General features: G+C 39.6%; 56 protein-coding genes (1 of these 56 running past the window's edge). 46 read left to right on the plus strand and 10 right to left on the minus strand.

From position 1 onward, the window contains the following. From ACTFWY_RS14065 to ACTFWY_RS14095, 7 genes are all read left to right on the plus strand, one after another. A partial coding sequence (locus ACTFWY_RS14065) for a transposase (RefSeq protein WP_439948503.1) occupies positions 1 to 417 on the plus strand: 417 nt, incomplete at its 5' end. A gap of 258 nt (positions 418 to 675) precedes the next feature. After that, entirely contained in the window at positions 676 to 3,402 is a 2,727-nt protein-coding gene (locus ACTFWY_RS14070) for a sigma 54-interacting transcriptional regulator (RefSeq protein WP_288551805.1), read from the plus strand. A 79-nt stretch (positions 3,403 to 3,481) separates the two neighbouring features. Then, a complete protein-coding gene (locus ACTFWY_RS14075; protein ID WP_003125495.1) occupies positions 3,482 to 3,922 on the plus strand; it encodes a PTS sugar transporter subunit IIA in 441 nt (146 codons plus the stop codon). Next, entirely contained in the window at positions 3,897 to 4,379 is a 483-nt protein-coding gene (locus tag ACTFWY_RS14080) for a PTS sugar transporter subunit IIB (protein WP_003125497.1), read from the plus strand. The genes ACTFWY_RS14075 and ACTFWY_RS14080 overlap by 26 nt, the downstream gene beginning before the upstream one ends. Positions 4,380 to 4,397: 18 nt before the next feature. After that, positions 4,398 to 5,183 carry a PTS mannose/fructose/sorbose/N-acetylgalactosamine transporter subunit IIC gene (locus tag ACTFWY_RS14085; RefSeq protein ID WP_003125499.1) on the plus strand — a complete coding sequence of 262 codons (786 nt, stop codon included), beginning with the start codon at positions 4,398 to 4,400 and terminating at the stop codon, positions 5,181 to 5,183. Beyond that, positions 5,176 to 5,973: a PTS system mannose/fructose/sorbose family transporter subunit IID gene (locus ACTFWY_RS14090; protein ID WP_103300160.1), complete on the plus strand. Its 798-nt coding sequence runs from the start codon at positions 5,176 to 5,178 to the stop codon at positions 5,971 to 5,973. Before ACTFWY_RS14085 ends, ACTFWY_RS14090 begins: the two co-directional genes overlap by 8 nt. A gap of 16 nt (positions 5,974 to 5,989) precedes the next feature. After that, entirely contained in the window at positions 5,990 to 7,045 is a 1,056-nt protein-coding gene (locus tag ACTFWY_RS14095) for an SIS domain-containing protein (protein ID WP_003125502.1), read from the plus strand. A gap of 336 nt (positions 7,046 to 7,381) precedes the next feature. Here ACTFWY_RS14095 and ACTFWY_RS14100 read toward each other — a convergent pair whose 3' ends face one another. Beyond that, positions 7,382 to 7,705, minus strand: a complete 324-nt coding sequence (locus ACTFWY_RS14100; RefSeq protein ID WP_003125503.1) for a MazG nucleotide pyrophosphohydrolase domain-containing protein — start codon at positions 7,703 to 7,705, stop codon at positions 7,382 to 7,384. Positions 7,706 to 7,775: 70 nt separating this feature from the next. Here ACTFWY_RS14100 and ACTFWY_RS14105 point away from each other — a divergent pair, with 70 nt between their 5' ends. The 9 genes from ACTFWY_RS14105 to ACTFWY_RS14145 all read left to right on the plus strand — a co-directional run bounded on the left by ACTFWY_RS14105 (position 7,776) and on the right by ACTFWY_RS14145 (position 19,042). After that, positions 7,776 to 8,339 carry a TIGR00730 family Rossman fold protein gene (locus ACTFWY_RS14105; RefSeq protein WP_195957375.1) on the plus strand — a complete coding sequence of 188 codons (564 nt, stop codon included), beginning with the start codon at positions 7,776 to 7,778 and terminating at the stop codon, positions 8,337 to 8,339. 346 nt (positions 8,340 to 8,685) lie between these two features. Beyond that, positions 8,686 to 10,608, plus strand: a complete 1,923-nt coding sequence (locus ACTFWY_RS14110; protein ID WP_308052076.1) for a BglG family transcription antiterminator — start codon at positions 8,686 to 8,688, stop codon at positions 10,606 to 10,608. 4 nt (positions 10,609 to 10,612) lie between these two features. Then, positions 10,613 to 10,933 carry a PTS lactose/cellobiose transporter subunit IIA gene (locus ACTFWY_RS14115; protein WP_003125506.1) on the plus strand — a complete coding sequence of 107 codons (321 nt, stop codon included), beginning with the start codon at positions 10,613 to 10,615 and terminating at the stop codon, positions 10,931 to 10,933. 27 nt (positions 10,934 to 10,960) lie between these two features. Then, on the plus strand, positions 10,961 to 11,299 hold the full coding sequence (locus ACTFWY_RS14120) for a PTS sugar transporter subunit IIB (protein ID WP_003125507.1): 339 nt from the start codon (positions 10,961 to 10,963) through the stop codon (positions 11,297 to 11,299). Between the two features lie 15 nt (positions 11,300 to 11,314). Beyond that, a complete protein-coding gene (locus tag ACTFWY_RS14125; RefSeq protein ID WP_003125508.1) occupies positions 11,315 to 12,664 on the plus strand; it encodes a PTS sugar transporter subunit IIC in 1,350 nt (449 codons plus the stop codon). A 233-nt stretch (positions 12,665 to 12,897) separates the two neighbouring features. Beyond that, the gene (locus tag ACTFWY_RS14130; protein ID WP_252711583.1) at positions 12,898 to 13,980 is read left to right on the plus strand and encodes a M24 family metallopeptidase; all 1,083 of its coding nucleotides are present in this window, start codon (positions 12,898 to 12,900) and stop codon (positions 13,978 to 13,980) included. Further along, entirely contained in the window at positions 13,964 to 15,004 is a 1,041-nt protein-coding gene (locus ACTFWY_RS14135; RefSeq protein ID WP_252711582.1) for a M42 family metallopeptidase, read from the plus strand. The genes ACTFWY_RS14130 and ACTFWY_RS14135 overlap by 17 nt, the downstream gene beginning before the upstream one ends. Continuing rightward, positions 14,997 to 16,190, plus strand: coding sequence for a MalY/PatB family protein (locus ACTFWY_RS14140; protein WP_113849281.1), 1,194 nt, complete (start codon positions 14,997 to 14,999; stop codon positions 16,188 to 16,190). The genes ACTFWY_RS14135 and ACTFWY_RS14140 overlap by 8 nt, the downstream gene beginning before the upstream one ends. 512 nt (positions 16,191 to 16,702) lie before the next feature. Further along, positions 16,703 to 19,042: an HAD-IC family P-type ATPase gene (locus tag ACTFWY_RS14145; protein ID WP_113849282.1), complete on the plus strand. Its 2,340-nt coding sequence runs from the start codon at positions 16,703 to 16,705 to the stop codon at positions 19,040 to 19,042. A gap of 82 nt (positions 19,043 to 19,124) precedes the next feature. Here ACTFWY_RS14145 and ACTFWY_RS14150 read toward each other — a convergent pair whose 3' ends face one another. Beyond that, a complete protein-coding gene (locus ACTFWY_RS14150) occupies positions 19,125 to 20,099 on the minus strand; it encodes a S41 family peptidase (RefSeq protein ID WP_311828123.1) in 975 nt (324 codons plus the stop codon). Between the two features lie 242 nt (positions 20,100 to 20,341). On the opposite strand from ACTFWY_RS14150, the gene ACTFWY_RS14155 reads away from it, so the two are divergent. The 11 genes from ACTFWY_RS14155 to ACTFWY_RS14205 all read left to right on the plus strand — a co-directional run bounded on the left by ACTFWY_RS14155 (position 20,342) and on the right by ACTFWY_RS14205 (position 30,440). Further along, positions 20,342 to 20,554, plus strand: coding sequence for a helix-turn-helix transcriptional regulator (locus tag ACTFWY_RS14155; protein WP_003125516.1), 213 nt, complete (start codon positions 20,342 to 20,344; stop codon positions 20,552 to 20,554). Beyond that, positions 20,551 to 21,135, plus strand: a complete 585-nt coding sequence (locus ACTFWY_RS14160; protein WP_311828124.1) for a hypothetical protein — start codon at positions 20,551 to 20,553, stop codon at positions 21,133 to 21,135. Before ACTFWY_RS14155 ends, ACTFWY_RS14160 begins: the two co-directional genes overlap by 4 nt. A gap of 287 nt (positions 21,136 to 21,422) precedes the next feature. After that, positions 21,423 to 21,887 (plus strand): PTS sugar transporter subunit IIA, encoded by a 465-nt coding sequence (locus tag ACTFWY_RS14165; protein ID WP_005470450.1) that lies wholly within the window; start codon positions 21,423 to 21,425, stop codon positions 21,885 to 21,887. An 11-nt stretch (positions 21,888 to 21,898) separates the two neighbouring features. After that, positions 21,899 to 22,207, plus strand: a complete 309-nt coding sequence (locus ACTFWY_RS14170; protein WP_103300170.1) for a PTS fructose transporter subunit IIB — start codon at positions 21,899 to 21,901, stop codon at positions 22,205 to 22,207. Between the two features lie 21 nt (positions 22,208 to 22,228). Next, the gene (locus ACTFWY_RS14175; RefSeq protein WP_003125518.1) at positions 22,229 to 23,341 is read left to right on the plus strand and encodes a PTS fructose transporter subunit IIC; all 1,113 of its coding nucleotides are present in this window, start codon (positions 22,229 to 22,231) and stop codon (positions 23,339 to 23,341) included. A gap of 34 nt (positions 23,342 to 23,375) precedes the next feature. Further along, positions 23,376 to 24,260: a class II fructose-bisphosphate aldolase gene (locus ACTFWY_RS14180; protein WP_029486417.1), complete on the plus strand. Its 885-nt coding sequence runs from the start codon at positions 23,376 to 23,378 to the stop codon at positions 24,258 to 24,260. Positions 24,261 to 24,297: 37 nt separating this feature from the next. Next, entirely contained in the window at positions 24,298 to 26,277 is a 1,980-nt protein-coding gene (locus tag ACTFWY_RS14185) for a BglG family transcription antiterminator (RefSeq protein ID WP_253937979.1), read from the plus strand. Further along, positions 26,249 to 26,914 (plus strand): RpiB/LacA/LacB family sugar-phosphate isomerase, encoded by a 666-nt coding sequence (locus ACTFWY_RS14190; RefSeq protein ID WP_003125523.1) that lies wholly within the window; start codon positions 26,249 to 26,251, stop codon positions 26,912 to 26,914. Before ACTFWY_RS14185 ends, ACTFWY_RS14190 begins: the two co-directional genes overlap by 29 nt. A 190-nt stretch (positions 26,915 to 27,104) precedes the next feature. Beyond that, the gene (locus tag ACTFWY_RS14195) at positions 27,105 to 28,031 is read left to right on the plus strand and encodes a LacI family DNA-binding transcriptional regulator (RefSeq protein WP_171917314.1); all 927 of its coding nucleotides are present in this window, start codon (positions 27,105 to 27,107) and stop codon (positions 28,029 to 28,031) included. Positions 28,032 to 28,283: 252 nt separating this feature from the next. After that, a complete protein-coding gene (locus ACTFWY_RS14200; protein WP_230322295.1) occupies positions 28,284 to 29,438 on the plus strand; it encodes an EndoS/ChiA family endoglycosidase in 1,155 nt (384 codons plus the stop codon). Between the two features lie 129 nt (positions 29,439 to 29,567). Beyond that, positions 29,568 to 30,440 (plus strand): endo-beta-N-acetylglucosaminidase H, encoded by an 873-nt coding sequence (locus ACTFWY_RS14205; RefSeq protein ID WP_050762652.1) that lies wholly within the window; start codon positions 29,568 to 29,570, stop codon positions 30,438 to 30,440. Between the two features lie 505 nt (positions 30,441 to 30,945). Here ACTFWY_RS14205 and ACTFWY_RS14210 read toward each other — a convergent pair. Beyond that, complete coding sequence (locus tag ACTFWY_RS14210) at positions 30,946 to 31,134, minus strand: hypothetical protein (protein WP_003125527.1); 189 nt, start codon at positions 31,132 to 31,134, stop codon at positions 30,946 to 30,948. Between the two features lie 182 nt (positions 31,135 to 31,316). After that, positions 31,317 to 31,979, minus strand: coding sequence for a hypothetical protein (locus ACTFWY_RS14215; protein ID WP_311828125.1), 663 nt, complete (start codon positions 31,977 to 31,979; stop codon positions 31,317 to 31,319). 296 nt (positions 31,980 to 32,275) lie between these two features. Here ACTFWY_RS14215 and ACTFWY_RS14220 point away from each other — a divergent pair, with 296 nt between their 5' ends. Next, positions 32,276 to 32,557: a metal-sensitive transcriptional regulator gene (locus ACTFWY_RS14220; protein WP_138371188.1), complete on the plus strand. Its 282-nt coding sequence runs from the start codon at positions 32,276 to 32,278 to the stop codon at positions 32,555 to 32,557. A gap of 10 nt (positions 32,558 to 32,567) precedes the next feature. Further along, positions 32,568 to 33,926, plus strand: a complete 1,359-nt coding sequence (locus tag ACTFWY_RS14225; protein ID WP_311828126.1) for an MATE family efflux transporter — start codon at positions 32,568 to 32,570, stop codon at positions 33,924 to 33,926. A 15-nt stretch (positions 33,927 to 33,941) separates the two neighbouring features. On the opposite strand, the gene ACTFWY_RS14230 is transcribed toward ACTFWY_RS14225, so the two are convergent. From ACTFWY_RS14230 to ACTFWY_RS14240, 3 genes are read right to left on the minus strand one after another with little or no spacing between them, the layout of a single operon-like run. Continuing rightward, positions 33,942 to 34,718: an ABC transporter permease gene (locus ACTFWY_RS14230; protein ID WP_311828167.1), complete on the minus strand. Its 777-nt coding sequence runs from the start codon at positions 34,716 to 34,718 to the stop codon at positions 33,942 to 33,944. Between the two features lie 2 nt (positions 34,719 to 34,720). Beyond that, positions 34,721 to 35,524, minus strand: coding sequence for an ABC transporter permease (locus tag ACTFWY_RS14235; RefSeq protein ID WP_311828127.1), 804 nt, complete (start codon positions 35,522 to 35,524; stop codon positions 34,721 to 34,723). Next, positions 35,521 to 36,495: an ABC transporter ATP-binding protein gene (locus ACTFWY_RS14240; protein ID WP_311828128.1), complete on the minus strand. Its 975-nt coding sequence runs from the start codon at positions 36,493 to 36,495 to the stop codon at positions 35,521 to 35,523. Before ACTFWY_RS14240 ends, ACTFWY_RS14235 begins: the two co-directional genes overlap by 4 nt. Positions 36,496 to 36,861: 366 nt before the next feature. On the opposite strand from ACTFWY_RS14240, the gene ACTFWY_RS14245 reads away from it, so the two are divergent. The 4 genes from ACTFWY_RS14245 (at position 36,862) to ACTFWY_RS14260 (ending at position 40,853) form a co-directional block, all read left to right on the plus strand. Beyond that, positions 36,862 to 38,238, plus strand: a complete 1,377-nt coding sequence (locus ACTFWY_RS14245) for a hypothetical protein (RefSeq protein WP_439926438.1) — start codon at positions 36,862 to 36,864, stop codon at positions 38,236 to 38,238. A gap of 315 nt (positions 38,239 to 38,553) precedes the next feature. Then, on the plus strand, positions 38,554 to 39,861 hold the full coding sequence (locus ACTFWY_RS14250) for a DUF3440 domain-containing protein (RefSeq protein ID WP_156247738.1): 1,308 nt from the start codon (positions 38,554 to 38,556) through the stop codon (positions 39,859 to 39,861). 30 nt (positions 39,862 to 39,891) lie between these two features. Then, on the plus strand, positions 39,892 to 40,311 hold the full coding sequence (locus ACTFWY_RS14255; protein WP_103300188.1) for a hypothetical protein: 420 nt from the start codon (positions 39,892 to 39,894) through the stop codon (positions 40,309 to 40,311). After that, positions 40,311 to 40,853 (plus strand): IbrB-like domain-containing protein, encoded by a 543-nt coding sequence (locus ACTFWY_RS14260; RefSeq protein ID WP_311828130.1) that lies wholly within the window; start codon positions 40,311 to 40,313, stop codon positions 40,851 to 40,853. The genes ACTFWY_RS14255 and ACTFWY_RS14260 overlap by 1 nt, the downstream gene beginning before the upstream one ends. A gap of 135 nt (positions 40,854 to 40,988) precedes the next feature. On the opposite strand, the gene ACTFWY_RS14265 is transcribed toward ACTFWY_RS14260, so the two are convergent. Continuing rightward, complete coding sequence (locus ACTFWY_RS14265; RefSeq protein WP_103300189.1) at positions 40,989 to 41,558, minus strand: recombinase family protein; 570 nt, start codon at positions 41,556 to 41,558, stop codon at positions 40,989 to 40,991. A 770-nt stretch (positions 41,559 to 42,328) separates the two neighbouring features. Between ACTFWY_RS14265 and ACTFWY_RS14270 the strand changes: the two genes are divergently transcribed. From ACTFWY_RS14270 to ACTFWY_RS14295, 6 genes are all read left to right on the plus strand, one after another. Continuing rightward, positions 42,329 to 45,169 (plus strand): BspA family leucine-rich repeat surface protein, encoded by a 2,841-nt coding sequence (locus tag ACTFWY_RS14270; protein ID WP_230322296.1) that lies wholly within the window; start codon positions 42,329 to 42,331, stop codon positions 45,167 to 45,169. Between the two features lie 62 nt (positions 45,170 to 45,231). Further along, positions 45,232 to 45,741: a hypothetical protein gene (locus ACTFWY_RS14275; protein ID WP_103300190.1), complete on the plus strand. Its 510-nt coding sequence runs from the start codon at positions 45,232 to 45,234 to the stop codon at positions 45,739 to 45,741. 23 nt (positions 45,742 to 45,764) lie between these two features. After that, on the plus strand, positions 45,765 to 46,319 hold the full coding sequence (locus ACTFWY_RS14280; RefSeq protein WP_308052095.1) for a hypothetical protein: 555 nt from the start codon (positions 45,765 to 45,767) through the stop codon (positions 46,317 to 46,319). A 43-nt stretch (positions 46,320 to 46,362) separates the two neighbouring features. Next, positions 46,363 to 46,713, plus strand: a complete 351-nt coding sequence (locus ACTFWY_RS14285) for an LPXTG cell wall anchor domain-containing protein (RefSeq protein ID WP_156247734.1) — start codon at positions 46,363 to 46,365, stop codon at positions 46,711 to 46,713. A 187-nt stretch (positions 46,714 to 46,900) separates the two neighbouring features. Continuing rightward, positions 46,901 to 47,452 carry a hypothetical protein gene (locus ACTFWY_RS14290; RefSeq protein ID WP_171917301.1) on the plus strand — a complete coding sequence of 184 codons (552 nt, stop codon included), beginning with the start codon at positions 46,901 to 46,903 and terminating at the stop codon, positions 47,450 to 47,452. A gap of 200 nt (positions 47,453 to 47,652) precedes the next feature. Beyond that, entirely contained in the window at positions 47,653 to 48,438 is a 786-nt protein-coding gene (locus tag ACTFWY_RS14295; protein WP_311828131.1) for a MerR family transcriptional regulator, read from the plus strand. A gap of 333 nt (positions 48,439 to 48,771) precedes the next feature. On the opposite strand, the gene ACTFWY_RS14300 is transcribed toward ACTFWY_RS14295, so the two are convergent. Then, positions 48,772 to 49,497 (minus strand): LysR family transcriptional regulator, encoded by a 726-nt coding sequence (locus tag ACTFWY_RS14300; RefSeq protein WP_081131979.1) that lies wholly within the window; start codon positions 49,495 to 49,497, stop codon positions 48,772 to 48,774. Positions 49,498 to 49,606: 109 nt separating this feature from the next. Here ACTFWY_RS14300 and ACTFWY_RS14305 point away from each other — a divergent pair, with 109 nt between their 5' ends. After that, complete coding sequence (locus tag ACTFWY_RS14305) at positions 49,607 to 50,137, plus strand: DUF4865 family protein (protein WP_081131978.1); 531 nt, start codon at positions 49,607 to 49,609, stop codon at positions 50,135 to 50,137. Between the two features lie 106 nt (positions 50,138 to 50,243). Here the strand turns inward: ACTFWY_RS14305 and ACTFWY_RS14310 are convergent, their stop codons facing one another. Further along, the gene (locus ACTFWY_RS14310) at positions 50,244 to 51,176 is read right to left on the minus strand and encodes a helix-turn-helix transcriptional regulator (protein WP_311828132.1); all 933 of its coding nucleotides are present in this window, start codon (positions 51,174 to 51,176) and stop codon (positions 50,244 to 50,246) included. A gap of 100 nt (positions 51,177 to 51,276) precedes the next feature. Between ACTFWY_RS14310 and ACTFWY_RS14315 the strand changes: the two genes are divergently transcribed. From ACTFWY_RS14315 to ACTFWY_RS14340, 6 genes are all read left to right on the plus strand, one after another. Then, positions 51,277 to 51,915, plus strand: coding sequence for a type 1 glutamine amidotransferase family protein (locus ACTFWY_RS14315; RefSeq protein WP_081131976.1), 639 nt, complete (start codon positions 51,277 to 51,279; stop codon positions 51,913 to 51,915). Between the two features lie 279 nt (positions 51,916 to 52,194). Then, a complete protein-coding gene (locus tag ACTFWY_RS14320) occupies positions 52,195 to 53,064 on the plus strand; it encodes an AraC family transcriptional regulator (RefSeq protein WP_081131975.1) in 870 nt (289 codons plus the stop codon). A 2-nt stretch (positions 53,065 to 53,066) separates the two neighbouring features. Continuing rightward, the gene (locus ACTFWY_RS14325) at positions 53,067 to 54,170 is read left to right on the plus strand and encodes a glycoside hydrolase family 88/105 protein (protein WP_311828133.1); all 1,104 of its coding nucleotides are present in this window, start codon (positions 53,067 to 53,069) and stop codon (positions 54,168 to 54,170) included. Next, a complete protein-coding gene (locus ACTFWY_RS14330) occupies positions 54,167 to 55,021 on the plus strand; it encodes a GRP family sugar transporter (protein ID WP_311828134.1) in 855 nt (284 codons plus the stop codon). Before ACTFWY_RS14325 ends, ACTFWY_RS14330 begins: the two co-directional genes overlap by 4 nt. 20 nt (positions 55,022 to 55,041) lie before the next feature. After that, entirely contained in the window at positions 55,042 to 56,295 is a 1,254-nt protein-coding gene (locus tag ACTFWY_RS14335; RefSeq protein ID WP_081131972.1) for an ABC transporter substrate-binding protein, read from the plus strand. Between the two features lie 67 nt (positions 56,296 to 56,362). Continuing rightward, positions 56,363 to 57,671: the 5' portion of a hypothetical protein gene (locus ACTFWY_RS14340; RefSeq protein WP_311828135.1), read on the plus strand. 1,133 nt of this gene lie beyond the right edge of the window; the window shows 1,309 of its 2,442 coding nt (coding positions 1-1,309); its start codon is at positions 56,363 to 56,365; its stop codon lies off the right edge, out of view.

The raw sequence follows: 57,671 nt of genomic DNA on the forward strand, positions 1-57,671 counted from the left end.
CACAAAGTGCGTGTCGATGATCGTAAGGAAGTCTGTGATGATTTTAAAATGGTGTATCAAGCCTCATCTAAAGAGGTGGCGTTGGAAGCACGTGGTGCTTTTGCGGAAAAAAGGAAAACCAGCTATCCAAAAGTGGTTGAATCGATTCTTTCGAACGATCACTTGCTCACTTTCTATGATTTCCCCTTGGCCATACGCAAGAGTATTTATTCTACGAACTTGATTGAATCCTTTAATAAGCAAATCAAGAAATACAGCCACCGCAAGGAACAGTTCCAAAACGAAGAGTCGATGGAACGTTTCTTAGTCTCGTCTTTTGATACTTACAACCAAAAATTCCTAGGTCGCAGTCATAAAGGCTTTCAACAGGCCGAAGGCGAACTTGAACAAATGCTAAGCCAACTGATTGAGAATTAGAAACAATCTGCAGTAGGGAAGAATCATTTACACAAAATTATTGACGCTCCCCGCGTTTTGAGCAGCTTCGATGTTTTTTTTGTGACAAAGTTGTTTAGTAATAAAAACAGAAAGTATGAGGCATTGGACAGGCCATGAAATAACAAATAAATGAAAGCGATTCCCTGTGAGGTTTAATTTCGTCTTTAAAAGAAATTTTTCCGTGGTATACTCTTTTTTAACATTTGTTATTTCGAGGGCAAAGAAAGAGGTGTAGAAATGAATGTTGAAGTAGAAGTGACTACATGGAGCCGAGAATTAGCGAATCGTGCTACTAAAGAAGCGGTTGAATCGGGACTGTTTACAACAGCCGATATTGAAGCTCAACTCTCCTTTAGTCGAACACAAGCGAGTCGATTGGCCAATCGTTTTGTTGATCAAGGCATTTTTTTTAAAATCAATACACGGCCCGTCTTGTTTGGCAATCGAGGGGGGTATCAAGAAAAGTTCGCTATCGAAGTATCTGAAGTCCTGAATTCAGTAAAAGAGTTAAGCGACAAAATCGAGAAAGTACCTATCAATCGTGTATTTGAAAAAGTGATCGGTTACGATAAAAGTTTGGCTGAACCCATTGAACAATTGAAGACAGCTGTATTTTATCCAAATAATGGTCTTCCTGTTATGGTGATGGGGGATACAGGCATCGGAAAAAGTTATTTCGTGCAAATCATGTATGAATATATGGTCAAAGCAGAAGTTCTATCAGAAACAGCCCCATTTAAAGTATTAAATTGTGCACAATATTATAATAATCCAGAGCTCTTGTCAGGATTATTGTTTGGTTACTCCAAAGGAGCCTTCACTGGTGCCTACGAAAAGAAGCGCGGGTTATTAGAAGATGCGAATGGTGGTCTACTATTTCTAGATGAAGTCCATCGGTTGAATGCGGAAGGACAGGAGAAACTTTTTACTTTCATGGATAAAGGGACCTTTTCTCGGATCGGTGAATCAACCGAGCGAAAAGCAACTGTCCGATTGGCCTTCGCGACAACTGAGAAAACCACCGCTTTTTTACAGACGTTTTTGCGTCGAATTCCTATTACTATCTATTTACCTAATCTGAGCGAACGCAGTATTTTAGAAAAAAAAGAAATTATCGAGAAGCTCTTTCAAGTTGAAAGCAAACGGCTTGAAAAGAAAATAGTGGTCAGCTCGCAGGTAATGAATATTTTTCTTCATACCATTTATTCAGGAAATATTGGTGAAATTGAAAATGCCATTAAGTATGTTTGCGGCAGTGCGATTTCTCAAAATGTTACTTCAGATGAAGTCCATGTTTCCATCAAGGATCTGCCCGCACAAATGTATACGCTTCCTCGAAATAAAATCGTTAGCCAGTTTTCTGAGTCAACTAATTACGTTTTCGACGGGGAAAAACAATCTCTTTCCGAAAATGATGGCCGGCAAGACCTTTATGCGTTTATTCATCGATTAAATCAAATTTATTCGTTGAGAAAAAATGATGAGGATGCGGAGATGCGTACGTTGATCGATCAACAAGTGGCTGGCTTTATGGATCGGTTAGTCTTTACGGATTCAAAGCAAAAACCAGTTGCTTTGGAAGAGTTTGTGCATCAAACGATGCAAGAATTATTTCGGGAAATCGAATATCAGGCGTTCTTTCATTATGATGGAAGCTTCGTTCTATTTGTGTCTCACTACATTTACAAGTATATTTTGAGAACGTCTTTCGTTTCTCAGCCTTCTGAATTTTTACTGGAAGCCTACATTGAGCAGCATTATGGGAAAGAACGGCAAACGCTAAAGAAAATTTTTCCTGAAATTGAGCGACGTTTAGATATTCAGTTCGATTCATTAGACATTAATCTCTTCTCATTATTCTTTTCGACACTACGTTATACAAGAAAGAGCAAAGACATTGATGGATTGATCATTGCTCATGGTTTCGCAACCGCTAGCAGTATCGCCAATGTGTGTAATCGCATGCTAGGAGAGTCAATATTTACCAGCTTTGATATGCCAATCGAGGCCTCCATTCATGACATCTCTACAAAGGTAGAAGAGTATGTACGAGAAAACGGAATAGTCAAAGGACTGGTAATCCTAATTGATATGGGGTCGTTGAATATGATCTATGATTTATTGAAAAAGACCGTAGCAGTTCCAATTTTGTGTATGGATCAGCTAGGGACTTTGATGGCACTAGAGATTGGCAATATGATGCTTCAAGGCACTCCTTTAACCGAGATTGCGGAACGGATGAAGGAATCGATCTCACCGAACATTCAACTGTTCGAACCGGAAAAGGCTCAAAAAAAAGCGATAATCACCACTTGCTTTACTGGGATAGGTACAGCGATTCAGATTCAAAAAATGTTGTCGGAATGTTTGGAAGGATTGCTTGAGGTAGCGTTTTTCCCTATGGAATATAGTGAATTGGTTACCAACGGGATACCCGCTAGTATTTCTCAACACTATAATTTATTAGGCATTATTGGAACCGACGATCCTCTGATTCCAGAGGCCGAGTTTGTTTATTTAGAAACCATTATCTCTGGTGGGAACGCGCAAAAAATGTCAGAGATCTTTGGAGTTGATTTGGATGAAAATGGCATGAAGATTGTGAATGATCGGATGGTAAAAAATTTTTCCCTCATTCGAGTCCTCGATTCGTTAACTATTTTAGATACTCAAAAAATCATGTCGATCATAGAAGAATTAATTGTCACACTGGAAGAACGATTAGCACTGAAGTTAACGAATCCACGAAAAATCGGTCTTTATGTTCATATCTCCTGCATGGTAGAGCGTTTGATACGGCAAGTAGAAATTACCGAATTTGCAGATCTTGAACAATTTGTATTTATTCATCAACGTGAAATCAGAGTGATCAAAGATGCGGTCAGTGTGCTGGAAACAATCTATAGTGTGCAGATTCCATTGCCAGAAATTTGCTATATCCATAATATCCTTTTTCTTGACTGATAGATGAGGACTTTTCGAAGCGTGTCACTAGTTGGCACGCTTTTTGCATTATAAAAAAGTGTAGTGAGGAGGAAAAGAGATGAAATATTTAGTAGCAACCCACGGCACATTTTCTAAAGGGATTATTGATAGTTTGAAATTGATTGCTGGTGAAGATATCGAGATCGATTGTTTTTCAATGACCAAAGAAAAATCGAGTGATGATGCGGAAGCAGAGATGACTGCTTACTTAGAGCAGAATCAAGATCAGACGTTGATCGTCCTAACAGATGTCTTTGGGGGAAGTGTGGCAAATCTATTTACCAATCATTTATTAAACGGATATGAATTCCAGTTAATCACCGGTGTCAATTTACCTATGTTACTTTCTCTCATACTCTCAGAGGAAACAGCTGAGCTATCTGTTGAGGATTGGGTACTTAGGGGAATAGAAGAAGGGAAGAAAGGAATTTTACACATTAATCAACTAATCAAACAGCAAGGAGGACAAAACAATGACGATATCTTTAGTGAGGATTGATGATCGGTTGATCCACGGCCAAGTAGCTTTTGGCTGGACGACGGCCTTAGGGATCAATACGATTTTAGTGGTAAATGACGATGCCAAAAATGATCAAATGAAATCTATGGCTTTAAATCTGGCGAAACCTTCCAATGTTGTTCTATACATTCGAGGAGTAGCGGAATCCGGAGAAATCGTTCAAAAATTTGCATCATCAAAAAAGAGTAATGTCTTGGTTTTAGTTAAGACGACCGAGGATGCTCGCCGATTGGTCGAAGCTTCAGGTGGGGTAATTACCACATTAAATGTTGGGGGGTTGCGTTATGGCGAGGGGAAAAAGAAATTAACGGATCTAGTGGCAGTGGACGAAAAGGATATCGCTAACTTAAAAATGATTAAGGATGCCGGTGTCCAAGTAGAATTTCGGATGCTGCCTAGAGATAAAAAGAAATTGTTGACGGACTTTGACATTTAGAAGAAGGAGGGTTACACGATGGTTGCTCAAGCAATAATGTTAGGGTTAATTGCTGGAATCGGTATTTTAGATGGCAGAATATTTGGTCAGATGATGTTTGATCGTCCGCTTGTTACCGGTTTATTGGTGGGGTTGGTTTTAGGCGATGTAAAGAATGGAATTATCATTGGGGCGCAACTTGAATTGATCTGGATGGGGATCGCCGGTATTGGGGCTTCTACACCGCCAGATGTGGTGACAGGAGGGATTTTAGGAACAGCATTTGCGATTTTGTCTAATAGCGGTGTTGAAGTAGCTTTAGCATTAGCTGTGCCGATCGCAGTTTTAGCGCAATCTTTAGGCGTATTGGTTCGGATCATCAATGCTTATTTTACCCACAAAGCAGATAGCTATGCGAAAGAAGCAAATTACAAAGGATTAGCCTTTTGTATGTGGATTCCAGTTGGTTTGTTCTTTTTAAGTACATTTCTACCAACCTTCTTAGCTATTTTATTAGGTGCGGATAAGGTAACGGGAATGATCGAAGCTGTTCCAAATGTCATATTAGACGGGTTATCTGTAGCTGGAAATCTGCTTCCTGCCATCGGATTTGCTTTGTTGCTGGACATGCTTTTTTCAAAGAAAATGGCCCCCTTCTTTTTCTTGGGCTTTTTAGCAGCTGCCTACGGAGGACTAAATATTACTGCGATTGCTTTAATCGGTGCTTGTATCGCAGTGATCTTGCACTTCTATATTGAACAGAAGAAAGAGTCTATCCCCAGTGTCCCAGATAACTTGACGGAAGGAGAGATCGATTTTGAATAAGATTGAGAAGAAGCAGCTAAAAAGTGTATTCTGGCGGTCCTTTGCTCTTCAAGGTGCGTTTAACTACGAACGGATGCAAAATGTCGGTTACATGTATGCCATGTTGCCAGTCATCAAAAAGCTCTATAGAAATAAAGAAGATCAAGCAGCAGCAATCACACGCCACTTGGAAATTTTCAACACGACACCAGCGGTAGTACCAACGATCATGGGTATCAGCGCAGCGATGGAAGAAGAAAATGCGAACAATCCGGCTTTTGATGTCCAATCAATCAACGCTGTCAAAGCATCACTGATGGGGCCTTTAGCTGGGATCGGTGATTCGATCTTCTGGGGAACTGTTCGGATCATTGCTGCCGGTATTGGTGTATCGATCGCAAAAGATGGCAATCTTTTTGGTCCATTGCTGTTTTTAGTTTTGTATAATTTGCCAAATCTATTGGTTCGTATCTTTGGATTGAAACTGGGGTATCAAGTAGGGGTCAATTCGTTGGACCGTATCCAAAAAGAGGGCTTGATGGATAAAATTATGGCAGTAGCAACGATCGTTGGATTATGTGTTGTTGGAGGTATGGTGGCGACGATGCTGAATATCACGACTCCATTAAAGTGGAATATCAGCGGAGCAGAAATCGTGGTTCAAGATATACTGGATCAGATATTACCAAAGATGCTGCCGCTAGCCTTCACCTTTGGCATTTATAAGCTGCTAAAAAAAGCGAGCATTACTAAGATTACGATCGGCATTATTATTTTTGGGATCGCTGTTCATTTGATTGGCATTCTATAATATTGGAGGAGAAAAAATGGCATCAATTCAAGAGTATTTACAAGAGACACCAAGTAAATTGTTAGAAATTATCGAAAAAGGAGACCGTCTTTTTTCAAGTATCAAAAAAGAAAAAATCACTCGGATTTTTTTGACAGGGTCTGGAACGAGCTATCATTCCGCGTTGCAAATGGCTCCGCAAATGCAAAAACTATTACAACTTGAAGTAAGAGCGGTCTATCCTTTCACGATCACTGAAGAGACTTTTTTAAGTGATAATGAACAGACATTAGTTGTCGGAATCTCTCAAGGAGGTAGCTCTTTTTCCACCTACAACGCTATGAAACTAGCGAAAAGCAAAGGTTGTATCACTGCTTCCATGGCAGGAGAAGAACAAGCATTTATTGATGAAATGGCTGATTTTGTTCTGACTGTCCATTGTGGACCTGAGAAAGCAGGGGCAAAAACAAAGGGCTTTTATTGTACAAAACTGAATCTATTATTACTTGCTCTCTATCTGGGACTTGAGCAAGGAACGATTTCTGAAGAGACATTTGAACAACAGATCCAAGGGGTGAAAACTGCTGCTGGACAGTTCCAAGCTGTTTATGAGACTTCATTAAAATGGATTTCTGCAAATCAGGAACGATTAGTCACTGCAAAAGAAATCCGTGTGACTGGTCCGGCAGCTATTTATGGAGATGTTTTAGAAAGTGCCCTGAAGTTGTTAGAGACGATGCGTTGTCCGGTGAGTGGATATGAATTTGAAGAGTTTATTCATGGCATCTATAATGCGATCAATGAAGATTCGATGGTCTTTATTTTAGACAACGGCGATGAGCCAAGGTCTGAGAAAATGAAAGAAGTTTTGTCCGAATGGTCGGATACTATTTTTCTGATTACGACTTATGAGTCAGACGCAGCAGATCTGGTCTTACCTGTAACCACCGATCCAGAGTTTATGACGTTCAATTTCATTGTCTTATTGCAATTGATCTGTGGAGAAATTCCTCATTTGCGAGGTGTCGATCCTTCCACACCAAAAGATCCGCAATTTCATATGAAATTAGGCAGCAAAAAATTCAATCGTTGATCTGTAATAATGATTTATAATACGGGACTATAACATAAGTCATCATCCAACAAGTTAAACCGAATAATAGTCTGTTGCTAGGATAGATTCCTCTGACTTTTGCGACGAGGAGTCCCTGCACCGCAGGAGCAATAATCATTAATGTTTGGCTAGTGTTACTTGTAGGAGACTTATGGCACAGTCCCTTTTTTTTGCTTCAAGTAGACTAGAAAATCTGACAATATTTTTCCCTTAGCTAACTCGTTGACAATGACAGGTGATCAACTGGGCGCACAACTTAGGATAACGCAAGATAACGCGTAGGAAAAGAAATATAAGTGATAGTTAGCAGCTAGACTATCCTTCCTCTTTAAATCGCTCTTCCAGTTTTGCTTTATGATGACCCATAATGTCTTCGAGAGCAATATCGTATTTATCTGCGAGAATCAATACGTTGTCAAAGACATCGCCAAGTTCTTCCATCAAATTCTCTCGATAGTAGGCTTGATCTTTTGCAGACTCATCAGGTCGATCTCGCCCAATTTCAACGCCGCGAATGGCCCGGGATAGTTCTCCTACTTCTTCCGTAAGAAATCCAACACGAATAAAAGGATCATATTGATACCAGTTCCGTTTTTTATAAAAGTCGATCACCCATGAGTTGTATTCATTGATTTTCATATTGAGCCCTCCTTATTTCTCGACTATAATAACATGAAGTGCAATCAGATCGAAAGGGGATCATTTGAGAATGAATGTCGCAGTCTATTGTGGAGCAAGTATCGGAAGTTCAGAAGAATACAAGCAAATCACCAAAGAATTAGGTAGATGGCTAGGTGAAAATCAGTATAACCTTGTCTATGGAGGCGGTAATGCGGGATTGATGGGGATAATTGCCGAAACCGCTATTGAAGAAAATTGTGAAGTAACAGGCATCATACCAGAATTCTTGGTGGCACGAGAATTAGCAAAAGAGAATCTTACGTCGCTGATCGTTGTCTCGAATATGCATGAAAGAAAACAAAAAATGATCGAGCTGGCTGACTTATATGTGGCATTGCCAGGAGGACCGGGAACCATTGAGGAAATTACAGAAGTCATCTCTTGGGGCAGGATCGGGCAACATGCCAACCCATGTGTGCTGATCAATTTCAACGGCTTTTTTGATCCATTGAAACAACAATACCAGGCAATGGTAACAGAAGGGTTCTTGACCCAAGAAGACTTCGACAAAATTCTTTTCGCCGAATCACTTGCCGAAATCAACGCATTTATCACTGATTTTGTGCCTCCTGCGATTAGGGTGTATAAATAGAAGTATACTTGATCAAAAATAGAAGAATCGATTCGATCAATAATGGTTCTGTATTGAACAAGCCAACAGCTTTGTAACGAGGCTTTTGGCTTGTTTTTGTATATTAGTTATCTTTTTTAGAATGCGAATGGAGTAGTTGAATGAGGCTAACAGCTGAAATGATGCAGGATCAGCAGTGTTCAGAAAAATATCGATCGATCCCGGTTATGTAAACCGAATCGTTTGCTCGTAGAAGGAAGTGGTTATTCTTTTGAATCAGATTATTCTTGCATCATTTATCGGAAAAAGTTGCCATTTTAAGTAAAGGGCTTACATTGTATAGTTTATGTGAAGGCGGGAGGAAATTATGCGACAAGAAAAAATTGTTGAATACTTATATGCAAAGAAGCAAGCAATTGCTCCCAAGGCATTGGCCGCTGAATTTCAGATTTCTGAGCGGACCTTGGCTAATGATATCAAGTGGTTAAGAGATATCGGACGAACAGAAGGATTTTCAATAGAGCGGATTCGTTCGGCAGGCTATCAACTGGAAATTTCTGATAAAACAAAGTTTCTAAGGTTTTTATCTCATGCAAAACGTCAAGAAAAGATCGATAACGGGAACCCGAAAGAACGAATTAAGAATATCGAACTTCTCCTGCTGTTTCATGAAGAATACATTACGATGCAGCAGATTTCAGAATGGTTAGAGGTAAGTCTTTCAACAGTTAAAGCAGATATCAAACAAGTCGAATTGTTTTGCAAGGACTACGGATTAACTTTATTCAGCAAAGCACATTATGGTTTGAAGATTGTCGGGACTGAAGAGAAGAAAAGACAAGCAATTCTTTATTTGATTCGCAACATTATCCATACACCCGTCCTGACGGAACGATATAAAGCTTTTCACTTCGTCTTTGATGAAGAGGCGCTACGTTCCTGTTTATCAGAAAAGTTGCAACAGCATCAACTTAAAGCGAGCGATATTGTTTTTGAGAATATCATACAGCATATTCGATTGCTTGTTTTTCGAATCACACAAAATAACACTTTAACGAATGACGAACGAACCGTAAGGACAGCAACCGATAAGTATGACCTTTTAACAGAAGATTTGGTCTCCTATTTGGAAACGGCTTATCCCATTACTTTTTCTACTATGGAAAAAAATTATTTGCATGAGCAACTGAGAGGAAAATTTTCGGTCCTTGATGATCGAACCAGTAATCAGCAATTGAAACAAGCAATTGAAAAAACACTAGAGCTTGTCGATTTACGTTACCATACACAGTTTAGAACAGATCAAGAATTAGGTAATGCCCTGTTGATGCATGTCGCTCCATTACTTCAAAGACTGTATACCGGACATCAACTAGATAATCCGATCATTGATGACATTTATACGCAATATGCCAATGTATTCAACGTTGCGATGGTGTTCATCAGTGAATTAAACAAGGACTTGGACGCAGATATCAGCAAAGATGAGATAGGCTACGTTGCTATCTATTTCGCAGCTAGTCTTGAGAAGCAGGCGAATCAGTTAATCGATGATTATAAAAAAATAGCTGTCATTTGTTCTACGGGTGGCGGTGCTTCTTATTTATTGAAAGTTAATTTAGAGCGGCTTTTCAGCAATGCTGAAGTCACCACATTTGCTTTGAACGAAGTTGATCAGATTGATAAAAGTTTTGACTTACTGATTTCCACTGTTCCTCTGGATCAGGAACAGTTTGCTATCCCTATCATCTACACAAAAACGATTTTAAATCGGGCAGAAATCAATAAAATCGAAAAAGATTTAAGCCTATTGCGGGAATCGGAAAATAAAGTATTTGATGTACACCAGTTTATTCTCAGTTTATTTGATCCTCAGTGGTTTCAAATTGATACGGAATCAGAAGATTATTTGCAACTACTAGAAAGCGAAGCGGCTCGTTTAGAAGATGGGTGGGCCGAGCAGGGATTTAAGCACAGTGTTCTTGAGAGAGAAAAAATGATCGATACCATCTATCAAAATGGTATCGCAGGACCCCATCCTATGGAGCAGGCAGCGATCAGGGAAGTCATCGATGTCATTTTGTTAAGAAAATCAATTTGGTACAGTAAAAAAGAAATCAAGGTTATTTTCTTGATCAATATCAAGAAAGATCATTTAAATCTGCATAAAGAAATCAGTCGATTGATGATCAAAATGATGGAAGACCAAGCGTTAGACAATCAACTAGCCAAAATCACGAATTTTCAAGACTTTAAGTCTTATATACAAAGTTTAATGAAAGAAGGATGAAACAATGAACGAAAAAGAAGTTGATATTTTTAAAATCATCTCTGCAGCAGGAGATTCGCGAGGAGCAGCTTTTGAAGCGCTAAGATTCGCCCGTAAAGGGGATTTTGAACAGGCAGAAGCAAAAATGAAAGAAGCCAAAGAAAGGAGTATTGATGCCCATGATGTCCAGACAAAGTTGATTACCGGTGAACTGAATGGCGAGAAAACAGAAACTAGTCTATTAATGGTTCATGCGCAGGATCATTTAATGACAAGCTTATTGGCACGCGATTTGATTGAAGAAATGATTGGTATGTTAAAGGAAAAAAGCGAAGAAAATAAGTAATCAAAAAAAAAGTAGGAGGAAAGAAACATGAAAATATTGCTTGTTTGTGCAGGAGGCTTCTCAACGACAATGATGATGGAGTCAATGAAAAAAGTTGTCAAAGAATCAAAAAGCTTAGATGAAAAAGACTATCCAATGGAGGCAATCGGTGTCGACAAATTGGAACGCTATATCAATGACTATGATGTCATCTTAGTTGGGCCACAATTGAGTCACAAATATGATTTCATTAAAGGGGAAGCAGATAAAGTGAACAAACCAACTGTTTTATTAACGTCGGATATCTATGGGTCCATGGATGGGGCTACGGTAATGAAACAAGCGTTGGTTGCATATCGTAAGAATGAAGCATTGAAAACTCAATAATTAGGAGTGAAAAAAATGGAAAGTCCAAAAAAACAGGGTGCTTTTGAAAAAGTAGAAGCATTTATTCGTAAAACATTGGTGCCGGTTGCTAATAAAGTTGATAGTAATGCTTACTTGACTGCGATCAAAAAAGGAATGGTCGTAATGACACCAGTGCTATTATTAGGGTCTGTTGCAGCAATTTTTCCGTCTATTCCTGAGTTCATTACTACACAGGGAGTTGCAAATTGGTTTGAAAGCTACGGTTATATTTTTGGGATTATTTCAAAAGTTTCATTAGGGTTAGTTGGTTTGTATGCAGTTCTAGCAATTTCGTATTTCTTAAGTGAACACTATAAGCTTTATACAGTGGGATCAATGATGTTGTCAGCAATTGCCTTTTTGATTGTAGCAATGGATGTGGATGACAACGGCAATATCGTCGCCAGCTATCTTGATTCTAAGGGCTTATTTACTGCAATTTTCATAGCGATTATTTCGGTCAAACTCTACCAATTCTTCACGAAGCACAAGTTGGTGATCAAAATGCCAGAGGGGGTTCCGGATTTTGTTTCCAGTTCTTTCGAATTGATTACGCCCACTGCGGCTATCGGGGTTCTGTTTATTGTGATCCGTGCGGTTACCGATAGTTTATCTGGGGGTGTTCTTTTACCGCAAGTCATCATGGATATTTTAGCACCGGCTATTGGCAGTCTAGATTCGCTATGGGTGATTTATCTAGTATTAGTTTTACGGTTGGTTTTCTGGTTTTTTGGTATCCATTCAGCGGTTCTTTCCCCGATTCTTTCACCAATCGCAGTGCAATATTTGTCCGAGAACATTGCAGCGCACGAAGCGGGAGAACCATTACGCCATGTCATTACGAATGGTACCTTATCGGCCTTTGCCAACTTTACCGGTTCTGGTGTGACGATTGGCTTAGTTTTAGCAATGATCATCAGTAAGTCACAACGATACAAAAAAGTAGGGGCAGTTGCTTTACTCCCTTCCATGTTTGGTATCAATGAACCTGTGTTGTTCGGTGTGCCGATCATCTTGAATCCAGTTTTGATGATTCCATTTATCTTTGGTGGGGCATTAGTAGGAATGTTCCCAATGATTTGTATGAAACTAGGTTTACTGAACTACCCGATTTTTGATCCGCCTTATGTGCCAATATTTATGGAAGGGTTTCTCACAGGATTCGATTGGCGAGCAGTCATCATTCAAGTGATTCAAGTCGCTTTATCTTTTGGCTTATATTTGCCATTCTTCAAAGTATTGGAGAAACAAGAATTCGAGCGGGAAGCATTATTAGAAGCAGAAAAAGGCAACTCAGTCATCTCAGATGAAGATGAACAATACTTAACAGATATTGATTTCTAGCCAAAGGGGCTGGGGCATAAGTTAGAACAAGTAGCGGATAAACAATAGTGTGGGGAATCTTGTCTGGTAAATTGGGGTACTAGTCCTCTTGCAAAAGAAACCATTCTATCGGTCATCACTTATCTTGTGAACTTGTGCCCCGTTTTTACTATTCTGAGTATATTGTTTACCCTTGAGACGAGAATCAACTATTAAAGATGATTCAGGTTAGAAAAGGAATGAGGGGAAAATAGATGAGGATCGATGCATTAAGAGCAAAACTAGCGGAAAAAAAATTATCCGGACTTGTAGTCACAGATAAAACGAATCGTCGCTATCTTTGCGGATTTACGGGGTCAAACGGCTTACTACTAGTTACTGAAAATAAATTAATTTTGTTTGTGGACGGTCGTTATACAGAACAAGCGTCTCAACAAACAACTGGTGTGGAAATTTGTGAGATCCCGATTGGAAGTCATTTGATCGAAGTAATGCGACCATTTATTGCAGGACTGAAGGTAGGTTTTGAGGCGGAAACCATTTCCTATCAGACTTTTACTGAACTTCACTTTTTAATGAAGGAGGCCAATGGTCAGCTAATCGCCACCAAAAACATGGTGGAAAGTTTAAGAATGATCAAATCATCTAAAGAAATTTGTGCCCTCAGACAGGCGGCGCAGATTGCCGATCAAACATTAGAACGGATCATGCCAATGATTCGAGTAGGGATGACAGAACTAGACTTAGCGAATGAACTCGATTATCGTAGCAAGAAATTAGGTAGCGAAGGCCCGGCTTTTGAAACAATCGTCGCTTCTGGAGAGCGTACCGCGTTGCCTCATGCCCATGCTAGTCAGAAAAAACTTGAAGCGAATGAGCTGATCATGATTGACTTTGGAACGATCTACGACGGGTATTATTCGGATATCACACGGACGATAGGCTTTGGCGAAGTAAAACCCGAGATTCGAGAAACTTATGAGATCCTATTGGCAGCTCAAAAATCAGCTGTTCAAAAGGTTTCTTTCAATAAAACGTTAGGAGAGATTGATCAAGTTGCAAGACAAGCACTGAGGAAAGAGGGCCTTGAGGATCATTTTAGTCATAATTTGGGACATGGCATTGGTCTTTCTTGTCATGAATATCCGGCCCTAGCACCCCAAAATGAGTTGCCAATTCAAGCCAATATGACGTTCACAATTGAGCCAGGAGTCTATTTCCCGAAAGAAAAATTCGGTATTCGCATCGAGGACGATGTATTAGTAAATGATCTGGGGAATGCTGAACTTTTGACGAAATTCAGTAAGGAGTGGATAACCATTGATTGCAACCGATAAATTATTAATGCGTCTTTCTAATTTAGATGCACTGCCTGGTCAAGAGTCTCAAGTGCAAGAGGTGCTGATGACGATCATTGATTCGAATGGTATCAAAGATTCATTTGGAAACCTCTATTTTGGAGATTTGACAACAAAAAAGAAAAAAATCGCACTCTATGCCCATATGGATGAAGTCGGTTTTTTTGTCCACCGTATCACAGAGGAAGGCTTTGTCTACTTCTATCCGATTGGTGGATGGTGGGGGCATGTCATTTTGGGGCAGCAAGTGCGAGCAACTTGTCGTAAAAACGGCTCTATCATAGAAGGTGTGGTGGGAACACTACCAAAATCAACGCATGCAATGTCGGAAGTAGTACCAATCAGTGAGATGTATATAGATTTTGGGGCCAAATCAAAACTTGAATTGGAAGCTGCTGGTTTGCAGATTGGTGATATGATTTTGCCAAATACTCAAGCCAAGAAAAGTTTTAATCAGCAGAAGATTATTGGTAAAGCATTGGACAATCGTGTTGCCTGTACGATCATGGCTCAGATCAAAAATCAGATTAAAACGCAACATGTCGAAATCATTGGTGTGGGGACTGTTCAAGAAGAGGCTGGGACACGAGGATCGAAAGTTGCCGCGCAGCAAGTAGATGCCGATATCAATATCGTTATTGATGTAGCCAATGGGAAAGATACGCCAAAAGCTGCGGACTATCCTAATCGTATTCAAGGCAAAGGTCCAGGTCTTGTTCTGGCCGATAAAACCGCATTAGGAAATATAAAGCTGTTGGATTACTGCAAGGAAGTTGCTGAAAGCAATCAAATTCCTTGGCAATATGATTTGTTAGCCGGAGGTGGAACGGATGCTGGCTCGGTTCAGTTAGAGGCCGGTAAACCAACCCTAGTCTTTTGCGTGCCGGTTCGCTATTGCCATTCGTGGCATTCCATCGTGGACATCAATGACGTTGAAGCGACGATCGAGTTGATTTCTGCGGTTATTCGTTCCTTGGATGAAGGAGGGATCGATCTTGAGTAACTTTAAAGAACAGCGCTCTCGCTACGGCACGTATTCGACCCAGTGGGATTATGTCCAAGATCGTTTCGGAGAAAAAGGGCTATTGCCCTTCTCAATCTCAGATATGGATTTTATGATCCCTGATGGAACCAAAGAAGTATTGGCTAAAGCTGTGACTAGAGGTTTTTTCGGTTATACACGCTGGAACCATCTTGATTATAAGCAGAGCATCAGCCATTGGTTTTTGCAGGAATTTGATTGTACGATTGATCCAAACTGGTGTGTCTACTCGCCAAGTGTCATTTATAGCTTATCTCTTTGCATCCAACTATTAAGTCGAAAAGGAGACAAAGTAGTAACATTTACCCCGTGTTATGATGCCTTTTATCATTGTATCGCCGGTAACGAACGGAAGTTGATCCCATTTTCCTTAACCAATGATGGGGAACGGTTTACGGTTGATTTTGATGCTTTAGCCAACGTATTTGCCATCGAAAAACCAGCAATTTTTCTGTTATGCAATCCGCACAATCCAACTGGCCGAGTGTTCACTGATCAAGAACTATCCAACTTGGTTTCGCTATGCCAAATGCATAACGTCGCTATCTTGAGTGATGAGATCCATATGGATGTCCGGCGCCCAGGAGAAAAACATCGACCTATCTTAGAATTTATTGATTCAATAGAGGTGCCTGCAGTTTTGCTATCCTCCGCATCAAAGACGTTCAACACGCCAGGACTGGGTGGCTCTTATGCTATCTTTTTGGATGAAAAATTACGAGAAAGATTTTTGACGATATTGAAAGCAAGAGATGGTCTATCGTCGATTCCATATCCTGCACTACTAGCGACAATGGACTGTTATCGGAATCAAAAGAAATGGGCCGTTGAACTCAATCAAACAATCGACGAGAACTTTTTCGAAGCAAAGAAGATACTGTCTGCTGATCCGCGAATTCATTTCACTATTCCAGAAGCAACCTACTTAGGCTGGATCAACATAAAAGATTTACCTTATAGTATGGATGAATTGCAAAGTGTTCTGGTAAAACAAGAAAGAATCGCGATCATGAATGGTGAGGTTTATGGACCAGAAGGTAAGACTTACCTGCGGTTTAATCTAGGTGCACCAAAAGAGAAAATCATTGCTGGGTTGGAAGGTCTCATGCATGCCATTGACTCTTTGGATCAGAAACATTTGAATTAGTCAGAGCGTCATAGGATACTTGTGAATGAAAATTTACTGATCAAAAAAACGGAAATCATTAAAGGCTCAAAAACTTTTTATCAAAGTTTTTGAGCCTTTTTTGTCGAAGCGTGCTCTTTTAACTTTCATTCCAACCCTTTAGAATTTCTAAAGATAAAAAACAACCCGCAAAAAAGATGATACCTCTCTAGTTATTTATTTTAGCAGAAAGGGATTACGAGTATCGTTGATAGAACAAGGTTGCTGAATGTTCAAGTACTAAACAAACGAGGTCAGAAAGGAACATTATGCCAAAGCGTGACAGTGAAGTGACAAAAATGAAACGCCAAGCAGCAGCATATTATGCTATATTTTACACAATTAGGTCATCTTTTATGAGAGGATAAATTATTCTTTAGACTATAAAAAATAAAAGTTCCGCAAAAACCAACCGGAAGTCCTATAGATTAACCAGCCATTCTTACGTAAGATGGAATGAGAGTATGACAAATGATAAGAAGAAAGGGTGAGACATCATCGAAAACAAACATGGATTAACCTCAGCAGAGGTAAAAGCACGGATTCAACGGGGAGAAGTCAACAAATCAAAGAAAGATAAGACGAATTCGTATCCGAAAATCATTTTTACAAATGTTTTTACTTTTTTTAATCTGATCAACAGCCTCCTCTTTTTCTTAGTGGCATTAACTGGTTCTTATCAGAATGGCTTATTCGTTTTTGTCGTTTTTAGTAATGTGATCATTAACATGTTTCAAGAAATCCGTTCGAAGCGAACCCTTGATAAACTGGCGCTGTTAAAAGTTGCCAAAGTCAATGTGTATCGTGATGGCAATTTAGAAACATTGCCGATCCATAAATTAGTCCTAGATGACATTCTGTTATTGAAGAATGGTGACCAAGTTCCGGCAGATGCCAAAGTCATCGAAGGTTCATTGGAAGTGAATGAATCGCTATTGACAGGAGAAATGGATAGCATCAGTAAGGAACCTGATGCTGAACTGTTTTCAGGCAGCTTTGTCACAGCCGGTGAGGCACTTTGCCAAGTCATCCACGTCGGCGAAGAAAATTATATTGAAAAAATCAATAAGGAAGCGAAAACGATCAAGCGGCAAAAATACTTGATTCAAGGAAGTCTGAACAAAGTCATTCGCTGGATCAGTATGATTCTGATTCCATTGTGTACGTTGTTATTCCTTAAACAATATTTTATTACGCATGCCTCTTTCAACAAAGCCATTTTGCGAACTGTCGCCGCAGCTGTAGGAATGTTTCCAGAAGGATTATTTTTACTGACGAGTGTGACCTTAACCATCAGTGCCGTCTATCTGGCACGAAAAAAAGTCTTGGTGCAAGAGCTTAACTGTATCGATGCGTTAGCACGAGTGGATGTTCTTTGCTTAGATAAAACGGGAACGATCACAGAAGGACAAATGACAGTAGAGAAAGTGATCCCTTTTACCTCAGAAGAAGAAATGGCAGAAATCACACAAAATCTACTGGCACATTTACCGGACAAGAACCCAACGGCCATGGCATTAAGAGACTTCTTTCCAGAGAAGGAAACGTATGCGATGCAGCATGTCGTGCCTTTTTCTTCGGAACGAAAATTCAGCTGTGTTTCTTTTGAAGGAAAAGGGACCTACTTTATTGGTGCGGCCTCTATTCTTTTATCCAACGAGCATGCCCCTGTTTTAAAACAAGAACGAGCGCTGGCTGAACAAGGGTATCGGGTCATTGTATTGGCACATAGCCCTCAGATTTGCGAAAATCATGAGTTGCCTGCAACGATTGAACCTTTAGGATTTTTCTTATTATCGGATACGGTCCGATCAGATGCCAAAGCTACTCTAGAGTATTTCAGATCCCAAGCCATTCAGTGCAAGATCATCTCTGGCGATGATCCGGTCACGGTTAGTCAGATCGCCAAAAAAGTCAATCTTCCCGGAGCGTCTGATTATATCGATGTTTCGACGCTTACCTCCGAAGAACTGAAAGAGGCAGTCGGCAACTATCAGATTTTTGGTAGAGTGACTCCACAGCAAAAAAAAGAAATGGTGATTTATTTAAAAGAAATGAATCATACGGTTGCTATGACAGGAGATGGGGTCAACGATGTCCTAGCTCTTAAAGAAGCCGATTGCTCGATCGCAATGGCATCAGGAGTCGATGCAGCAAGACAAGTGGCAAATTTAGTTCTGCTGGAAAACCAGTTTTCGGCGCTGCCTTCGGTACTGGATGAAGGGAGAAGAGTCATCAATAATATTACCCGCTCAGGGTCGCTCGTTTTGGTTCAAGTGCTTTTCTCCATCTTGATCACTATGGGAACACTGTTATCGGGGACCGCTTATCCTTTTGAACCGATCCAACTTACGATCATCAATGCTTGTTTTGTAGGCATTCCTACCTTTTTGTTGAATTTCGAACCGGATTTCAATCGGATCAAAGGCGCCTTTTTGTCTACTATTTTCAAAAATGCCTTCCCGGCTTCGCTGTCAATCGCAATTGGAACATTACTTATTATTAATATCGGGCACTTGTTCGGCAGCAGTGGTCAAGCTTTATCGATCATGTGTGTGATTTTTACTGCATGGAATTACATCTTGATCCAGCGGAAAATTTATCCGCCAAACAGCAAGTACCGAACATTTGTCTTCTTCGGCACACAGCTTCTCTACTTTATCGCATTGATTGTCGGAAGAGATCTATTTAATCTCGGCAATACGACCTATATCAATTTGATTTTGTTGGTCGCATTACTCAACTATTCCGTCTTTATCCAACGATTAGCGAGCAAACTGGTCCATCGTGTTTTTCGGCGCTATGCTAAAAAAGGTGTCCTTCAAAAATCCTAACTTGAAAACAGCGCTAGTGAAGGCGCTGAGATAGAGTAGATCAGAATCTAAGGATTTAGTAAGGCTTTTCTCAAATTGCTGGTTAATGAATGGATTTAAGCCATTTTAGTGCAGCATCTTCCGGGTGGTCAGTTATGACATCAGGAAGAATTGGCTTTTCTTCATACAGTATCCCATTGGAACCTTTGATTTTTGCACCTGCTAAGGACAAAGCGTATTTTCCATAAAGAGGAATCATTGAAACCCCTGTGGCATAACCAGCTGTTTCTTCTCCAAAAGAGGAAACATGGTCTTGTCCTAAAAGAGCAACCAGTAGAACTTCAGCTGAACTAGCAGTCTGATGATCTGTTAAGACAGCAATAGGCAAGTGATGAAAGTTTAAGTTAGTTGGTAGACTTAAATTATCTTCTTCAAAACATATTTTCCCGTCTTTCTTGAAGACGGGGATTTTTTTGTTAGGAGAAGTAAATTCGAATAGTTTACCTTCTTTAAAGAAAGGAGCGCATGCCCCTAACATAGGCATCATATTGCCACCGGTATTCCCTCGTAGATCAATAATGACACCTTTGGGATCAGATATCTTGGAAAGTTGTTCGAGTGCTGTAGTAACGTAAGTGTGCACATTTTCTTCATCACTAGCAGGAAATGAAGGCAAAATGAGGGTCACAATGTTGTCTTCTGCAAAGATTCTAGGGAAAGTAAGCAGAGCTGGATTGAAAAGTGGCGCTTTATCCTCTTGGACTTCAATAATAGCTGAATGATCACCACCAGCTTCCTTTATGGCTTCATTGAGCATGGGCACAACATCATCAAACGTATCGTCTTTTTTGACTTGAGCTAGATAGTTTGGTATTTCTTTCTCAAATCCTGTCTCTTTTGCATATACTCCATAATTCTCCATAATTGTTAATGCATCTTTTGTTAATCGATAGACGGAAGGTGGAATCATATAGATCGGTTTATTAAAAAGTGCGAGTCCGATCTGTAGTCCAAAGAAATGGATCGACAGTCCTAAAATTGCACCGACGGAAAAAAGAGCGATTAATACTTTCTTCATCTCGTACACTCCAATCAATTTTTTATAGGTGGGATTCATTCATTTTAACAGATTATATTGTCAAAATAGAATGATAAGTTATTTTGTTACTAATGAGGGGCTATATCTAACATTTGAAGGAATAAGTTTGTATTTGGAGGATAGATTGGATTTTATCGAAAATCGGAAATGTAAAGGAACCTTTACACAAGCTGTGAAATATGGTAACTTCTATGTAAAGGAAACTTGACAGGAGTGAGAAGATGCCAGTCATCAATCGTTTAAGAAGCATACGTGAGGAACAAGGATTATCACAAGGCGAATTAGCAGCGATTATGGGCGTTTCTCGTCAAACGATCAACGCCATCGAAACCCACAAATACAATCCTTCATTAGAGTTGGCATTACGGATTGCTCATTATTTTAAATTATCAGTGGAGGAGCTGTTTAAATTGACTGGAGGCACAAACGAATGAAAAACAAGTGGGCAAGTATTTTTGAGAAAGTATTACACGTGCTGTGGGTAGCAGCAAATTTGATTTTCTTTACCTGGGTAGGCTATTGGTTTATTGGAGTCTTATTTATTCTTGGCTTTTATCTCTTGTATGGATTACTTCTTCGATCAGTGAGTAGAATGGAAAAAGAGTCTTATGATGAACGGCAGAATCAGTTGAAAAGCAATAGCTATAAGTGGGGATTGAAAGTTGGATTTATATTATTATTTACTATGCCGGGTTTTTTCAGTAATCCTAGTGATTTTGCGTTTTTCCTCATGGGGATCGTAGGTAGTGTGATAGTAGGCTATCAAATGTTGAGTGGCAGTTTTTTTGGACACAATGCTAGTAAAGGAGGAATTTATACTACATTGATTGTCTCACTATTTATCGGTGCAGGAGGTACGTTTCTTTACTGCCGCGACATGGTCATTGGTTCACAGAAGCTAGTTGCAGCGGGGAGAATCACCATTGATTCCGGGTTTTGGCTTGTTTTAGCCAGTTTAGTGATTAGCCTAACGGGCTGGATGTATGTGTTTAAGGAAAGAGCAAATAAGGCTTAGAATTATACTATTATACTTAGGGTACCTATTTCCTTGGCTTATGTTCTTCTCCATCAATAATTAATTTTATAATATTAGAAATCTACTAACCCGAAAAGCCCAAAAAATTTTGGGCTTTTATTTTTATCTATAAATTTTTTTACTTATAAATGCCCAGGTCTTATTATCTGAAAGTCATGATTGAACAGCAAAGAAAAAAATTCCACAATGCTCTTCCCAATTTCTTTAAAAGCGCTTTCTTTTTTTCTGTTATTCTTAGTGTAATAAGAGATGGAAGGAGCGAAAGAATGGAAACAGTCAATGAAAATCAAACAATATTTGATCGGAATGTTATTGATCTAAATATGAAAGCCAGCACAAAAGACGAAGTGATTCGTGAATTAGCTACTCTATTGTACAAAGAAAATTATCTCAGCAAACTTGACGATTTTATTGCCTCTGTATACGAGCGTGAGGCAGAAGGGATCACAGGAATGGGGAATAACGTGGCAATTCCCCATGGGAAATCAGATTCGGTCATGCGAGCTGGAATCGCAATCGGTAAAACAAACAAAATGATCCACTGGGAATCTTACGATAATCAACCAGTTAATTTTTTCTTTTTGTTTGCGGTTCCGGACGATGTATCTGGTGCAAAATTACACCTGCAATTGTTGAGTAAGGTTGCAGCAAAATTAAGTGATGATGAACTATTAAACCGATTAAAAATAACCCACTCAGTTGATGAGGTTATCGATCGATTAAAGATTTAAGGAGGAAGAAAATGAAAATAGTTGGAATCACTGCTTGTACAGCAGGAATCGCGCATACGTATATTGCAAAGGAAAAAATTGAGAAAGCTGCCATAAAAGCTGGGGATGATGTGAAAATTGAGACGCAAGGTTCGATTGGGGTAGAAAATGAATTAACTGAAAAAGATATTCGTGAAGCAGATATCGTGTTGCTAGCTACGGATATTGGCGTATCTCGGGAACGATTCAAAGGGAAAAAAGTCATTGACATTCCCATAGCAATGATCATGAAATCACCAGAAGGTGTAATCAAGAAAATTCATGAAAAATTAGGCTTATGATCAAGGAAAGGAGTAGCATACATGAAGGGGAAATTTGAGGTAAAGAAACACGTACTGACAGGAATTTCGTATATGATTCCGATCATTGTAGCCGGTGGTATTTTGGGGGCACTAGCAAAAGGGTTTGGCGGATACAATATTGGAGATTTAGTTCAACCGGGAGTCACGCCGTTTTCTGAGATGGATCCTTATACGTGGACAGGTTTTTGGTGGGGAGTCAACAAGCTGAGTTCCTATGCAATGGCCTTTGCGGTTGCGGTTATGGCTGCTGGCACCGCCTATTCCATTGCTGGACGGCCAGCTATTGTACCAGCACTTATTTTAGGATATACCGCTAATGAAACAAAAGCCGGATTTTTAGGGGGCTTGCTGGTCGCTTTTGTGATTGGTTATGGTGTGAATTGGGTGAAAAAATGGAAAGTACCAAGTTGGATGCAAGGCTTGATGCCGGTCTTGGTTATCCCAGTAATAGTTACTTTAGTTAGTGGGATGTTGTTTCTAATGATTTTCTCGCCACCGTTAGCTTTCATTATGGATAGATTCCAACAATGGATCATTGCGCTGAATGGCGGAGCAAAGTCTGTGATTGGTGGGGTAATCGGTGCCTGCATGGGATTTGATTTAGGCGGGCCTATCAATAAAACTGCTTCACTGGCAGCCAATGCATTAGGAGCAGATGGAATCAACGGTCCAATGGCGGCTAAACTAGTTGGTGGGATGACACCGCCAATCGGGGCATTCATTGCCACTTTGTTAGCCAAAAAAAAATTTGCACAAGCACAAATCGATACCGCTAAAGCTGCTTTTCCAATGGGGTTATGTTTTATAACCGAAGGTGTACTGCCATTTGCGGCAGCAGATCCAGTTCGTTTCATCATCAGCTCCGTATTAGGATCCGCAACTGCTGGAGCAATAGCGGTAGGGTCTGGCGTGGAATCAGTTGCGGCTCATGGCGGTATTTTCGTGATACCAATGATGACGAATCCATTAATGTTCGTTGTAGCTCTGGTGATCGGTTCAGTTGTTACCGGCGTTGTCTATGCGGTCATCAAACGTGAAACGGTAGCAGAAACTGAAACAGTAGAAAACAGTGAAACAGACGATTTCGATTTTGACATTACTTTAGAAGAATAAGAAACGCGATCATATGAAGAAGAGGGGTACAACAATGTTAGTAAGTATGAAATCAATTTTAGAAGATGCCAATAAAAATTATTATGGTGTGATGGCGATGAATAGTATCAATATTGAAATGGCGCGTGCAGGAATCGAAGCAGCCGCAGAACAGCGTTCACCGATCATCATTCAATTCGGTCCTGGTCAAATGAAAAATCATGCACATAAAGAAGAAATGATTCCATTGATCAAGGAACTGGCAGCCAGAGTTACTATTCCTGTTGCGTTGAATCTAGATCACGGCATGGACTTCCAAGTCATTGCTGAATGTATCAATCAAGGCTTTACAAATGTCATGTTTGACGGTTCAAGCCTGTCTTATGAAGAAAACTTGCAAAAGACGGCAATGGTCTGCAGTCTTGCACATAGTGTTGGCTGTTCTGTTGAAGCAGAATTAGGACATGTAGGACAAGCGCTGAACGAAGATGATGCAAATATGGATCTTTACACAAATCCTGAACAAGCATTACACTTTGTTCAAAAAACAGATGTTGATGCTCTAGCTGTTGCGATTGGTACCGCACATGGCAACTACCCCAAAGGGAAAATACCACAACTAGACTTTGAGCGTTTAGCAGAGTTAAAAGAAACGTTGCAGATGCCATTAGTGCTTCATGGAGGAAGTGGTTGCGGGAAAGCCAATTTAAGAAAAGCAGTTTCTTTAGGAATCAATAAAATCAATGTGGCTACAGATGCGTTCACTGTTGCAAAAGAAGCCATGATGAGAGAACTAAAAAAAGACGAGCAAACGGATTATATGCATTTATGTATGGCTGCTGAAGCAGGAGTCAAGCAATTTGTGAAAGATTACATTGAGGTAATCGGCTCAAAGGATCGTTATATTTTCGGCGAGGTTACTTACACGGGTCATGAATAGTTGATGAAAGGCAGAATCTGATAGGAGGGCTTTGGATTTGATAAAAGACAAATTGGTAAAGAGAGAGATCTTACGTTTTCTTCAGAAAAATCCGGAGACCTCTATCAAAAAAATAGCTGAATATGTTGGCAAATCTGAAAAATCGATTCGGAGGAAAATCGCCCAAATCGATGATTTGTTGGTAGAAAATAAACTTGGACGAATTGATACGAAGCCTGGTAGAGGGATCTTATTTGTTCTCTATCCAAATAAACAAAACCAGTTATTAAAACATTTTAGTGATTTTTCTATACCTGAAGGAATTTCCCAAAATGATGAATGGACATTAATTTGTTTGCTGTTGGAAAGGGCGAGTAATCACTTTATCACTCAAGTAGAATTAGCTGAAAAATTATATGTCAGTATACCTACTTTCAGAAAACTAATGAGTCATGTGAAAGAATGGTTTGCTGATCATCATATTATGATTCAAACGATTCCCGGAAAAGGACTTACTTTGGTAGGTGATGAATATTCAAAACGGGTAGCGATTCGAGATGCGATCCTTCTGCAAGAAGATGAAAAACAAACTGTTGTTTTGCAACGATTTGCCAGAGGAATATCTGTTGAAGAAATCTCTGAGATTATTCGAAAAGCAGAAAGTGATTGGAAAATCAAATTTTCTAATACCTCATTTATCAAAATACGAATCATGCTGATTTTGAGCGTTGGAAGATTTTCTTATGCCTCTGATATGCCAACGATTGATGATTTTGAAAGAGAATACACCAATGAATATAGTTTTGTTGAAACCCTTTATCGTGGATTAGAAAAAAGAGGATTCGGAACATTCAATGAGGTAGATAAAAGAATACTTACTGCGGAAATTCTTGTATCAAATAAATTGCGCTGGAAGGATTCGGCAGCACTCACTAATTTAAAAAATCAGTATGATAACGATTTGCTTGAATTTGTTCATACAATCATTTCATCTATTTCAGAAATTTTGCAACAGCCATTGACGGAAGACAAAATTTTGGAAGAAGAACTGACAAACCATCTTCGTTCTGCTATTTTTCGAATGAAATACGGGCACAAAAATTCATCTGAATTGACCCGAGACTTGAAAAAACTCTATGGTCGCGTCTTTTTGAGCGTTTGGTCAACAAGTCAATTATTTGAGGACTACTATAATGTACAGTTAACCGAAGATGAGATTGCTTACATCGTTTTGTATATCGAAGCCGCTATATTGAGAAATCAAAGTCAAGTTGATGCTTATTTAGTAACGGATCGAGGCCGTTCCCAAAGTTTGTTTGCCACTGAATATATTAAAAAAAATATTCCAGAAATCAAAGAGATTTATATTATACGAGAAGAAGAAATTGACTCTACCAGAAAAGATGTCCTTTATTTAACGATGGTTCCAGTAGATTCGGTCACTGCAGTTCCGATTTCTTATCTTCCTTCAAACAAAGATCTTGTGAATATTCGAACGGCTCTTTCTCGTTGGGGAATTGTACCTGGATCAATCTCTATTTTTTCCGATGCATCCAAGCCGTTGCTGGATCCAAGATTGATCTTCGTAAATCAAACATATACAAACAAAGAAGAAGTCGTGACATTTTTATCCAATCAACTAGAAAGTTTAGGGTTTGTATCGCCAAATTTCTATCTGACGGTTTGGAAAAGGGAACAAAAGACAACTACCTGTATCGGTCATCATACAGCGATTCCACATGGAAGTATGACAGAAGTATTTGAACCTAAAGTAGCAATAATGGTTTTGAAAGAACCAATTCTTTGGTACGAGGATGAAATGGTGGACACGGTCTTTTTACTGGCCACTAGAATGCAGACCCCGATTGAAATTAGACAGAACAAACATTTTTATCGGGAATTAACCGATTTCACAGAAAACGACTCACTAATGGCCGCTTTTAAAACGAAAAAAAACGCTTTGGCAGCTTTCAATTATCTTTTTTTAAAAATAAATGAGGTGGAAAAGAATGAAAATCGCACTTTTGAACGAATTTAGTCAGGCAGCAAAGAATCCAATTATCCTAAATGAATTGACAACAATCGGCAACAAATATGGTCATGAGGTTTATAATGTTGGCATGAGTGAACCTTTATTATCAGAAGATCTGCCAGAAGCTTACAGCAAAGACAATCCACGTTTGACTTATATTCATTTAGGTATTCAAGCGGCACTGCTGCTTCATTCAGGAGCGATTGATTTTATTGTGACTGGCTGCGGCACTGGACAAGGCGCATTAATGTCTCTAAATGCCTATCCCGGTGTGATATGCGGGTATTGTATCGAACCAACCGACGCATATCTTTTTTTGCAAATCAATAATGGTAATGCCCTGTCTTTGCCTTATGCTAAAGGATTCGGCTGGGGCGCAGAGCTAAACCTGGAAACAATCTTCGACCGTGCTTTTGGTTCTAACAAAGGAAATGGGTATCCTAAAGAACGGAAAGCATCACAAAATCGCAATGCAGAAATATTGAATGAAGTAAAACAGGTGATGGCAAAACCACTACTGTCAGGTTTGAAAGCACTGGATCCAGCTTTGGTTCGCACCGCGTTAACCCCACGTTTTTTGGAATGTTTTGACGCTGGCTGCCAAAATCCTTCAATAAAAGCCTTTGTAGAAAAAATGAGATAGGAATGAAGAAGAGTAATCAACAACCCGAAGTAGGGAGAGCTACTTCGGGTTGTTTGTCTATCACTTATGGTAGAGAAATCTTCCTTTTCATCCCCACAATCTGTCTTTATATTCCTTTTATGGTAGACTACAACTAGACAGAGGAAGATAAAGCAGCAGTGAAAATACATAGCATAAGGAGCAACTGTTTATGGCAACGATTCGAGATATTGCAAGAATGACTGGTTATTCCATCACTACGGTTTCCCGGGTTATCAACGGTCATCCGTATGTGGAAGAACAAAAGCGTCAAACCATTTTAGCCATGATGAAAGAACTGAACTATAAGCCGAATAAGATCGCTCAGAAACTAAGCTCAGGAAAAACATTCAATGTGGGAGTCATCGTACCATTTGTCAACCATCCCTTCTTCGATAGAATACTAAATGGCATTATGGAAGAAGCATTTGCGCAACAATATAAGGTGACGCTTTTACCAACTAATTTCGATAAAGCCTTGGAGAAGGACTATTTAGAAGAGTTCGCTGCCAAAGGGTTCGATGGATTGATTGTTATCACTCGTGCCAACCATATTGAGACATTTCGCCCCTATCTTGAAAATGGCCCTATCGTTTTTTGCGAAGATGCCAGCGGAACGGATGTCCCATTTGTAACGATCGATCAAGTTGGCTCAGTGACAGCCAGCATCCTTTATCTTAAAGAACAAGGCGTTAAACGGTTAGGCTTGACTCTTGGCCGCAGCAAACGACTCAGCTGTAATTCGATCAATACGATCGCTAAAGCAAAGGAGCTCTTTCCCGGGTTTTCAGAAGAGGACATTTTTTGGGATTGTATCAAAGCAGAAGATGGCGAGGCTGCGGCTGTTTTTTTCAAAGACCGGGGCGTTGACGGGATCATTACCAATGGAGATGAAATCGCAGCGACAATATTATCTCAATATGGGGAAAGAAAAACACCTCTGATTATCGGTCAAGAAAACTTACTGATCAGTCGATTACTGAACTTTTCAACCGTTGAATTCCATTTGCACCTCTGTGGACAAGAAGCGTTCCGTCTATTCCAGGAACGGAGTAGGGAACAAATCGTTTTACCGTTTGAATTGCTTGTTCGCAGTTAAGCAATGCTCTAAAAATGTGTTATCAAAATCACCATTCTTTTTTAGGAGACTGCCGTTTTGCAAGAAAAGGATAAGAAAGCCCTCATGAGAATAGAGGGCTTCTTTTGTTGCTATTTTTTAGCGCATTCTTTTTTTACTTTAAAGAAAAATCTTTAATTTGTTATGAAATACCTATAATTTGTTCCTAGATATTTCATTAAGTAAGCGCTAACATAAAGTGTATCAAATTTTATTCTGAAAGGATGGATGTTGATGAAAAAAGTCGTTTTGGGATTGTTTGCCGCTAGTTCGTTGTTGCTTTGTGGGTTTTTGTTTGGGGTTGAGGGATCTGCCACGACTGTTGAGAAATCGGAAAAAACATTTATGGTCTATTACCGCACATGGAGAGATCAAAGTATTCCATCTGAACAAAATAATCAGATCCGAATGACAGATATTCCTTATGGTATTGATGTGGTCAATGTGTTCCACGCAAATGTGAGTGATGCAGATAGTAAAGTCTTTTTTGATGAAGTCGCCAATGTTTATGCACCAGAATTACACAAGCGAGGAACAAAGCTTGTACGAGGATTAGATTATCGCGAACTATTGAAAGTTCCTACAACGCAAAGCCAACCAACAGCAAAAGAATTTGACGATTATGCAAAGCAGCTTTTAGATAAATATATGACACCAGGAATCGATGGCCTTGATTTTGATATGGAAAGTACTTATACTACCAGTCAACTGAAAATCGCCCATGGGGTGATCGAGGCCCTCTCCCACTATATTGGACCAAAGTCAGACACAGATACACTGCTGATTTATGATACTGTAGATATCTTTTCCCTAGAGCCATTTACTCCTGTTTCATCAGCGTTCAGTTTTTTGGGTGCGCAGCAATATGGATCGAATGCCACGCGGGCGGAGTCTTCATGGAACAACACGTTCTCAAAGACAGGTATCGAACGGTCTCAGTATTTAGTCGGTCTCTCGTTTCCTGAAGAACGTACCAATCAAACATGGGGAGATACCCGTGAACCTTATGAGTCCAGCAATCTCTATAGTGTCGCAAATTATGTCCGTACAACTGAAACTGGAGGCATGTTTCTTTATGCGATTGACCGCGATGGTATCCAAGGAAGAAACGATCAGTTGTTGAAGACGGACTTTCTCTGGACAAAAACGGCGATTTTGGAATCAAAAGGCTACTCTTTGGCGGAGTCGCAAGCTTTTGCTAAACATTATCTTGCTAGAAAGAACGACCAGTTTTCCGATCGCCAAGTTCAAGAATTAAGTCAACAAATCGAACGTGCCACTTCTCATTATGAAGTGAATCGAGTGTTTTTGGCTGCTAAGTATGAAGAAGCGGTCAGCCCTGAATATGACCCATTGAAAGAAGCTGCGCTTATGGCAGCAGAACAATAGACTCTATGCAAAAAAACTCTTCGTAAATGATGTGTAAATATCTGATTATTATAGGAGGCGTTGACAGTGAACAATAAGAATCAACTAGCAGTGAAACCATCTCGAAGATTCACAGTTGCTTTTGTGGTGATGGTTCTTTTAAGTCTCTTTTCTTTGGCCGCACCGGTTTTAGAAGCTCAGGCTGCCGATCAAGTCACACCGAAAACAGTGATGTATGTTGAAGTCAATGACAACGAATTTAGAAACATTGGGAAATATACGCTAGCCGGAACGGACAAACCTGCAATCGACATCGGGATCATTTTTGCTGCGAATATCAATTATGATCCAGCGACAAAGCAAGCCTATCTTCATTTAAATGAGCAAGTACAAAAAACACTAGCCGAAAAGGAAACCCAGATCAAACCGTTACAAGCACGAGGCACAAAAGTTCTCTTATCGATATTAGGAAATCACCAAGGAGCTGGTTTTGCAAATTTCACAGATTATGCCAGTGCTGATGCGTTTGCTGCGGAGCTAGAACAAGTGGTGAAAACGTATGGTTTAGACGGAATCGATTTTGATGATGAGTATGCAGAATACGGGAAAAATGGGACACCTCAACCAAATGATCAGTCATTCATTTGGCTTATTCAAGCATTGAGAAATCGTCTTGGGACAGATAAGCTGATCACACTATATAATATTGGTCCCGCTGCCGAGAATTCAATGTATAATGAAAATGTTTCAAAGACGATCGATTATAGCTGGAATCCATATTATGGCTCTTGGCAGGTTCCTTACTTTGTTGGAATGGGGGCCGACCGTTTAGGACCAGCGGCTGTAGAAGTAGGAAGAAACCAAGCGCAAAGCATTCAATATGCTAAACGGACGAAGGCTGAAAATTACGGGATTTTCCTAATGTATAATCTTCGCAGCACCAACTCTGCCGATTATCTTTCAGGAATCACACAGGAATTGTATGGAAAGAAGACTGTATATACAGAGACTATTCCAAACTAGAAGGATTCAAATCAAAATGAGAAATGTGTCATAGATAACGACTGTGGGGGACGCTTCAACAAGAAGTGCCTTCGCAGTTTTTTATTCGAGGATAGGATTATCAGCAGATCTCCGTAGCTGGAAATTTATCAACAAAAGTAGAAGAAATGTTTTTTTATTGGGAGATTTGAGGGAAATAGAATAGTAAATCTTTGTTTTGCTCAGCAATAAGACCACTTGAAATTCGTAGAAGAATGGCTTACCATTGTTCTGTAGTTCCGAAAAACAAACAAGGAAGAAGTACCAGGCAAGAGCACTTGGGGAAGATTCTCTTGGGGGAAGCCTGATACATCTCCTGTTTTTTTATTTTAACATTATTTGCAAATAATGTAGAGAGATATTGAATAAATAAAATAAAAATACTTTATACATTTTTGTGTTTCAACGAAGCAACACTAATTGGGCTGCCTTTTTTCTGTCTTGGGGATCCTGTACCTAAAATCAGTTTCCTCAGTCTCTGAAAGTTTTATCCCACCAATGATGCAGTTTTGATTGAAAAGTTGCAAAGTTTCGCAACTCCTGTTTCAGAAGTACCTTGAATCAACACTGTAGCTGTATTTTCGTAAACATGAATAACGCTAACATCTTGTAAACCACTAAAGCCAATAACCTTTGCCTGATAGTCTTGACCAGGAAACACTTGATATTTTTCCATGTTTGCTCTCCTTTTTTATTTTAATTTATTCTTATTTCAAAAGAATAATAAGTAAAAAGCATAAAAAAGTAAAGGAAAACGATTTAAAGGAGACAACTAAGATTTTGCTGTTCATTTTGTTCTTTTAAAAATGTATTGAAGGGGATAGTCAAAGCCATGTAGTTTTCTTATGAGAACTTAAGTTATTTAATTATCAAGTAAATTAAGTAGGCATTTGGTAAGGTTTTCAAGTTATCTGGTGCTAGATTATTTGCCATATCATCATAGATTTTTAATCCATCATTTCCTTCTGCTAAATAAAGCAGTGGGACTTTTTTATTTTTCTCGAGTTTCACTTTGCCGTTTTTGATAGTAGTCACAGCACCAAATTGTCTGTCTTCCTGTGTAAGGGGAAAGTCATAGTCGGAAAGATCGGTGACTGTTTGTGACATGGCGCCATTGGAGAATAACTTCACCAATAAATGATTCTGTCCTTCCGCAATACCAAAGTTTAAATAGCCACTGATGGAAACATCTTGTTCATAAGTCAAAGAAGCAACTGATTCATGAGCACTTAATTCACCTTTGCGATAGTGATCAAAATAGACTGTTAATGAGGTTGCCGTGGTGTTGAATTTTAGTTGCGAACCATATGCCAGTAGCAAACTCGTCAAATCTGGTTCATTTTCTAGTTGAACAAGCTGACCATCAGGGACACCAGCTATTTTGCTACCCTGAAAAGGCCAGTAATTGAAGTGATTCAAGAACAGACCCAGCACTACAACAATCAGGGTAGGGAGGAAGATGAAAACAAGACGTTTTGGCTTGCGCGATTTATGAGTTGCTGGCTTTTCAGATAGCTGCATGTTGATTCGCTCCTTTTAAGTTGATCTTTCTTCTTTGATTTTCTCACAGTATAGTGTTTAAAACAATATTCAAAGTGTAAAATTACTATATAATATGACAGTACTTGTAAAAGTTGCACTAAGTGAGTTTGTTGCTGTCTGTTTCTCTCATTCATGACCAGAGTTGTAGCACCTCCGAGGAAAGATAGTTGAAATGACTTTAGCAATAGAAGAATTAAACATAACTTTTTGACTTAGAAATAATGATTACGTACAATAGGGGTGGGGGGTACCCCTATATTAAAGGAGGAATCGCTATGTCACATGCCAAAGAACATCAAACAGATGAATTACTTAAACGCCTGAATAAAATTGAAGGGCAAGTCTCTGGGATTAAAAAGATGGTCGTCGCTAATAAAGATTATGGGGATATCATGATCCAGTTGAACTCAGCTCGTTCGGCCATTCAAAAAATCAGCCAAATCCTCTTGGAGGCCCAAGCGGATCATGCGTTGATACATGTTAGTGCAGGTTCAGATTTGGATGAAGAAATGAAGGCCTTGAAACGGGTGATCACCCAATACAACAAGTTGAATTGAGTGACGGGATATGACTAAATTAAATGCTGATTTGCCAAAAGACATGCAAATCCAGGAGCGAATCATTCATTTGGCATTGCCAACAACTGTGGAGAATATCTTGGAAACGACAGTTGGCTTTATTGATTCATTGATGGTTTCTAAAATCGGATTATTTGCTGTTGCAGGTGTTGGTTTGGCTAATGCAATATTGAATGTATATATAGCTATTTTCATTGCTTTAGGAATTGGGACATCTTCATTGATTTCACGAAGTATCGGCGCAAATAACCTAGAAAAAGCAAAGCAGATCGCTAAGCAATCGTTGTTGTTGGCAATCATCTCTGGTCTTTTTCTTGGAATTGTAAGTTTAGTAGCTGGACCTCAGCTTTTAACGATCATGGGAGCGACAAAAGAAACCCTTGATTCTTCCCTGCAATTTTTTAGTATTGTAGGGGGCGGAGCTATTGTTATTGCAACGATGTCTACTTTAGGAAGTATGCTACGAGCAATCGGAGATACCAAAACACCAATGAAAATCGGTATTATTACGAACGTATTGAATGTCGTAGTGGATTATGTCTTGATTTTTGGTGTAGGGCCAATTCCAGCTTTAGGTGTGATGGGAACAGCGTTAGGAACATTAATTGCCAGATCGTTAGGTACGATATTACTTTATCGAAAAGTACAGCATTCTGTTATTGCTTTTCCATTGTTTACTCGATTGAATAAAAGTAGTTTCAATGAACTGTTGCGAATTTCTTTTCCAGCAGCGTTGGAGCGGTTAGTGATGCGTTTGGGACAGGTATTGTACTTTGGTCTGATCGTGGCGATTGGTGCCAAAACCTATTCAGCACACACCATTGCTGGCAGTATTGAAAGCTTTGTGTATATGCCTGCCTATGGGTTGGCGACGGCTGCTGCTACACTGACGGGAATGAGTATAGGAAAGAAAGATTATGATGAGACAAAACGAATTGCTTTTTTATCTGTAAAATATGGTGTGATTATTCTTAGTCTCTTAGGGATTGGACTATTTATTGGGTCTCCGATTGTTGCTACTTTGTTCACGAAAGATCCCGAAGCACTTCGTCAAATCGTGGTGGCTTTGAGGATCGATGCGTTCAATCAACCAGGATTAGCGATCAGTCTCATTCTAGCTGGCGTGCTGCAAGGAATGGGAGACACCAAGACACCATTGTATAGTACAGCGTTTGGGATGTGGGTGATACGAATAGTAGGTGTGATAGTGTTAGGCAATAGCTTGAATTTAGGGATCGCTGGTGTTTGGCTGGCAATTGGGATCGACTTGTACACTCGCTCGGCTTTTTTGTCCTATCGTTTTAAAAGAAATATCCGCAGACTTACGAAAAAAGGAAGCCCCGACTGAGGACTTCCTTTTTCATTACGAACCGGTAGAAACATACTTGCTCAGACCAAAGCGCCAAAACAAGAGGGCGGGAATACCAAATGGCAAGCATAGTAATGGGGAAAACGCCCATAGTGGCTGCTCCAGACGACCAATGATAAATAAAAAGGGATAGTATTGAAACCAAGCCATTGGAATGACATAGGTCAAGATTCGCAAGACATGTTTGCCGTAGATGCTAAATGGATAGCGGCCAAATTCACGGGCGCCGTCCGTAAAGATGTTCATGAATTCCAATCCCTGAAGGGTGAAAAAAGAAATGGCGGCATAAATCAAAAAGAGAAAAAAGAACAAGACGGCACCACAGAGAATCATCAAAGTCAGAGTCAGCACTTTGATCGGCTGCCAATCAATGCCACTTGTGGCCAAGACATAGCAAAACAAGAGCAATGCTTGCAGGAGCCGACCAATGCGAGTGAATTCCATTTTAGCAGCCAGTACTTGAAAGACTAGCGGTCGGGGCCGGACCAATGCGCGATCAAATTCACCATTGGCGATCATTTGCGGAAATAGGTCGAATCCGCGAGCAAAACATTCCGCTAATGAAAAAGAAAAAAGGATTGTCGCAAAGCACAGCAGCACTTCCTCAAATGAGAAGCCATCCACTTGATGGAACCGGGAAAACATAAACAAAATTCCTAGAAAAGCGGTAAAGGAACCAAGGAATTGGCCTAATGCCGTAAAGAAGAACGAAACCTTATATTGCATTTGACTTTTCAAATGGATACTAAAATATTTCCAGTAAAGAGACATCTTCAACCCCCCTGTACGATCACTCGTTTTAACGCACGAGCCATCCAAAACTTGCCACCAGCTACCAATACCACCAACCAAAAAAGCTGCATTCCCAGCCTCAGCCATAACGCATTTCCAACCAAATCCCCGCTATAAATCCGCAAAGGCACATTTTGCATCGCGGCAAAAGGCAGCAATTCAGCGATTTGTCGAAAAGGCTGTGGGAAAAATGGCAACGGAATAATGGCGCCAGCGAGAAATTCACCGATTGCCCCCATCACGACCCGCACCCCGAGAGAAGAAAGGGTATAGAATGTCGAAATATAAATCAACATGGACACAGCCACTACGACGCCTAGACTTAAAACCAGCGACAGCATAAACAGCAGTAAGCGCATTAGATTTTCTGGTAAGACCAAACGATAGGGCACTGGCAGCAAAAAGGCGATAGCAAAAATAGGCAGGCAGCGCAGCAACGCTTTTGCACAGCGATTCGCTGCCGATTGGCAAAACCAGCGGTCATAGAGATCCATTGGACGAGCCAACTCGTAAGCGATCGTTCCTGATGTTATGGCATCAAAAATCTCATTTTCAAAAAACCATAACATGAACAATGCTAAGAAAGCTTGCTGCATCCAGACATAAGAAACGGTTTGCTGAAAGGTCATTGGAAAAGCAGCTGGATCGGTCTGATAAAAGGCGCGAAAAGCGAAAATCTCCAACATGCCCCAAACGAATTGTGTCACCATTCCAGCGAATGCTGCCGATCGATATTGCAGACTATTTGTAAAACGGATGCGAAAAAGTGCCTGATACTTGTTCATATATGGTACTCCTTATACAACTTAGCAACCATTTCTTCTGCTGTGATACTGGAAACAGACAGATCAGTGATCTCCACTTGCTGGCTAAGCTGTGTGATAGCTTGCGGCACGGTCAGCTGATTTGGATCAATCGTTAGTTCCAATCGCCCGATTTCTGCTTGGGTTACAGTGACGCCTGCTGGAAGTGTCGGTGCGATTCCTAGATAATCGATCTGCAATGTTTTGGCGTCAGCGAAGCGTTGCTTCAACTCTGGCAATTGACCATCTAATAAAATTTGCCCTTTACCAATCAGTAAAATGCGTTCTGTCAATGCTTCAATGTCCTGCATGTCATGGGTCGTTAGGATGACAGTCGTTCCCTTTTCCTGATTACGCTTTTTGATGAATTGGCGCACTGCGATCTTAGACACCGCATCAAGGCCAATCGTCGGTTCATCTAGAAACAAAATCTTGGGATCATGGAGCAACGAAGCGGCAATCTCGCAGCGCATACGTTGCCCTAGACTCAAGGAACGGGCGGGGGTTTTCAACGTTTCGCTTAGATCGAGCAAAGCGACTAGCTCTTCCAGATTTTGCCGATAGACTTGCGGATCGACCCGATAAATATCACGAATCAGCTCGAAACTGTCGATGACTGGGACATCCCACCAGAGCTGGCTGCGTTGACCAAAGACAACGCCAATGTCTTGGACATGATCGATCCGTTCTTTCCATGGAACGCGCCCGTTGATCAAGCATGTTCCGTCATCAGGTGTCAAAACACCGCACATGATTTTGATGGTGGTACTTTTCCCGGCACCATTCGGGCCAATGTATCCGACCATTTCTCCTTCTTGAATCGTAAAGCTGATATCTTGTAAAGCGGGGATCGTTGAAACCTCTCGATGAAAGAGCGCCTTGGTAGCATTACGAAAACCACTTTGGCGTTTCGCGACTTTGAAGCTTTTGTTGAGGTGTTGCACTTGGATCATTTGGATTCACTCACTTTCTTTTTTGGCAAAAAACGCGACAAAAAGAGCATCCGAAAACACGAATACTCGCAACGAGTTGGTCCAAACGAACATGGTTGGGGCAGCGGTTCGTCAGCCAAACAAAAGTAACGCTAGTGTAGCATAGCGAATGACTGAATTCAATGGAAGAAAAGATGTAAGTGATAAAAACGACATTCTAAACGAGCGATAAAGGAATAACGCCTTCGACTCTTAGCTTCTTTTTTTATGGAAAGCCGTGCGGTCTTTATATAGAAAAGGTATAATAAATGAGAAACGATCACTTGTACATGTCAATAGATCGTACCACAGATGAGTGATTGGTAGAGAGAAATAAGGAGGTTCCTGATGGTTCAACGAATTAAGAAATGGCTCGTGACGTTTGCACAAACGACCCCATTTCTTTTAAGTAATACGGTAATCGTGATTCCGTATTTGTTATTCCTAGAATTGAATAATGGCAAGAGTTGGTTAACGATTCTGCCGTTTACTTTATTTTATACATTACGGATGACAGGAATTTTTCTCATCCGCAGTATACGTTTGGGATTAGACAGTTATACACTGCTGATTGGTGCTTTGCTGATGGGTGGTGTTGGAGCCTTTGCTGGAGTTCTAGGTGTTTATTATTTTCCATTTTTCTATTTATCCGGTAGTCTGCTAGGGCTGAGTGCCTCTTGGCTAGTTCCAACGAATCGCACGGTCAATCTTCATGAAAAGAACTTGGGATTTATCAATATGACTCGTAAAAAAGTGCCTTTTGCATTGTTCTTACTGATTTTGTTGTTAGTGGTGATGGAATGGTCAGGCACAACGAAGCTGATAGCCGCATTTGGCTTGTATACGATGTTTTACGTCATGGCTTACCATACAGTTACCCACTATCCTAGATATAGCATCGACTTTAAGCAAATGAATTCAAAAGTGATCGCCTTTAAAGAATTGCTTCTTTTTCTAATCTTTTTCTTGTTACTCTTTTTGCTGCGGAATGCACGTTTATTGGCAAATATCCAATTGCTTGATTGGGCGATTTATGGTTTCTTTTTCCTCTTCTTAGGTGCCGTATTTTATCTGGGACGAGCGAAGAAGCATTGGAAGCTGCCCTCATGGCTCAACGTGCTAACTTTTTTAAATGGCATGTTAGGGAATTTTGTTTTCTTATTTGGAGCGCTTTATCTAGGAAGTCTACATGGGACAGAGGCGTTGACTCGCTATTTGTATTTGCCTTATCTTGGAGGAATGATTTTGTCCATGATCTTAGGCAAACGTATTCTGCAAGGTATTTCTCCAAATACAGTTCCAGTTCTGCTTGCTGGTTTGGCTCTTTCATTGTTTGTGCTTCTTTTTCCACAAAGTTTTGTTCTTGGTTTGTTTTTATTAAGCTTTTGGCAATCTTTGACCAGCAGCTGGTTGAATCAACGGTATGCGCAGGAACCTTCTTTGCCTGTTGATCAGCGAATGATCGCCAAATTTACCACTCAAAATAAGGGGAGTGTCACGCATCAATTCGTCATGATGGCTTTTCTACTGATTATGACAACTCTCTTTGATCGCCCGCTGAATATCTTGTTACAGCTATCGGGAAACGATCCATTGTCATCTCCAGATTTACACGTATTAAATGATGCCAAATGGTTGAATTGCGGTATCTTAATGGTTGCTGTCATCGTTGTGTACGTCTTGTGGAAAAAAAACACTCAACTGGAGAAAGTGACGAAACAATAAAAACGAACGATGATTTTCCATTGGAGTAAGGAAAATCCCACTAGATTAGCAACTAGTCCAGTGGGATTTTTACGTTTTGATAACCATTGGATTTTCCCAATCCGCTTAATTGATGATCCAGCTCAAGCAATGTCAGGGTTAGACAGACAAATTTTTTTCCTAATCGAAAGAAAGAGTGGAAATATTTGGATGTTTATTTCGTTAAGAAGGATTCTGCAATTAAGAGGTAGGCTTGTAAGCAGCCCCAATTCACTTTATAATGAAAGTGAATACATGCACAAATTCAATCAAAAATAAGTAAAAGAAGCGGGGTTTATGAAGAAATATTGCGATATCAATGTGTTGGCAGCTGCTGAGGAACGTCTGACGTATATATTCAATACCTTTTCTCATGTTTATTTCTCTTTTAGCGGTGGGAAAGACAGTGGAGCAATGGTCCAATTGGCTGACCAAATTGCCCAAAAAAGTGGAAAAAAATTTGACTTGTTGATTTTAGACATCGAAGCCAATTATCGCTCAACTCGGAACTTTATGGAATCGATCAAACAGCTGAAAAGCGTTCAACAGGTCTATCATTTCTGCTTGCCATTTTATGAAGATAACACGACTAGTATTTTTCAACCTCAGTGGAAAATGTGGGATGAAGCCGAACGGGATAAGTGGGTCCAAGAAATGCCCAGGGATGCGATTTCGCTGGCAGATCTCGATGAATCAATGATGGAACTGTACCAAAGTGCAAATTTAAATCCAGATAAATTTCTGAAAAATTTTGCCTTTTGGTATGCGAATCATCATAAAGGCGAGCCGGTTGCCTGCGGCATCGGCATTCGTACCCAAGAAAGCTTGCATCGCTACCGGGCTATTTTAAATCGGAATTTCAATTATCAAGGACATTGCTGGATCAAGCATCAAACCAGTCAAGGGGAGATTCTCAACTTTTATCCGCTTTATGACTGGAAGACAGAGGACGTCTGGGGGGCGTATGCGCACTTTGATTGGGAAATGAATGGTTTTTATGACAAGCTTTACACTTATGGAGTGTCCCTCTCCCAAATGCGGATTTGTCAGCCATATGGCCTGCAGCAACGAAAAGGACTCTCTCAATATGCGTTAGTCGAACCGGATACTTGGGAGAAAGTCGTCAACCGCGTCTCGGGCGCGAATTTTGGCCGCTTGTATGCACGGACTTCCTTGTTGGCCCATTACAATACTCAAAAACCTGCCCACATGACTTGGCAGGAGTACGCTGTCTTTTTGCTGGAATCGATTGGGCTATATTCCAAAAATCTGCAAGACCATTACTACCGTAAAATATCGATTCTGATCGCTCACTATCGGGACAAGTACGGTGTTCATGTAGAGGCGATCCCCGATGAAACCAAACGCAAAGAATGGCTGAAGAATGAAGTACTTTGGCATGACTGGAAGGGGATCGCGAAAGCATTGGAAAAAAATGATTTTTCTTTGAGTACCAGACAATACGCATTGACCAAGAAAGACGAGTCTGAACTCTATGCGTTAGCTGTGGAATTTGGTGCGGCATTAGGCATCGAACACCTGCCAAAATACCAATTGAAGAAGTTAGGAAAGACCTATGAACAATTGACCAAGAATCAGCCGTAATCAGTTATTTGTTGAAAGGATGTGGAGTAGTTGAAAGAACAGCTGATCGTCTTTTTTCCACCATATAAGAAAGGACATTTCTATCAATTGATGGGGCCTTTCTTTGCTGAGCGAATCTACCAAAAGCAATTTCCCTATCTCGTTAATTCTGGGGATTGCCATTGGTATGTGATCGTGGATTCGCTGAATCAGGTGATGGGCTTCTCTTACTATGAAAAAAAAACAGCTCGCATCGAGATTGGCGAATTCTATGAAAAAGAGCCTGCTTCAGGCAGAAAAACTCTTTTGTTAAGAAAAATGCTGCATGACATCCGAAAAAAACATCCGGATCAAGAAATCACAGTCACAACGAATCACCCTAATGAAGTGGCGTTGTTCCAGACAAAGGGGTTCACCGTTTTTCGCCAAACGAAGAACTATTATTTTCTCAAAAGGGAGTGTTCTGTTTAATGGAAAAAATTGCTTTTCCTGTGCTAGCTGTAAAAATGGTTCCATTGATTCAAATTCACGCCAATCACTACAATCCCAATAAAGTAGCGGAACCCGAGTTGGAACTTTTGGAGTTGTCGATTCGGGAAGACGGCTTCACACAACCATTAGTCTGTTATTTTGACAACGAAAAAGAAGGGTACTTACTGATTGACGGCTTTCACCGCTATCAAGTGGCCAAAGAACGGTTGAACCTAAAAGAAGTGCCAGTGACTGTTATCGATAAGCCATTGGAACACCGTATGGCTTCCACTGTTAGACATAATCGAGCTCGAGGCACTCATGGTATCGAGAAAATGAGCAAAATCGTTCAACAATTAGTAGCAAGCGGATGGACAGATGATCGGGTTGCCAAAGAATTGGGAATGGAGGCAGAAGAAGTCTTTCGTTTCAAACAAAGCTCCGGCTTAAAGAGTGCCTTTTCGAATCATCAATTTAGCCGATCATGGACTGATTTCGAAAAAAAATATTATCAGAAACAAGAAGAACCAGAGAATATTTGATTAAACACTAGAAAATTTGCTGTGTTAAAATTAGAAAAACGACCATTGGATTACTCGTGATGAGCTTGCTTTCATCGTAAAACAATGGTCGTTTTTTGATGTGGTTTGCTGGGTTAGCGAAGGAAAGCCAAGTGATCAGCCTTGCAATGCTGATTGTTTTAAATAACGATAAAACGTTGCTTTCTTGACACCGGTCTTTTGACAAACTTCTGCTACTGAATAGCCCTGCTCTTGATACAAAAGGAGAGCTTTTTGGATTAACTGAGGATCTACCTTGGGTCTACCACCAATGTTTCCTCTTGCCCGTGCAGAAATCAGCCCTTCTTTGGTACGTTCGACAATAATATCACGTTCAAACTGACTAAATGCTTGGAAAACGGTCATCATCAATTTCCCCTGCGGTGTCTGAGTATCAAAATTTTCTTTGATACTGATTACTTTCACACCTTTTTGTTCAAAAAAATATACCAAATCAATTAAGTCTTTGGTACTGCGGCCAAGACGGGAAAAGCTTTCGATGATGATTTGATCCTGTTGCTTCACGCGCTTTTTTAATTTGATCAACTCTGGCCGATTGGCCTGCGTACCACTAATCTTTTCTGTATAAATTTTATGGCAGTTATATTTCTCAAGTAAATCCAATTGACGTGAAAGATCTTGCTGTCTTGTAGAGACTCGCGCATAACCATAAACCATTCCTGACATCTATATTCCTCCAGTTGAAAATTTTTCTTAGTGAAAGAATACCTTTTTTTGTACATGAAGTATATAACGCAAAATAACGAATTATTTTGTCTGACTAAATGAAAATTCGTTTTCAAACATCCTATTTTTCCCCACTCAGTTTTTTTCTTTGAAGATAGCAGATAAACCAAAACAATAATTGCTGAATTTGTTTGTCTAGAAGAGAGCAGGGCGTTGAGTAAGGACAAGAAAAAAATGGCGGTCGTTAAGTTTTTTTTGCTATTTACGGAAATAAAACATTCTAAAAAAACAATCCCTGTCACATTGCTGTTTTTAAATATATCGGTTTGTTTGTTATGTAATCCCCTGAGGAAGAAAATGTTTTCTGCTGAAGAAGGGGAACATCACGTCAATTTTTTCACTAGGTAAAGAAAATATTGGTGGGTTTTATTTTTTTTGAGGTGTTATGATTAATCTCGAGAAATTTGAATTTCTCAATCTTTTGTCTCAAAAGCCTTCGTTTTTGAGACGCTTACTTATGGGGGACACACTTCATCTGCGCTGTCTAGAGACAAAGGATTTTTGTCTTTATACAAAGTCATTTGTCCGTTTTTTTATTTGCTTATTAAAAACGAAGATTTTTGATTTTAAAAGGTGGAAGGAGGAATGTGTCTAAAAAATAGACAATAACAAACGCTCGAATGTTAAACGAGTTTAAAAACGCAGTTATTGCTTATGTAGAGTAGGAAACGCATGGTTAAATTCGCTAGTTTATACAAAAGGAGGGAATGATGGAAAAAGTAAAAAAAATGGATCAACTGATTAAATTTCTAGTTGTCTTCTCCATTCTTTTATCGCATATTCCCATAGATATGGTTTATGCAGAGGAGATCTCTCAATCCAATAATACCGTCGAATCAAATAGGCAAGAATCAGAACAAGTAATGAATCATCCTCTAGAGCGAAATAATCCCTTAGTCCAGTTAATTGCTAATCCGCCAGAAGGAGGAAATCCTCAACAATTTGTGAGTCCAACACCTACGGGATCGATCCCAGGTATAATGGCAAGACCCAATGTTAATTGGCGGTTTGTCAAGTGGGAGATTAGTAGCAGCATTGGGGTTTCTGTCAATGATGTTTATGCAGAATCTTCCTTGATCACGGTACAAGGAGCTGGTGAAGCAGTCATTCAAGCAATATATGAACGGATTCCTGGAGGAATAGTGACAGTTAGGCATGTCGATGAATCTGGAAATGAGATTGCGAATACCGTGCTTCTGAATGGCTATCAAGGAGAATCTTATATCGCAGAAGCCAAGAATATATCGGGCTGGGAACTAATGACAACTCCTCAAAATGCGGCTGGTACGTTTACTGGAGTTGACCAGACCGTCGTTTTTACTTATAAGCGAATTCCAGCCGGAGAAGTTCTTGTGAAATATGTTGATGAATCTGGAAATGACGTTGCGGAGAGTGCGACATTGACTGGTTATTACGGAGACACTTATACCGCAGAAGCTAAAACAATCGAAGGCTGGGAATTAATTACGGTACCCGATAATGTATCAGGAACGTTCTCGGATACGGGACAGACAGTTGTGTTCGTTTATCAGCGTCAGCTTTCTCTCTGGGGAACTGTTCCATGGGACTACGATGAAGTTTCAAAAACAATTACGCTTTATGGAGGGGTTGCTGGGCTTGTGGATGCAGCACCTTGGAAACTTCCATCAATGGCTACTGAATTTATTGTTGTTAAAGAAACGGTTGTCCTACCAGCAAATTCAGGACAATTATTTATGGGGGCATCAAATTTAAGGGCAATCGAAGGTGCGAATAAATTTGATACGTCTTCAGTTACTCATATGAACTGGATGTTTGGGAATGCAAGCTCCTTGGAAAGTCTTGACTTGAATCAATGGGATACATCCTCGGTAATTGAAATGACAGCCATGTTTAATGGCACGAGTTCACTTAAAGAATTGGCCATAGAAAATTTTGATACGTCCAAGGTAACCAATATGTCAAGGATGTTTGCGGGGACAACTTCTTTAGAAGAACTTTCAATAGGCAATTGGAATACTCAACTGGCTACGACAATGAGTATGATGTTTGCAAGAAGCGGGATCATCCATTTGGATCTGAATAATTGGAATACTAGAAGCTTGGAAGATATAAGTTGGATGTTTCAAAATGCTAGTATAAGGACAGTAAGTGTAAAAGATTGGAATACTACTAAAGTTCAGAATATGACTGGTACTTTTCAAAACGCGGTTGCTATTACTGAATTGGATTTAAGCGATTGGACAACAGATGCGATTCCTGTAACTATGACAAACTTGTTCGGAGGTATGTCAGGATTAAAGTCTCTTACCTTAGGAGAAAGATCCGTCTTTAGTCAATCAACTAGTTTACCAAATATCCCAGTCAATAATGAATATACCGGTCGTTGGATTCTGTATGATTCCATTGATAGTTCTCAGCCCATTGCATTTTCTTCATCTGCTGAATTTATGAACAATTATAATGGTAGCCATCCCGGAACTTACATCTGGGAACCGAATACCCTGAAAGAACTTTCTGCAGGGCTACATCCTGTCAGTGATCAATCTGACTCAATTACCGGCTATATGACCGAATCAGTGGATGTACTTTCGATTACTTATCAGAATACAGATGGAAGCACAGTGGTTATCGAGAAAGACTCACCTCGAATCGAATGGGGGGACTATCAAGACCCTCAGCAACAGATCCGTTCTTTTAAAATCATTTTAGCTGAAAACGAACGTTTGGAAACAGCTACAAAAGTAATACTTTTTCTCTCGAAACCTTCGGTTAACACATTGGAAGATATAACAATTGATCGAGAGGTTATCAAAGGTATCGAGTATCGAGCCAACAATATCACATTGGATCGTTTGGCCATTAATGATTTAGCATCAAATGATGAATTACATCAGATGATTTTACGAGAAAGCCGGGCGTCAGCTAAGAACCTCTTGACTGAAGCGGATCTCTCTTCGGAAATTCGAGTGATCGAGACGGATCTCACCCTCGATACCACTATAGATGGGACATACTATGCACGATTGGAAGTAGGAAACAAGGCGTATCAATTTTGGATTGGCATTGATGTGTCTTCTAAATTGGGACACTTAAAGGTTACGATTCCTACCAAAATGATTTTTGAATCACTCTATGATGATGCCGAAAGTAATCGCAGTTTTGAAAGCGCGGACTATGAGATTCAGAATCAATCAAGGATCCCGGTCGATACGTATGTCACACAACTTGCTATCACTGATGATGCAGGAATTACATTATTGGCTGAGGGCGAGAGTCCACTTGATTATGTAACACCAATACATCAGGATCAAGCCTCAGAATCGGGGATTCCGATTCCGCTCTTACGACTGAGCATCAAGACGGAAGAAGCCGAGGTCCAGCTTTCTGAAAGAATGGCAGAACAACATTTTGTCCGTCTATCTCAAAGAAGCCATGTTCCTGTTAAATTGTCAGGTCATTACTATGGTCCTTACCCGCGTTGGATCACAGATGACCAGATGCAGCAAGGCGGGTATTATGAAGAGTCGCTTGCTCCGAAATATCAGATTATTCTGCGTTTTGTTCCATGAGAATCTTTCGAACATTTAACGACAGCTGCTGAAGACAAGACATAGATAAGGAGGTGGGACCTATGGAGCAAACCCATGAAAGGGCACACAAAAAGCGAGGATTATTGTGGCTATTATTGTTCGCTTTAATCATCTGTGGACTGGGAGCATATTTCTATTTTCAGAAAGATCCAGTACCAATTATCAGTGCCGATCTGCTGCCAGAAGCCGGCGATGCCACGGATCAACGTCTCTCAGAACGTGCGCAGGAAATTGCGGATGCCAATTACTTTACGTTGCAGATCAACCCAGAAGCCGTCTTTGAAGATGGAAACAGTTCTGGCTCAATCGAGATTGTAAATCCTGGGACCAACGTTTATCCAATTGCGGTCGACATAACCTTATCAAATGGAGAACTTGTCTATTCATCAGGAGCAATTTATCCCAATCAGTTTGTGGAAAACGTCAATTTGATCACACCATTAGCTAAGGGAGAATACCAAGCAAAAGCAACAATCAATATCTACGACCCTGAAACGAAAGAAAAACAAGGAGTCACTGAAGCTGAATTAACGATTATCGTTAAGAACTAAAATCAAAAAGTGAGGAATATAAAATGAAAAAAGCAACAGCTTTACTAAGTACAGCAACAATCGTTGGGATTTTAGCAAGTAGTATACCAGCATTTGCGGAGCAAGTAGTCGATGGACGTACAGGAGCCAATTCTGGAGACATCACTGTGAACGGAATCATCGGAGAATTTGACAATACGGTACCCGGTCCGGATCCTCACGATCCCAATCGTTGGATCAATGTTACTATCCCTACAACGGCTTTATTTTGGACAACCGAAGATTCAAATCATACGGAGATCATTTCCCCAACTTATACAGTCACCAATAATTCTGCAGTTGGTGTAACGACGTATGTGGCGGCCGTAAATGATGTGTATGATATGGACGTAGTCGATCGATTAGAAATCAATGGGATTGAACTATTTGAAAATGGTGTGTCATCTGTTACAGAGACAGAGCTATTCACTTTAGACGGGAAAGACGGAGTAGTCACTTTTGATACATTCTCATTTGCTGGTACCGCCAGCCCAACCGATGCTTCATCTGAATTAAATCCAAGCTTTACTTTAGTTTTGCGTTTCGCTGCAGACGTATAATGGCTGTTCGAATCGTTCTCTTGTTACAGAAGGGAGCAATCCAATGAAACGATTATGGAAGAGTTTCTATCTGCTGCCTATGATTATCTTGCTGGGAAGTTTTGTTTCGAAGACGGTTTTAGCGGCGGAAGCACAGAATTCCTGGACCAATGTCCAGAAACAACCCTCTTATCAATTAACTGTTCGTGGACGCATCGGAGAAGAGAACTACCCGATTGATGATCCGGAAGATGAACCCGATCCAGATAATGGGCGGAAAATCATTGTGGGAGATGGTTCGAAACTAGGTAAGCTTCCTAAAACAGGAAGTGTTGGAGAGCCATTCATCTTTCTCGGATTAGCGTTACTCGTGTTGTGGGGAATACTAGTGAGGAAGAATACACTGGAACAATGATCATTCATTTGTTCGATACGTCTGTCTCATTAATAATACATCTCAAAAACTATCTGAAGACTCAAAAAAGAGCCTTCGGATAGTTTTTTGCTGTTTTAATTTGCTTATATAGTAATTAACTATCATTTTAAAGCGGTTTCATTTATACTGTTTTTAATAGATCATTCAGTGATAGGGGGAAGAAAAGATGTCAAAGTTCCTAGTAGGGATACTGTCTTTGTTAAGTGTCACCATCGTTGGGAGTTGTCATACAACTCGCGAAACAAGTTCAAATGCTGAGATTGATGAATCAAGAACACTTGCAGAGTTTGAGGCAGTTCCAGAAGTTGAAAGAAAGACTGTCAACAAGTATACCATTCACCAAAAAGCCGGTGAGCGTGTCTTTGTTTTCTCCACCAATTTAAAGACCAAAGATTCGACTCAATCTTTAAGTACCCCATTTTTTAGTACGAGCGATAGCCAAAAATTAGAGCTATCTTTTGCTGAGAAAGACCGCCAATTTGAAGCCGCTCTATCTGTCACAGGAAGTGAGGATATCCAATCTACCAACTCTTTTTCGATTGAACAAAACTATAGTGAGTTTATTCCTTACGAATCAATTCGCAGCGGAAAGCTGGGAGTGATTGTACTTACTGACGACCCTATGATCATTTCAGAGCTCAAAAAAGACCCTGCTGTTGTTGCAAAATTTTTAGGTAGTGAGGCTGAATTTTATGAACAGTCGCTCGTATCTGAATAAGTTCGTTGAGTAGATGATTTTTTAACGACTGAATGATTTTAGGAGGGCTGGAACGAAGCTATTTCTTTTGACTTAAGATTATGGGATAATCAGACTGCCCAAAGCTTCTGGGGAAGTTAGGTGTTTGTTTTGAATCCTATCAGATGCATCTTATAAGGGTTTAAAACTTATTCTAAATCGTTTAGGTGGAAGGTACCAAGATGAAAATAAAAGAAATCAGTGAAAATTATGATATCACGCCCCATACACTTAGGTATTATGAAAAAATCGGCTTACTGTCACCAAAGTATTCTGAGAATGGCTATCGTGATTATTCCTATGAAGAAATTCAACGGTTGAACACGATAAGAGATTTGCGTTTTTTTGATGTATCTTTAGAGGAAATAAAGACGTATTTAGATACCAAGAACAAGGCTTTAACCAAAGAAATCTTAAATTTTGAGCGTGAACAATTGGATGAGCGGATCAAGGAATTGAAGCAAAAACAAGCGTTGTTACAAGAGAGAATCGATTTACTCGAGTATGCGGAAACCAAGCAAAACCATGAAATCGAAAGGCTCTACCACAAAGATCGCTATATTGTTTTGAGCCAGGAAAAAAATACATTAGGAAGAGATTTGTATTTTGAGCTCAAGCGATTGCATAAACAGTTTGAAAAAGAATTACATGCCAACAATCAAAATGTTTTCGGCACCGTCTTAACCCCCCATGGTGAGACGTTTAAACATCAAGTTTTTTATTGTTTAACCAGTGATCTTTCTGATCAGAAAGCATTTGTTCTGCCAGCTGGTGATTATGCCTCTATTTACTATACAGGGACCTATAAGAATCGTGGGGCAGCGCTTCGTCAATTAAACGATTATTTAAAGCAACACCAACTTGCAACGATTGGTGACTACTATGAATTTTATTTGATCGACTTTCATGAGACAAATCAACCAACAGAATATGTCAGTAAAATCGAGATTCTCCTTGATCAACCGTAGATAGGTTGATCAAGGAGAATCTCGTCTGCTGTTTCTTGTTAAAGAAGAAGGTAAGGCTATGACGATTTTGTCGATGGTTTTCCCAGAAACTGATGATTAACAAGACATCGAAGCCGTGTCAGACTTCGATTTTATCGGGAGAGCAACGAAGGTTAACAGCAAAAGAGTTTTCTTTTTTCAGTTCAGGGGTTCAGAATGACGATAACGGGAAACTTCCCTAATAAAGCAGCAAAGACATAAAAAGTGATTTAGATGCATATTTTTGAGTAGTAGATGGTTCGTTGATTCTAGATTGATTCATTCATTAAGCTGAAAAGTGATAGTCAGAAGTTATCAGATATGCTTATAACAATAATAATTGATTGCGAATAGATTATTATCTATAGGTAGAAAGCCTTCTTTTTCTAAATAAGTTGGCAGCAAAGCCATTGCTTGGCCTTTTGAAACGAGGTCTAAAATAGTTTCTAATGAATCTATTTCAATCAATCGCTCCGTTTCTTTTACTATTTCTAATGTTAGTTGTCTTAAAGGACAATCCAAGTCACTATTGATCAATAGTGGTACATTTGTCTTATTTCGGTCACCGCATAAAAAATTCACAAGTAATTGCTTGGTTTCTGTTAAAGTATACTCTGTCCTATTTATTTCTTGAAATGTTATGACGAAATCATAAGGCTCGCGGCAAATTTCTGAAAGAATCATTTCGGTCCGTTTGCACCTTATTTTTATCGATTCAATTGAGATTTCTTGGCATTCATTGACTAAATATTTTAGTAGCAATTCTGATGTGAGTAATTTTGGCTGCTGTTCAAAAAAATTTTTTTTAACGTTCTCAAATTTTGACAAAGTAGTAAGCGAGAAAAGATAAAATTCTTCCCCATTGGCAGTCGGAGTTACGCCATTATGGTTCCGTATGAATAAATGCGTATTACATTCATCTTCTATTGTTTGAAGACGTGCAGTGATATTCGATTGAGCATAGCCCAATCTTTTAGCAGCTTTGTTAAGCGTTCCTTCTTCATAAATCGCTTTAAAAATCATCAAATCATTAAAATTCATCAGACTAACCTCTTACTTATCATTTTTTGTGATAAGCATATCATGATTCTATATTATGCGCGATGGGGGATGTCAAGTATACTTTTGATAACGAAAGGAGAGAGCGAATATGCAAGCGATGCAATATAAAATAGTTTTTCCTGCTGATTACGACATGGAAAAGATAAGAAAAAGAGTAAAGGATAATGGGCACAAGACAGATGGCTTTAAAGATTTGCTGTTTAAGGCTTACCTGATTACTGAGAAAAGTAGCGGTGATTTAGAAAATAGTTATTGCCCTTTGTATGTTTGGAAAGCAACAGACGGTATGACACAATTTATTTTTGGCGGATTTTTTGACAATATTATTGCTTCTTTCGGCTGGAAAAATATTGAGATAGGTGTTACCTCAGAAATCCGCTTAGACCGTTCCTTCTCAGAAAGTAAGTATGTAATCGAAGAATGTCATGATATTCACGAGCAGCCTTCATTAAAAGAAGTTGGACTAAAATCGAATGATTATGACAATTCATTGGGTAAACTTACCATTTATAATCCGGATAAATGGAAGTATGTCACCTTCTCATTTTTTGAGGAGAAGCCAGTGCTCAAACCAAACTTAAAGCGTTATTCTATTTTACATTTATCATTAGAAGAATAAAGAGGAGTGTCCAGTAAATCGTCATTCTGGACACTCTTTTTCATAGTGAAAACTTTCGTTCGTATAAGCAAGGTTTCATTAAATGAACTTACTCGCTTATCTGAAGCTATTTGTCATATAGTTGGGTTAAACTGGCGATTTTCCTTTTTAATTCTGTGCGAACATGTAAAGGTTCTAGACATTCGCATTTGTCCCCTAAGCTTAAAATAATCCCGTAGTAATAGTCATTTTCTACAAAGGGGAATGTGACGATATAATGGGTCTCATCCTCTCTTACAAATTGGTTATAGTCGCAATAATCGAGTAATCGTTCCATGATAGACGCATGAATTCTTAGTTTGATCGATATCTGTCGTTTATTTAAGATTTCTGGAGTAAGCAAAGGTAGCGCTGGAGGAGATTTTGGAACAAAACTGCGCTCATCCATTTTTAAATTCGAAAGGCGAGCTACTTTGAATAATCGAAAATCCTTTCTTTCATAGCAGTATCCTTGAAAGTACCATTGACTATTTTTTAAAACCAGCTGATAAGGTTCGACTTGTCTTTTGGTCCTGTTGCCCTTGTGGTTAATGTAATCAAATGTGAGTAAATGATTTTTTTGTAAAGCCCCCTTGATAATAGTAAGATATGTTTCTAAATTTCGATCGCCCAACCATTGACTAAAGTCGATATGCATTTGCTTTGCTTGTACGTGAGCTGATTCTATTCTCTCTGGCGGGATCAGACTTCTGATTTTGGTCTGTGTATTTACAAAATCATTACTTTTCATAACACTTGGAATACTGGAGATGCCTACTAAAATCGTAATCAAGTCTGCTTCTGTAAAAGTATTTTTATCCATTTTATACTTTTCCATAATCTCAAATCCTCCGCCCACGCCAGAAGTAGAATGGACTGGAATCCCAGCTATACTGATTGCCTCTATATCGCGGTAAATCGTACGGGGTGACACTTCAAACATTTCGGCTAGTTCCTTCGCGCTCACTCTTTTTTTATCCATTAGAAGGATTATAATACTGACCAATCTACTCACTTTCATTTAGAAACTCCTAGTAAATTATTTTGGTATTGTTGCCATAAAGTTGTCAACAATTGATAGGTATAATGATAGCAGAAAGAACGATTAATGGAGGGAAATTATGAAAACAATTTATCTTTACGTACTAGATACTCTAGCAGATTGGGAAATAGGATATGTGACAGCAGAGCTACATTCAAAACGCTTTTTTAAAGCGGATGCGCCTCTATTAAGGATAAAAACAGTTGGTCATTCGAAACAACCTATTCACACTATGGGAGGAATGAAAATAACTCCTGATTGTTTAGTGGAGGAAATGGATTTAAACCAAGAATCTATCCTATTGTTACCTGGTGCGGATAATTGGAGTGATTCAAGACATCACGCTGTCCTTGATGCAGCGAGAGAGTTGCTTTTGCTGGGTGGAACTGTTGGAGCGATTTGCGGCGCCACGGTAGCCTTGGGAAAGGTTGGCTTATTGAATGATCGCTCACATACGAGTAACAGTCTTGAATTTCTTGAAATGTTTTGCCTGGGATACAATGGCCAAGAACTATACGTAGATCAGCGATCTGTATCGGATAATCGTCTAATCACTGCAGGATCAACGGGAGCGTTACTTTGGACGAAGCAAATCATAGAGAGCTTACATGTGTTCAAGAAAGAGACGTTAGAAGCATGGTATAACTATTTTAGTACAGGAAATGCCAGTCACTTTTTTGAACTGATGCAGACATTGCCTTCTGCTGACAATAAATGATTTTACCCGTGCCCAGAAAATATTTTCTGGGCACTCTTTTTTATGATTATAGACAGCTTTTAATGCTATTTCTCTAAAATGCACTGGACTCTGTCAGTTTATTTTCTCTTCCATTTGGTTCTCTAGTTTAAGTAATTTTTGTTGATAAATTATTTTAGCAATCAATTAAATCGTGCTGAATTTCATCTGTTCTGACGATATTGCCCGATTAATTGAATGGAAACGCATACAAATAACTTTAGAAATCGGTTACAATCATCTTGTCAGTGAGGTGAGAGCATGAGATTAGATACCGAAAACGTTGATAAGGTATTAATTGAAAATGATCTAGTGGTAATGCACAAAATAGATAGGATTCATTTTATGGATAAACCGCATTTTCATGATGGGTTTGAAATTCATTTTACATTAACGAATAGCACGACTTATCAGATTGATGAGCGAAAATTTGATGCAGATGCTGGTACGGTTGCTCTGTTTAGTTCAGAAGAGCTCCATCGAGTTTCCATTGATCGCAGCAAATTGTATGAACGCTATTTTATTTTGTTCAAGCCCAGTTTTATTGAAGAATTTACAACAAATTTTCCTTTTCTTTTAGAAATATTTTCCAAGCAACAGAAGGTTGACTGTATTGAGTTGACTTCAGATCAAAGTCTTAAAGTCACTGATCTTTATGAAGAAATGATTCGATGTGACCAAGAGCGAAAAGAGCCGTTTGAACTTTTGCATCTAAAATTGAAGTTGACGGAGTTACTTATTCTATTGAATAAAATCGTTTACTCTGATGAGAAATTACATAAACCAATATCTTATGAGCATTATCAAACAATTTCTGAGATTGTTTCTTTTCTTAAAGAGGAATACATGAATGAAATGACTCTGGATGAATTAAGTGAACGTTTTTTTATCAGTAAATCAACGATTATTCGCGCATTTAAAAATGCACTTGGTATGACACCAAATCAATATTTAATCTATATCCGAATCATGAAATCACGAGAATTGTTAGAACAAGGATATTCTGTGAAACAAGTTTCGGAAAAAATCGGGTACCGTGATGAATCTAGCTATATTAAAAAATTTAAAGAGATACAAGCCGAATCACCAAAACAATACCAATTAAAAAACTTAAGAGCCAAGAGGAGTTAAGAATGGTAGTAGCAAATAATAAAATCTCACTTGTAAGAGAACGGCTTAAGCATTTTGATAGCTTACCGTTAAATCAGGAAGATTTTAGAGACAGTAATAATCAATTATCAGAAAGTAAAGGATTCTTTGCTAGAGACTTTGGTATGGAGCAATGGGACTGGCCTCAAGGCGTCGGAATTTATGGGCTGCATTTGGAGGGACCTATAAATGATGAATATATCAAACAATGGGCCACTGAAGAGATCAATAAAGGTCTTCCAACTAAAAATGTGAATACGATTTGTCCTTTACTAACACTTGTTGACTATCCGGAGTATGAAACCCTTGCTCTAGAATGGATGAAGTGGATCGAAAAAGAATTTCCTAGAACAGATGAAAATGGACTGCAGCATATTACATCTGGAATAGATAAATTCACAGTAAAAGAAAATCGGAACCAAATCTGGGCAGATACTCTTTTTATGACAGTTCTTTTTATGGGGAAAATGGGCGTGAAATACGATAATCAAATCTGGCGTGAGGATGCAATCGAACAAATGCTTCTTCACTGTAAGTACCTCTTAAATCGTAAGAGTGGTTTATTTTATCATGGGTGGAATTTTGAAGAACAATCAAATTACGGAGGCAATTTTTGGTGTCGAGGAAATAGCTGGATCACGGTTGGTATCCCGCTGTTTTTGGAAATAATGAACGGTTATTTAGCTAAGTCGTCAGAAAGGTACCTATTGAATCTCTACAACAATCAAGTGAAATCTTTGTTGAAAATCCGAAGTAAGGATGGCTTATGGCATACAATTTTAACGGATCCGACTTCCTATACGGAAACTTCCGGATCAGCCGGAATCATTGCTGGCATTCTCTTAGGGGTAAAGAGTGATTTCCTTACTATTCAGCTTTCTCAAGAGGTAATCAACGATTTAATCTCATCTTTAACAGCTAAAATAGCAGAAGATGGTACGGTACTTGGAGTGTCTGCAGGTACTCCGATTTCCTGCAATGCTGAGGACTATAAAGGAATTGTCCAAATGCCAATGGTGTATGGACAAGCAATGACGTTGCTTGCCTTAACCATCGCAGAATCTTTGAAAGAAAAGGCAATCACATGAGCTTACTTATCTATAGTTTGCCAGCTTTGGGATGGGGATTGATGCCGATTGTTTCCAAAAAAGCTGGAGGAACACCCGTGGAACAATTATTGGGCACAACCTTTACGGCATTTGGCATTTCTATCATTCTCAGTTTTCTAATGGGTGTTGAATACACATTGACGGGGACTATTGCAGCATTGATTTCGGGATCATTTTGGGCGGGTGGTCAATATCTCCAATTTCAAGCCCTTGCGACTGGGACAGTGTCAAAAGTGATGCCATTATCAAACGGGACACAATTGCTGTTTACGTCACTCGCTTCTGGCATCCTTCTCCGTGAATGGCAGAATCTGAAACAGGTTCTTATTACCCTGCTGTTGCTGCTGGTTATTTTAGTTGCAATCTACCTTGTTACAATGAATCAAAATCAGAATAAGCAGCAAGAATCAATATCACTACAAACCATTCTCATGATTTGTACGTCATCACTTTGTCTGATGGGCTATGTGGTCACGACGTCACTTTTTCACGTGAAAGGGCTACAAATCTTTCTACCTCAAGCTTTTGCGATGTTTCTTTCCTCTTGCGTGATTGCGAAATTCGACCAAGAAAAGCAAGAGTTGTCAAGAATTTCTCGTAATGTACTGACAGGTATATTTTGGACAATTGCAAATATCTCCTTATTTTATATCGCAACACAGTTAGGCGTAGGTTTAAGCTATACCATTTCTCAGTTGTGCATCTTTGTATCTATTATGGGCGGGATTCTATTATTAAAGGAAAAAAAGACCAAGATAGAGATGATACACACGATAATTGGAGTATTACTGTTTTTTTCAGCAATTTTGGGTTTAAGTCATTTTAAATAGATCATTAGGAGGAAATATTGATGAAAAACAAGATTTTAAAGGCTGGTTTATGTGTGGGTTTATTAATGGGCTTGTCGGCATGCGGCAATTCTGACTCAGCTTCTTCCGACACTGTAAGATTGTTTGTATCGGGAGATGCATCAGAAGGCGGTGCCTATAGTAAGATGGCAAAACGTTATGAAGAAGAGACTGGTATCAAAGTAGAAGTAACAGACGTACCTTATGCAGATATGGAGACGAAAATTTCTAAAGCTGTACAGTCAGATGATGCCCCCGATGTTGCACGGGTTGCAGGGGTTTTACCAGATTGGGGAGACTATTTAGTTGATTTGACAGATATTGCTAAAAAAGGCAAAACGCTAGATTCAATGACGATTAAAGACGAAGACGACAAGGTTCGCGCCTTACCAACAGATATTACTGCGGTAGGAATGTTCATCAATACAGATCTTTTTGATCAAGCAGGGGTTTCTTATCCGCAGAATGAAGGAGAAGTTTGGACATGGGATGAATTTTTAGAAGCTGTGGACACGATCCAAGAAAAAACAGATGCCAAATATGGGTTTGTAATGGACCCTTCTGATCATCGATTGAGAGCGTTCACGTACCAATTTGGTGGGCAGGATTTTGTTCTGAATGATAAAACCGGTACTTATGAAACTGATGATGCGACAAAAGCTGCGTTACAAAAGTTCATTGACCTAAATAATGATGGAACAATTCCAAAAACGGTCTGGACTTCTGGAGAAGATGCTTCTTCAATGTTTAAGAGTGGAATGATTCCAGCATATATGTCAGGAAGTTGGCAAATCAAAGATTTCACCACGAACATTAAAGATTTCAATTGGCAAGCCATTTACATGCCGTATGAAGCAACTCGTGCTACCAATATGGGCGGTAATTTTATGGTTGGTTTTGAAAACAGCAAGAATAGTGAGGGCGGACAGAAATTTATGGAGTGGTTGTACACACCAGAAAATTATACTGAGTTATGTGAATTAGCTGGTTATCTTCCAGCAGAAGAAGGAATAAAAGTGAATTACGCAGATGCACAAGCGGCTTACGATATTTACAATCAAGAAATTGAAGCGGCGGCCCAACCAATTTCTTCTAAACAAACTGCAGATCAAGTGGCGATGACAATGGCTGGATACACTGGACTAACTGGGGCATACAAGGACTCAATGATTCAAGTGTTGAATGATGAAATCAGCTTTGATCAAATGATTGAGAATATCGAAAAAGACTACGACGAGGGGTACACGAAGAAGTAAAGTAGGAAATGATGTGGACTGGTACTCATCCGGTCCACATCCATTCTATTTTGAAAGTGGGAGAAGAATGAGCGATTATATCTATTCAGTAAAACAAGGCAGTTCGATCAATTGTTGGCAACGCAGCATGCTCCAAAAGGAAAAAGTTGAAAGCAAAGCTAGTTGTATTGATGCTCCTGTAAATATGACGGAAGGGTATCAAGAAGTCGAATATCCCATTCGAGCAAATTTCTTACAAACGCTTTCTGAGGTGCCGTATCCTGGAAAGCAAGATTTTTCAGAGGTATATGATGGTTTTGAAAATCCGAGGGTAGATTTTTCTACTTTTCAAGTAACTCCGCATAAAGTAAGTACATACTTGCGGGCACAGCTGCGTTGTCAAGAGAAACAAGCGGTGGAATGTTCGTTGGTTACCTGCGGAAGAGCTATTCTTTGGATGAATGGGAAATTGCTTACTGATTTTCGGCCCTATACGCGAAACCATGGCACGAAAACCACTGTAGTTCTCCCGCTAGAACAAGGCGATAATGAACTCATTGTTTACATGGATGATCTAGCCGAGCGAGATGTAAATTTTTTTGTTGAATTAAACGTCTTGTCGAATCATCACTTTCAAGTAGTCTTGCCTTTATCGTATGACGAAACTATTCTTCAACGGGCAGAGGAGTTCTTGAATGGACTTTATTTTGAGAAAGATTTTTATTCTAAAGGAGAAGTACGTATTTGTTCGGACTACGATTATTTCGAGAAAGTCTTTGTTACTTATGAAGAGGTCACCTTTACAGAAGAAATTGGGGGAAATATTACAGATTTCCGACGAGAAAGTCAGTTTCTACCTTTAAATAATCAACGCATTTCTTTAGGGAATGTGGAAGATATCCCTACCTCAGGGCTAACGCATCTGTTTGTGGGCGTGTTACTTCCAGACCAAACCTATCTGTTTAAAAAACTTGTTTTCACAGTTTATAACGAAGAAAAGTTAAAGCGCAACTTAGGTGGAACTTTAGAAGTGAGAAAAGCGACAGCTTTGACAATCTTTTCAAACCTTGCCATTCCGGATATGAATAGTGCGTTAGCAGAAATTCACTTAACCGGGAAATTATCAGAAGAGTGCTGGAAAAAACTTCAGCCGGCTTTTCGTATGATAAAGGAACGGGGAGATTGCGCAGATTTTATGTTCGCACCGTTACTAGGTTTTTGGCTAGGAAAAAAAGGGCAGTTGCCAGAGAAACTAAGGATAAAACTCCGAGAGTTGGCGTTACATTTTCGCTATTGGATTGATGAGCCTGGAAACGATGTCATGTGGTACTTTAGTGAAAATCACTCCTTATTGTTTCATGCTTGCCAATATTTTGCTGGATGCTTGCTTCCAGAGG

It is taken from the genome of Enterococcus sp. 125944 (genome assembly GCF_051909435.1).
Classification (GTDB): Bacteria; Bacillota; Bacilli; order Lactobacillales; family Enterococcaceae; genus Enterococcus_D; species Enterococcus_D gallinarum.

Excerpts from the sequence above, each read along its gene's own strand:
- ACTFWY_RS14070 (WP_288551805.1), top strand. The coding sequence starts at position 676 with ATGAATGTTGAAGTAGAAGTGACTACATGGAGCCGAGAATTAGCGAAT.
- ACTFWY_RS14075 (WP_003125495.1), top strand. The coding sequence starts at position 3,482 with ATGAAATATTTAGTAGCAACCCACGGCACATTTTCTAAAGGGATTATT.
- ACTFWY_RS14080 (WP_003125497.1), top strand. The coding sequence starts at position 3,897 with ATGACGATATCTTTAGTGAGGATTGATGATCGGTTGATCCACGGCCAA.
- ACTFWY_RS14085 (WP_003125499.1), top strand. The coding sequence starts at position 4,398 with ATGGTTGCTCAAGCAATAATGTTAGGGTTAATTGCTGGAATCGGTATT.
- ACTFWY_RS14095 (WP_003125502.1), top strand. The coding sequence starts at position 5,990 with ATGGCATCAATTCAAGAGTATTTACAAGAGACACCAAGTAAATTGTTA.
- ACTFWY_RS14100 (WP_003125503.1), bottom strand. The coding sequence starts at position 7,705 with ATGAAAATCAATGAATACAACTCATGGGTGATCGACTTTTATAAAAAA.
- ACTFWY_RS14105 (WP_195957375.1), top strand. The coding sequence starts at position 7,776 with ATGAATGTCGCAGTCTATTGTGGAGCAAGTATCGGAAGTTCAGAAGAA.
- ACTFWY_RS14110 (WP_308052076.1), top strand. The coding sequence starts at position 8,686 with ATGCGACAAGAAAAAATTGTTGAATACTTATATGCAAAGAAGCAAGCA.
- ACTFWY_RS14115 (WP_003125506.1), top strand. The coding sequence starts at position 10,613 with ATGAACGAAAAAGAAGTTGATATTTTTAAAATCATCTCTGCAGCAGGA.
- ACTFWY_RS14120 (WP_003125507.1), top strand. The coding sequence starts at position 10,961 with ATGAAAATATTGCTTGTTTGTGCAGGAGGCTTCTCAACGACAATGATG.
- ACTFWY_RS14125 (WP_003125508.1), top strand. The coding sequence starts at position 11,315 with ATGGAAAGTCCAAAAAAACAGGGTGCTTTTGAAAAAGTAGAAGCATTT.
- ACTFWY_RS14130 (WP_252711583.1), top strand. The coding sequence starts at position 12,898 with ATGAGGATCGATGCATTAAGAGCAAAACTAGCGGAAAAAAAATTATCC.
- ACTFWY_RS14150 (WP_311828123.1), bottom strand. The coding sequence starts at position 20,099 with ATGAAGAAAGTATTAATCGCTCTTTTTTCCGTCGGTGCAATTTTAGGA.
- ACTFWY_RS14155 (WP_003125516.1), top strand. The coding sequence starts at position 20,342 with ATGCCAGTCATCAATCGTTTAAGAAGCATACGTGAGGAACAAGGATTA.
- ACTFWY_RS14160 (WP_311828124.1), top strand. The coding sequence starts at position 20,551 with ATGAAAAACAAGTGGGCAAGTATTTTTGAGAAAGTATTACACGTGCTG.
- ACTFWY_RS14165 (WP_005470450.1), top strand. The coding sequence starts at position 21,423 with ATGGAAACAGTCAATGAAAATCAAACAATATTTGATCGGAATGTTATT.
- ACTFWY_RS14170 (WP_103300170.1), top strand. The coding sequence starts at position 21,899 with ATGAAAATAGTTGGAATCACTGCTTGTACAGCAGGAATCGCGCATACG.
- ACTFWY_RS14175 (WP_003125518.1), top strand. The coding sequence starts at position 22,229 with ATGAAGGGGAAATTTGAGGTAAAGAAACACGTACTGACAGGAATTTCG.
- ACTFWY_RS14180 (WP_029486417.1), top strand. The coding sequence starts at position 23,376 with ATGTTAGTAAGTATGAAATCAATTTTAGAAGATGCCAATAAAAATTAT.
- ACTFWY_RS14190 (WP_003125523.1), top strand. The coding sequence starts at position 26,249 with ATGAAAATCGCACTTTTGAACGAATTTAGTCAGGCAGCAAAGAATCCA.
- ACTFWY_RS14195 (WP_171917314.1), top strand. The coding sequence starts at position 27,105 with ATGGCAACGATTCGAGATATTGCAAGAATGACTGGTTATTCCATCACT.
- ACTFWY_RS14200 (WP_230322295.1), top strand. The coding sequence starts at position 28,284 with ATGAAAAAAGTCGTTTTGGGATTGTTTGCCGCTAGTTCGTTGTTGCTT.
- ACTFWY_RS14205 (WP_050762652.1), top strand. The coding sequence starts at position 29,568 with ATGGTTCTTTTAAGTCTCTTTTCTTTGGCCGCACCGGTTTTAGAAGCT.
- ACTFWY_RS14210 (WP_003125527.1), bottom strand. The coding sequence starts at position 31,134 with ATGGAAAAATATCAAGTGTTTCCTGGTCAAGACTATCAGGCAAAGGTT.
- ACTFWY_RS14215 (WP_311828125.1), bottom strand. The coding sequence starts at position 31,979 with ATGCAGCTATCTGAAAAGCCAGCAACTCATAAATCGCGCAAGCCAAAA.
- ACTFWY_RS14220 (WP_138371188.1), top strand. The coding sequence starts at position 32,276 with ATGTCACATGCCAAAGAACATCAAACAGATGAATTACTTAAACGCCTG.
- ACTFWY_RS14225 (WP_311828126.1), top strand. The coding sequence starts at position 32,568 with ATGACTAAATTAAATGCTGATTTGCCAAAAGACATGCAAATCCAGGAG.
- ACTFWY_RS14230 (WP_311828167.1), bottom strand. The coding sequence starts at position 34,718 with ATGTCTCTTTACTGGAAATATTTTAGTATCCATTTGAAAAGTCAAATG.
- ACTFWY_RS14235 (WP_311828127.1), bottom strand. The coding sequence starts at position 35,524 with ATGAACAAGTATCAGGCACTTTTTCGCATCCGTTTTACAAATAGTCTG.
- ACTFWY_RS14240 (WP_311828128.1), bottom strand. The coding sequence starts at position 36,495 with ATGATCCAAGTGCAACACCTCAACAAAAGCTTCAAAGTCGCGAAACGC.
- ACTFWY_RS14245 (WP_439926438.1), top strand. The coding sequence starts at position 36,862 with ATGGTTCAACGAATTAAGAAATGGCTCGTGACGTTTGCACAAACGACC.
- ACTFWY_RS14250 (WP_156247738.1), top strand. The coding sequence starts at position 38,554 with ATGAAGAAATATTGCGATATCAATGTGTTGGCAGCTGCTGAGGAACGT.
- ACTFWY_RS14260 (WP_311828130.1), top strand. The coding sequence starts at position 40,311 with ATGGAAAAAATTGCTTTTCCTGTGCTAGCTGTAAAAATGGTTCCATTG.
- ACTFWY_RS14265 (WP_103300189.1), bottom strand. The coding sequence starts at position 41,558 with ATGTCAGGAATGGTTTATGGTTATGCGCGAGTCTCTACAAGACAGCAA.
- ACTFWY_RS14270 (WP_230322296.1), top strand. The coding sequence starts at position 42,329 with ATGGAAAAAGTAAAAAAAATGGATCAACTGATTAAATTTCTAGTTGTC.
- ACTFWY_RS14275 (WP_103300190.1), top strand. The coding sequence starts at position 45,232 with ATGGAGCAAACCCATGAAAGGGCACACAAAAAGCGAGGATTATTGTGG.
- ACTFWY_RS14280 (WP_308052095.1), top strand. The coding sequence starts at position 45,765 with ATGAAAAAAGCAACAGCTTTACTAAGTACAGCAACAATCGTTGGGATT.
- ACTFWY_RS14285 (WP_156247734.1), top strand. The coding sequence starts at position 46,363 with ATGAAACGATTATGGAAGAGTTTCTATCTGCTGCCTATGATTATCTTG.
- ACTFWY_RS14290 (WP_171917301.1), top strand. The coding sequence starts at position 46,901 with ATGTCAAAGTTCCTAGTAGGGATACTGTCTTTGTTAAGTGTCACCATC.
- ACTFWY_RS14295 (WP_311828131.1), top strand. The coding sequence starts at position 47,653 with ATGAAAATAAAAGAAATCAGTGAAAATTATGATATCACGCCCCATACA.
- ACTFWY_RS14300 (WP_081131979.1), bottom strand. The coding sequence starts at position 49,497 with ATGAATTTTAATGATTTGATGATTTTTAAAGCGATTTATGAAGAAGGA.
- ACTFWY_RS14305 (WP_081131978.1), top strand. The coding sequence starts at position 49,607 with ATGCAAGCGATGCAATATAAAATAGTTTTTCCTGCTGATTACGACATG.
- ACTFWY_RS14310 (WP_311828132.1), bottom strand. The coding sequence starts at position 51,176 with ATGAAAGTGAGTAGATTGGTCAGTATTATAATCCTTCTAATGGATAAA.
- ACTFWY_RS14315 (WP_081131976.1), top strand. The coding sequence starts at position 51,277 with ATGAAAACAATTTATCTTTACGTACTAGATACTCTAGCAGATTGGGAA.
- ACTFWY_RS14320 (WP_081131975.1), top strand. The coding sequence starts at position 52,195 with ATGAGATTAGATACCGAAAACGTTGATAAGGTATTAATTGAAAATGAT.
- ACTFWY_RS14325 (WP_311828133.1), top strand. The coding sequence starts at position 53,067 with ATGGTAGTAGCAAATAATAAAATCTCACTTGTAAGAGAACGGCTTAAG.
- ACTFWY_RS14330 (WP_311828134.1), top strand. The coding sequence starts at position 54,167 with ATGAGCTTACTTATCTATAGTTTGCCAGCTTTGGGATGGGGATTGATG.
- ACTFWY_RS14335 (WP_081131972.1), top strand. The coding sequence starts at position 55,042 with ATGAAAAACAAGATTTTAAAGGCTGGTTTATGTGTGGGTTTATTAATG.